General features: G+C 67.4%; 49 protein-coding genes and 1 tRNA gene (1 of these 50 only partly in view). 33 read left to right on the top strand and 17 right to left on the bottom strand.

Features of this window, described 5'->3' with window-relative positions:
* Positions 1-1,084 carry the 5' portion of a dicarboxylate/amino acid:cation symporter gene (locus tag DBV14_RS20245; RefSeq protein ID WP_124461402.1) on the bottom strand. It extends 224 nt beyond the left edge of the window, so the window shows 1,084 of its 1,308 coding nt (coding positions 1-1,084); the start codon lies at positions 1,082-1,084; its stop codon lies off the left edge, out of view.
* A 169-nt stretch (positions 1,085-1,253) separates the two neighbouring features.
* Between DBV14_RS20245 and DBV14_RS20240 the strand changes: the two genes are divergently transcribed.
* The 9 genes from DBV14_RS20240 to tatC all read left to right on the top strand — a co-directional run bounded on the left by DBV14_RS20240 (position 1,254) and on the right by tatC (position 6,127).
* Positions 1,254-2,087: a D-hexose-6-phosphate mutarotase gene (locus tag DBV14_RS20240; protein WP_124461400.1), complete on the top strand. Its 834-nt coding sequence runs from the start codon at positions 1,254-1,256 to the stop codon at positions 2,085-2,087.
* A gap of 26 nt (positions 2,088-2,113) precedes the next feature.
* Positions 2,114-2,893, top strand: a complete 780-nt coding sequence (hisF, locus tag DBV14_RS20235; protein ID WP_124461398.1) for an imidazole glycerol phosphate synthase subunit HisF — start codon at positions 2,114-2,116, stop codon at positions 2,891-2,893.
* Positions 2,894-2,930: 37 nt separating this feature from the next.
* A complete protein-coding gene (gene hisI, locus DBV14_RS20230; RefSeq protein ID WP_013539725.1) occupies positions 2,931-3,320 on the top strand; it encodes a phosphoribosyl-AMP cyclohydrolase in 390 nt (129 codons plus the stop codon).
* Positions 3,317-3,700 (top strand): phosphoribosyl-ATP diphosphatase, encoded by a 384-nt coding sequence (locus tag DBV14_RS20225; RefSeq protein WP_124461395.1) that lies wholly within the window; start codon positions 3,317-3,319, stop codon positions 3,698-3,700. The genes hisI and DBV14_RS20225 overlap by 4 nt, the downstream gene beginning before the upstream one ends.
* Before the next feature lie 14 nt (positions 3,701-3,714).
* Positions 3,715-4,104: a hypothetical protein gene (locus tag DBV14_RS20220; RefSeq protein WP_124461393.1), complete on the top strand. Its 390-nt coding sequence runs from the start codon at positions 3,715-3,717 to the stop codon at positions 4,102-4,104.
* A complete protein-coding gene (locus DBV14_RS20215; RefSeq protein WP_124461391.1) occupies positions 4,094-4,453 on the top strand; it encodes a histidine triad nucleotide-binding protein in 360 nt (119 codons plus the stop codon). Before DBV14_RS20220 ends, DBV14_RS20215 begins: the two co-directional genes overlap by 11 nt.
* Positions 4,454-4,518: 65 nt before the next feature.
* Positions 4,519-4,773 carry a Sec-independent protein translocase subunit TatA gene (tatA, locus tag DBV14_RS20210; RefSeq protein ID WP_124461389.1) on the top strand — a complete coding sequence of 85 codons (255 nt, stop codon included), beginning with the start codon at positions 4,519-4,521 and terminating at the stop codon, positions 4,771-4,773.
* A 13-nt stretch (positions 4,774-4,786) separates the two neighbouring features.
* Positions 4,787-5,245, top strand: coding sequence for a Sec-independent protein translocase protein TatB (gene tatB, locus DBV14_RS20205; protein ID WP_124461387.1), 459 nt, complete (start codon positions 4,787-4,789; stop codon positions 5,243-5,245).
* Positions 5,246-5,314: 69 nt separating this feature from the next.
* Entirely contained in the window at positions 5,315-6,127 is an 813-nt protein-coding gene (tatC, locus tag DBV14_RS20200; RefSeq protein ID WP_124461385.1) for a twin-arginine translocase subunit TatC, read from the top strand.
* Positions 6,128-6,146: 19 nt separating this feature from the next.
* Here tatC and DBV14_RS20195 read toward each other — a convergent pair whose 3' ends face one another.
* Positions 6,147-7,307, bottom strand: coding sequence for a trypsin-like peptidase domain-containing protein (locus tag DBV14_RS20195; RefSeq protein WP_124461383.1), 1,161 nt, complete (start codon positions 7,305-7,307; stop codon positions 6,147-6,149).
* A gap of 293 nt (positions 7,308-7,600) precedes the next feature.
* Here DBV14_RS20195 and DBV14_RS20190 point away from each other — a divergent pair, with 293 nt between their 5' ends.
* From DBV14_RS20190 to pdxA, 3 genes are read left to right on the top strand one after another with little or no spacing between them, the layout of a single operon-like run.
* Positions 7,601-8,953 (top strand): MFS transporter, encoded by a 1,353-nt coding sequence (locus DBV14_RS20190; protein ID WP_124461381.1) that lies wholly within the window; start codon positions 7,601-7,603, stop codon positions 8,951-8,953.
* The gene (locus DBV14_RS20185) at positions 8,950-9,723 is read left to right on the top strand and encodes a Nif3-like dinuclear metal center hexameric protein (RefSeq protein WP_124461379.1); all 774 of its coding nucleotides are present in this window, start codon (positions 8,950-8,952) and stop codon (positions 9,721-9,723) included. Before DBV14_RS20190 ends, DBV14_RS20185 begins: the two co-directional genes overlap by 4 nt.
* The gene (pdxA, locus tag DBV14_RS20180; protein ID WP_124461377.1) at positions 9,720-10,766 is read left to right on the top strand and encodes a 4-hydroxythreonine-4-phosphate dehydrogenase PdxA; all 1,047 of its coding nucleotides are present in this window, start codon (positions 9,720-9,722) and stop codon (positions 10,764-10,766) included. The genes DBV14_RS20185 and pdxA overlap by 4 nt, the downstream gene beginning before the upstream one ends.
* 18 nt (positions 10,767-10,784) lie before the next feature.
* Here pdxA and mscL read toward each other — a convergent pair whose 3' ends face one another.
* The 3 genes from mscL to DBV14_RS20165 form a co-directional block, all read right to left on the bottom strand.
* Positions 10,785-11,219, bottom strand: coding sequence for a large conductance mechanosensitive channel protein MscL (mscL, locus tag DBV14_RS20175; RefSeq protein WP_124461375.1), 435 nt, complete (start codon positions 11,217-11,219; stop codon positions 10,785-10,787).
* 59 nt (positions 11,220-11,278) lie between these two features.
* Positions 11,279-13,768, bottom strand: coding sequence for a tetratricopeptide repeat protein (locus DBV14_RS20170; protein WP_124461373.1), 2,490 nt, complete (start codon positions 13,766-13,768; stop codon positions 11,279-11,281).
* A 160-nt stretch (positions 13,769-13,928) separates the two neighbouring features.
* Entirely contained in the window at positions 13,929-15,272 is a 1,344-nt protein-coding gene (locus DBV14_RS20165; protein ID WP_260397144.1) for a YadA family autotransporter adhesin, read from the bottom strand.
* Positions 15,273-15,991: 719 nt separating this feature from the next.
* Between DBV14_RS20165 and DBV14_RS20160 the strand changes: the two genes are divergently transcribed.
* From DBV14_RS20160 to DBV14_RS20130, 7 genes are all read left to right on the top strand, one after another.
* Positions 15,992-16,798 carry a response regulator transcription factor gene (locus tag DBV14_RS20160; RefSeq protein WP_311732851.1) on the top strand — a complete coding sequence of 269 codons (807 nt, stop codon included), beginning with the start codon at positions 15,992-15,994 and terminating at the stop codon, positions 16,796-16,798.
* A gap of 190 nt (positions 16,799-16,988) precedes the next feature.
* On the top strand, positions 16,989-17,606 hold the full coding sequence (petA, locus tag DBV14_RS20155) for a ubiquinol-cytochrome c reductase iron-sulfur subunit (RefSeq protein WP_124461369.1): 618 nt from the start codon (positions 16,989-16,991) through the stop codon (positions 17,604-17,606).
* A gap of 14 nt (positions 17,607-17,620) precedes the next feature.
* Entirely contained in the window at positions 17,621-19,057 is a 1,437-nt protein-coding gene (locus DBV14_RS20150) for a cytochrome bc complex cytochrome b subunit (protein ID WP_124461366.1), read from the top strand.
* A gap of 35 nt (positions 19,058-19,092) precedes the next feature.
* Positions 19,093-19,866 carry a cytochrome c1 gene (locus DBV14_RS20145; RefSeq protein ID WP_124461364.1) on the top strand — a complete coding sequence of 258 codons (774 nt, stop codon included), beginning with the start codon at positions 19,093-19,095 and terminating at the stop codon, positions 19,864-19,866.
* A 95-nt stretch (positions 19,867-19,961) separates the two neighbouring features.
* Entirely contained in the window at positions 19,962-20,573 is a 612-nt protein-coding gene (locus tag DBV14_RS20140; RefSeq protein WP_081266420.1) for a glutathione S-transferase N-terminal domain-containing protein, read from the top strand.
* A 41-nt stretch (positions 20,574-20,614) separates the two neighbouring features.
* Positions 20,615-21,193 (top strand): ClpXP protease specificity-enhancing factor, encoded by a 579-nt coding sequence (locus DBV14_RS20135; RefSeq protein WP_124461362.1) that lies wholly within the window; start codon positions 20,615-20,617, stop codon positions 21,191-21,193.
* A gap of 84 nt (positions 21,194-21,277) precedes the next feature.
* Positions 21,278-21,353: transfer RNA gene (locus DBV14_RS20130), tRNA-Thr, on the top strand.
* A gap of 88 nt (positions 21,354-21,441) precedes the next feature.
* Here DBV14_RS20130 and DBV14_RS20125 read toward each other — a convergent pair.
* From DBV14_RS20125 to DBV14_RS20095, 7 genes are all read right to left on the bottom strand, one after another.
* Complete coding sequence (locus DBV14_RS20125; RefSeq protein WP_124461360.1) at positions 21,442-23,697, bottom strand: SWIM zinc finger family protein; 2,256 nt, start codon at positions 23,695-23,697, stop codon at positions 21,442-21,444.
* Entirely contained in the window at positions 23,694-24,818 is a 1,125-nt protein-coding gene (locus DBV14_RS20120; protein ID WP_124461358.1) for a VWA domain-containing protein, read from the bottom strand. Before DBV14_RS20120 ends, DBV14_RS20125 begins: the two co-directional genes overlap by 4 nt.
* Complete coding sequence (locus tag DBV14_RS20115; RefSeq protein ID WP_124461356.1) at positions 24,815-27,301, bottom strand: DUF5682 family protein; 2,487 nt, start codon at positions 27,299-27,301, stop codon at positions 24,815-24,817. Before DBV14_RS20115 ends, DBV14_RS20120 begins: the two co-directional genes overlap by 4 nt.
* A gap of 17 nt (positions 27,302-27,318) precedes the next feature.
* Positions 27,319-28,488 carry an AAA family ATPase gene (locus DBV14_RS20110; RefSeq protein WP_260397143.1) on the bottom strand — a complete coding sequence of 390 codons (1,170 nt, stop codon included), beginning with the start codon at positions 28,486-28,488 and terminating at the stop codon, positions 27,319-27,321.
* Between the two features lie 17 nt (positions 28,489-28,505).
* Positions 28,506-28,940, bottom strand: a complete 435-nt coding sequence (locus tag DBV14_RS20105; protein WP_124461354.1) for a hypothetical protein — start codon at positions 28,938-28,940, stop codon at positions 28,506-28,508.
* The gene (locus DBV14_RS20100; RefSeq protein ID WP_124461352.1) at positions 28,937-33,112 is read right to left on the bottom strand and encodes a DUF4132 domain-containing protein; all 4,176 of its coding nucleotides are present in this window, start codon (positions 33,110-33,112) and stop codon (positions 28,937-28,939) included. The genes DBV14_RS20105 and DBV14_RS20100 overlap by 4 nt, the downstream gene beginning before the upstream one ends.
* Positions 33,113-33,427: 315 nt before the next feature.
* A complete protein-coding gene (locus DBV14_RS20095) occupies positions 33,428-34,618 on the bottom strand; it encodes a diguanylate cyclase (protein ID WP_185546072.1) in 1,191 nt (396 codons plus the stop codon).
* A gap of 217 nt (positions 34,619-34,835) precedes the next feature.
* Between DBV14_RS20095 and DBV14_RS20090 the strand changes: the two genes are divergently transcribed.
* Positions 34,836-35,444: a DUF1003 domain-containing protein gene (locus DBV14_RS20090; protein WP_124461349.1), complete on the top strand. Its 609-nt coding sequence runs from the start codon at positions 34,836-34,838 to the stop codon at positions 35,442-35,444.
* Positions 35,445-35,491: 47 nt separating this feature from the next.
* On the opposite strand, the gene recJ is transcribed toward DBV14_RS20090, so the two are convergent.
* Together recJ and DBV14_RS20080 are read right to left on the bottom strand one after the other, a co-directional pair.
* On the bottom strand, positions 35,492-37,213 hold the full coding sequence (gene recJ / locus DBV14_RS20085; protein ID WP_124461347.1) for a single-stranded-DNA-specific exonuclease RecJ: 1,722 nt from the start codon (positions 37,211-37,213) through the stop codon (positions 35,492-35,494).
* Positions 37,210-38,148, bottom strand: coding sequence for a hypothetical protein (locus DBV14_RS20080; RefSeq protein ID WP_260397142.1), 939 nt, complete (start codon positions 38,146-38,148; stop codon positions 37,210-37,212). Before DBV14_RS20080 ends, recJ begins: the two co-directional genes overlap by 4 nt.
* Before the next feature lie 82 nt (positions 38,149-38,230).
* Between DBV14_RS20080 and DBV14_RS20075 the strand changes: the two genes are divergently transcribed.
* On the top strand, positions 38,231-39,487 hold the full coding sequence (locus DBV14_RS20075; RefSeq protein ID WP_124461343.1) for a lipoprotein-releasing ABC transporter permease subunit: 1,257 nt from the start codon (positions 38,231-38,233) through the stop codon (positions 39,485-39,487).
* Positions 39,480-40,157: a lipoprotein-releasing ABC transporter ATP-binding protein LolD gene (lolD, locus tag DBV14_RS20070; protein WP_124461341.1), complete on the top strand. Its 678-nt coding sequence runs from the start codon at positions 39,480-39,482 to the stop codon at positions 40,155-40,157. Before DBV14_RS20075 ends, lolD begins: the two co-directional genes overlap by 8 nt.
* 119 nt (positions 40,158-40,276) lie before the next feature.
* Here lolD and DBV14_RS20065 read toward each other — a convergent pair whose 3' ends face one another.
* Positions 40,277-41,098 carry an RNA polymerase sigma factor gene (locus DBV14_RS20065; protein ID WP_260397141.1) on the bottom strand — a complete coding sequence of 274 codons (822 nt, stop codon included), beginning with the start codon at positions 41,096-41,098 and terminating at the stop codon, positions 40,277-40,279.
* Positions 41,099-41,149: 51 nt separating this feature from the next.
* Between DBV14_RS20065 and DBV14_RS20060 the strand changes: the two genes are divergently transcribed.
* Positions 41,150-41,764, top strand: coding sequence for an ATP-dependent Clp protease proteolytic subunit (locus DBV14_RS20060; RefSeq protein ID WP_260397140.1), 615 nt, complete (start codon positions 41,150-41,152; stop codon positions 41,762-41,764).
* Here DBV14_RS20060 and DBV14_RS20055 read toward each other — a convergent pair whose 3' ends face one another.
* Positions 41,765-42,154: a RidA family protein gene (locus tag DBV14_RS20055; RefSeq protein ID WP_124461339.1), complete on the bottom strand. Its 390-nt coding sequence runs from the start codon at positions 42,152-42,154 to the stop codon at positions 41,765-41,767. It lies immediately after the preceding gene.
* A 193-nt stretch (positions 42,155-42,347) separates the two neighbouring features.
* Here DBV14_RS20055 and DBV14_RS20050 point away from each other — a divergent pair, with 193 nt between their 5' ends.
* The 10 genes from DBV14_RS20050 to DBV14_RS20005 all read left to right on the top strand — a co-directional run bounded on the left by DBV14_RS20050 (position 42,348) and on the right by DBV14_RS20005 (position 55,544).
* The gene (locus tag DBV14_RS20050; protein WP_124461337.1) at positions 42,348-43,934 is read left to right on the top strand and encodes an ABC transporter substrate-binding protein; all 1,587 of its coding nucleotides are present in this window, start codon (positions 42,348-42,350) and stop codon (positions 43,932-43,934) included.
* Positions 43,935-43,953: 19 nt separating this feature from the next.
* On the top strand, positions 43,954-45,210 hold the full coding sequence (locus tag DBV14_RS20045; RefSeq protein WP_124461335.1) for a lactonase family protein: 1,257 nt from the start codon (positions 43,954-43,956) through the stop codon (positions 45,208-45,210).
* The gene (locus DBV14_RS20040; protein WP_124461333.1) at positions 45,210-46,163 is read left to right on the top strand and encodes an ABC transporter permease; all 954 of its coding nucleotides are present in this window, start codon (positions 45,210-45,212) and stop codon (positions 46,161-46,163) included. The genes DBV14_RS20045 and DBV14_RS20040 overlap by 1 nt, the downstream gene beginning before the upstream one ends.
* A gap of 18 nt (positions 46,164-46,181) precedes the next feature.
* Entirely contained in the window at positions 46,182-47,021 is an 840-nt protein-coding gene (locus DBV14_RS20035) for an ABC transporter permease (RefSeq protein ID WP_124461331.1), read from the top strand.
* Complete coding sequence (locus DBV14_RS20030) at positions 47,021-48,067, top strand: ABC transporter ATP-binding protein (protein WP_124461329.1); 1,047 nt, start codon at positions 47,021-47,023, stop codon at positions 48,065-48,067. The genes DBV14_RS20035 and DBV14_RS20030 overlap by 1 nt, the downstream gene beginning before the upstream one ends.
* Positions 48,068-48,209: 142 nt before the next feature.
* On the top strand, positions 48,210-49,187 hold the full coding sequence (locus DBV14_RS20025) for an ABC transporter ATP-binding protein (RefSeq protein WP_124461327.1): 978 nt from the start codon (positions 48,210-48,212) through the stop codon (positions 49,185-49,187).
* Positions 49,188-49,189: 2 nt separating this feature from the next.
* A complete protein-coding gene (locus tag DBV14_RS20020) occupies positions 49,190-50,491 on the top strand; it encodes an amino acid deaminase (RefSeq protein WP_185546073.1) in 1,302 nt (433 codons plus the stop codon).
* Positions 50,492-50,501: 10 nt separating this feature from the next.
* On the top strand, positions 50,502-51,419 hold the full coding sequence (locus tag DBV14_RS20015; RefSeq protein ID WP_124461322.1) for a MurR/RpiR family transcriptional regulator: 918 nt from the start codon (positions 50,502-50,504) through the stop codon (positions 51,417-51,419).
* Positions 51,416-52,909 carry an amidohydrolase family protein gene (locus tag DBV14_RS20010; RefSeq protein WP_124461320.1) on the top strand — a complete coding sequence of 498 codons (1,494 nt, stop codon included), beginning with the start codon at positions 51,416-51,418 and terminating at the stop codon, positions 52,907-52,909. Before DBV14_RS20015 ends, DBV14_RS20010 begins: the two co-directional genes overlap by 4 nt.
* 244 nt (positions 52,910-53,153) lie before the next feature.
* Positions 53,154-55,544: a hypothetical protein gene (locus DBV14_RS20005; RefSeq protein ID WP_124461317.1), complete on the top strand. Its 2,391-nt coding sequence runs from the start codon at positions 53,154-53,156 to the stop codon at positions 55,542-55,544.
* 69 nt (positions 55,545-55,613) lie between these two features.
* Here the strand turns inward: DBV14_RS20005 and DBV14_RS20000 are convergent, their stop codons facing one another.
* Positions 55,614-56,903: a lactonase family protein gene (locus DBV14_RS20000; RefSeq protein WP_124461315.1), complete on the bottom strand. Its 1,290-nt coding sequence runs from the start codon at positions 56,901-56,903 to the stop codon at positions 55,614-55,616.
* Between the last annotated feature and the right edge of the window lie 82 nt (positions 56,904-56,985).

The following is a 56,985-nucleotide window of genomic DNA, read 5'->3' as shown; positions in this document are numbered from 1 at the left end:
GCGTGGCGGCAATCACCACCAGCGAGGCGCGCGGCACGCCGGCCATGCCCTTGGAGGTGAGCATGAGGATCAGCAGCATCGTGACCTGCGTGCTGATCGGCATGTGGATGTTGTAGGCCTGCGCGATGAACAGCACGGCGAAGGTGCAGTACATCATCGAGCCGTCGAGGTTGAACGAGTAGCCCATCGGCATCACGAAGCTGGAGATTTTTCGCTTCACGCCGAAACGGTCGAGCGCCTGCAGGATCTTCGGGTACGCGGCCTCCGAACTGGCCGTTGCAAAGGACAGCAGGAAGGCTTCCTTGATGAGCACCAGCAGCTTGAACACGCGCGGCCCGAGGAACAGGAAGCCCGCCAGCACCAGCACGCTCCACAGCACGAACAGGCCCAGGTAGAAGTCGCCCATGAACACCGCGAACTTCAGCAGGATGCCCAGGCCGTTCACCGCCACCGTGGCGGCCATGGCGGCCAGCACGGCCAGCGGCGCGAGCTTCATCACGTAGCCAGTGATCTTCAGCATGGCGTGCGACAGTTCCTCGATGGCGGCCACCAGCGTCTTGGCCTTGTCGCCGAGCGAGGCGAGCGCCACGCCGAAGAACATCGAGAACACCACGATCTGCAGGATTTCGTTGTTGGCCATGGCCTCGACGAACGACTTGGGCACCGTGTGGCTCACGAAGTCTTTCAGCGTGAACTTCGAGGTGGCCAGGTTGGCCGAGGCGCCGATGTCGGGCAGCGGCAGCCCGAGGTTCTCGCCGGGCTTGAGCAGGTTGGCCATGACGAGGCCGATGACCAGCGAGATCAGCGAGGCGGTAAGGAACCAGCCGATGGCCTTGCCGAACACGCGGCCCACCGACTTGGCGTCGCCCATGTGCGCGATGCCCACCACCAGCGTGGAAAACACCAGCGGACCGATCAGCATCTTGATCAGGCGCAGGAACACGTCGGAGACGATGGAAACGTAGTCCGCGATTTCCTTTGCGGCCTTCTTGTCGGGAAAGCTCGAGAAGATCATGTAGCCCACGATGATGCCGAGCACCATGGCGATCAGGATCCAGGCGGCCATCGGCAGCTTCTTCTTCATTGCGTATCCCCTTTGTCGTGTGTGAATGGTTTTTTTCGTGCACGGGACCGACTTGCACCTTTTGTCCCCTTGTGCAAGCAGCCACAGGGTATCCAAGAAGGCCCCGGGCACGCAATGGGCCTGTTGCCAAATCCGTGCCATGGCACCCGCGCTGCCTACAATTCCTCACATGGAAATCAGCTCGATCGAGTTTCGCGGCCAGCCCGCCCTGCGTGCCACCGGCGCTGACGGAAGCACGCTCACCGTGGCATTGCACGGCGCGCAAGTGCTCTCGTGGACCACCGCCGACGCAGTGGAAAGGCTCTATTTGAGCCCTCGCGCCGTGTTCGACGGTCAGGCCGCCATTCGCGGCGGCGTGCCCATCTGCTGCCCCCAATTCAACCAGCGGGGCATGTTGCCCAAGCATGGATTCATGCGCAATTTGCCTTGGGTGCAAGAGGCCGCGGGTACGCCGAACACACTGCGGCTGGTGCTTCGGGACGCCGAGGCCACCCGCAGGATCTGGCCGCACGCTTTTGAGGCGCGGCTCGACGTCACGCTGTCCGCCGGCCAACTGCGCACGGCGCTCACCCTGGCCAACATCGACCATGCGCCCTGGACCTTTGCCGCCGCGCTGCACACCTACCTGCGTGTCGACGACATCGCCAAGGTTCGCCTCGAGGGCCTGCAGGGCGCCAACCGCTGGGATTCGCTGCGCGACGACCGCCACGTCGAAATGGCCCCGGCGTTGCATTTCGATGCAGAGTTCGACAGCGTGTATGCCGCGCCTGCCAGGCCGCTGAAGCTGGTGCAGCCCGCCGGCACGCTCGAAATTGCGCAAAGTGCCAGCTGCAGCGAAACCGTGGTCTGGAACCCGGGTGCGCTGCTCGGTGCGAAACTCGCCGACATGCCCGAAGACGGCTACCGCCACATGCTGTGCGTCGAAGCCGCCCGCATCGACGAGCCGGTGCTGCTGGCGCCCGGCGCCCAATGGCAGGGCTGGCAACAGCTCCGCGTTCTCTGATTTCTCTTCGTCCGGTTCAAATTCCCATGCTTGCCAAACGCATCATTCCCTGCCTCGACGTCACCGGCGGCCGTGTCGTCAAGGGCGTCAACTTTCTCGAACTGCGCGACGCCGGCGACCCGGTGGAAATTGCCGCGCGCTACAACGCGCAGGGCGCCGACGAGCTCACTTTTCTGGACATCACCGCCACCAGCGATGGCCGCGACCTGATCCTGCCGATCATCGAGGCGGTGGCTTCGCAGGTCTTCATTCCGCTGACGGTGGGCGGCGGCGTGCGTACCGTGGCCGACGTGCGCCGGCTGCTCAATGCGGGCGCCGACAAGACCAGCTTCAACTCGGCCGCCATCGCCGATCCGAACGTGATCAACGACGCCTCGCAGAAGTACGGCGCGCAATGCATCGTGGTGGCCATCGATGCCAAGCGCCGCAGCCCCGAAGACGCAGCCACGCGCGGCGCGGGCTGGGACGTGTACAGCCACGGCGGGCGCAAGAACACCGGCCTGGACGCCGTCGAGTGGGCCACCGAGATGGTCCGCCGGGGCGCCGGCGAGATTTTGCTGACCAGCATGGACCGCGACGGCACCAAGAGCGGCTTCGACCTGGCGCTGACCCGCGCCGTGAGCGATGCCGTCAACGTGCCCGTCATCGCCTCGGGCGGCGTCGGCAACCTGGACGACCTGGCCGACGGCATCCAGACCGGCGGCGCCGACGCGGTGCTGGCCGCCAGCATCTTTCACTACGGCGAATACACGGTCGGGCAGGCCAAGGCCCGCATGGCCGAGCGCGGTATTCCCGTGCGCAGCTGAGCTTCAAGGGTCTTTTTCTATCCCTGACAATATGCCGATGAATTGGCTCGATGAAGTGAAATGGGACGCGAACGGCCTGGTGCCGGTCATCGCGCAGGAACAAGGCAGCAACGACGTGCTGATGTTCGCCTGGATGAACCGCGAGGCGCTCGAAAAGACCGCCGAGCTGGGCCGCGCGGTGTATTTCAGCCGCTCGCGCAACAAGCTGTGGTTCAAGGGCGAGGAATCGGGCCACGTGCAGACCGTGCACGAGATCCGGCTCGACTGCGACAACGACGTGGTGCTGCTCAAGGTCACCCAGCTTGGCCACGAGCCCGGCATTGCCTGCCACACCGGCCGCCACAGCTGCTTCTTCAGCAAATACGAAAAGGGCCAGTGGACCGTGGTCGAGCCGGTCTTGAAAGACCCGGAGTCGATCTACAAATGACGGCCACAGTGAACAACACCTCCGACGCCCTCGCTCGCCTGGCCGCGGTCATCGAGACCCGCCTGCCCGCGCAAGGCGGCGACCCCGACAAGAGCTACGTCGCGCGCCTGCTGCACAAGGGCCCCGATGCCTTCCTCAAGAAGATCGGCGAGGAAGCCACCGAAGTCGTGATGGCCGCCAAAGACGCCGACCATGGCGGCGACCGCTCAAAAATAGTGAACGAAGTGGCCGACCTGTGGTTCCACACCATGGTGGCACTGGCGCACTACGGTTTTTCGCCTGCCGATGTCGTCGCGGAGCTCGAGCGCCGCGAAGGCACCAGCGGCATCGAGGAAAAGGCCTTGCGCAAGGTGCACGCCCGCGAGGCTGGCAACGACTGAAAGGACGACATCCCATGGCCAACGACATCGTGAACGTGGAACCCGACAGCTCCCTGAAGACCTGGGGCTGGGTCAGCTACATCCTGCACCTGATCGTGGCCATCGGCGCCGTCCTGCCCGGGGCGCAAGCCTCGGTGCTGCTGCTCTTGCTGGCGCTGGTCATCGACTTCGTGAAGCGCGACGACGCGGCCGGCACCTGGCAGGCCTCGCATTTCAGCTGGCGCATCCGCTCGGTGCTGTGGGCCGGCCTGGCCTACGTGCTGACGGCCTGGCTCTGGCTGCTGTTCCTGGTGCCCGGCTGGATCGCCTGGAGCCTGATTTCGCTGTGGTTCCTCTACCGGATCGTGAAAGGCATGATCCGCATGAACGACAGCCGCCCCATGGAACCCAAAGATGTCATCTGATCCGAACTGCGTTTTCTGCAAAATCATCGAAGGCAAGATTCCTTCGCGCAAGGTCTACGAAGACGAAGACCTGTACGGCTTTCACGACATCGCGCCCTGGGCGCCGGTGCATTTCATGCTGGTGCCCAAGAAGCACATCGCCTCGATGGCGCAGCTGACGCCCGACGACGCGGCGCTGATGGGCAAGATCATGACGCTGGCCCCCAAGCTGGCCATAGAGCAGGGCTGCCGGCCCTACCCCGACGGCGGCTACCGCGTCGTTGTGAACACCGGCACCGAGGGCGGGCAAGAGGTTCACCATCTCCATGTCCATGTCATGGGCGGTCCCCGGCCATGGCTTCGCGGCTGAACCGCATTAAGCCAAACTGTCACATTTCGCCCGACTAAAATCGGACACATTCTTAGGAGTCTTCCATGGGTTCTTTTTCTATCTGGCACTGGCTGATCGTGCTGCTCGTCGTGGTCATGATCTTCGGCACCAAGAAGCTGCGGAACATGGGTTCGGACCTTGGTGGCGCCGTCAAAGGCTTCAAGGACGGCATGAAGGAAGGCGGTTCTTCGAACGACGCATCCGCCACCGCCTCGTCGGCTCCCGCCCAGCAAGTGACCGGCCAGCCGGCCAACGGCGACAAGCCGACCATCGACGTCGAAGCGCGTCAGAAGTCCTGAGCACAGGCACAACGTGTTCGACCTGGGCATTGAGAAGCTGGCGCTGATCGGCGTCGTGGCGCTGATCGTCATCGGGCCGGAAAAGCTGCCGCGCGTGGCCCGCACCGTTGGCACCTTGCTCGGCAAGGCGCAGCGCTATGTGAGCGACGTCAAGGCCGAGGTCAATCGCTCGATGGAGCTCGACGAACTGCGCAAGATGAAGACCACCGTCGAGGACGCGGCGCGCGATGTCGAGCACAGCATCCACACGGGGGCGAGCGACTTCGAAAAGCAGTTCTCCGAATCGGGTGAAACGCTTTCGGCGCTGGCCGAGCCCGAGGTTTCGGTGCCCGAGTACAGGCACCCCCGCAAGAATTGGCGCCTGAAGCAGGGCGCCACGCCGCAGTGGTACAAGGCGCGCAACGGCGTGCGCACCAAGGCGCTGTCGGGTGCGGCGCGGGTTGCCCGCTTCCGCCCCCACAAGATCAATTAGCGCACCCTAACCACCGCGTTGTTCGAGTGCCGCACGCCGGCCGACGACGCTACGCTTTCTTCTTTTCCAATGGCCGATTCCGACAACAAGAACAAAGACAAAGAAGACGAGCTGGCGGGCACCGAGCAGCCGTTCGTACAGCACCTGGTCGAGCTTCGCGACCGGCTGCTCTACTGCGTCTATGGCCTGGTGATCGCGGGCATCCTGCTGGCCATCTGGCCCGGCCCGGGCGGGCTGATCGACCTGATCGCCATGCCGATCCGTGCGCACATGCCGCCGGACGCCAAGCTCATCGCCATCGGCGTGTTCTCGCCGTTCTTCGTGCCGCTCAAGGTGCTCATGATGACGGCCGTGCTGCTGGCGCTGCCTTGGCTCATGTACCAGGCCTGGATGTTCGTGGCGCCGGGCCTCTACAGCCACGAGAAGCGCTTTGCCCTGCCGCTGATCTTCTTCGGCAGCCTGCTGGCCTATACCGGCATTGCGTTCGTGCAGTTCTTCGTGCTGGACAAGATGTTCAGCTTCATCCAGAAGTTCACGCCGGCCGCGGTGGCCGCCACGCCCGATATTTCTTCGTACGTCGAGGCCATCCTGTCGCTGTACATCGCGTTCGGCGTCGCCTTCCAGGTGCCGATCGTGGTGATGCTGCTGGTGCGCTTCGAGATGGTGACCATCGAAAAGCTCAAGTCTTTCCGCGGCTACTTCATCGTGGTGGCCTTCGTGGTGGCCGCGGTGCTCACGCCGCCCGATGTGGTGTCGCAGCTGGCGCTGGCGGTGCCGATGTGCCTGCTGTACGAAGTGGGCATCATCGGTGCCCGCTACTTCGCGAGCTCGGCCAAGAAGCCTGAAGAGGAAGAAAACGCCGATTCCTCGGCGTCTTCCTGATTCCAGCCGAGCCGGGGCTTTACTCCGGCTGGTTTGGCACTTGCCGCACCGGGCTCTTGGGCCGCAGGCCCGGCGTCACGTCCAGTTCCATCTTGTCGCTGCCGCGCTGCAGTGCAAAGCGCGAGGTGTTGCCCGGCTTCAGGCCGGCCACCGCGGTCAGCAGGGCCTGCACGTTGTCGGTCTTCTTCTCGCCCACCGAGGTGATCACGTCGCCGGGGCGAATGCCGGCCTTGGCGGCGGGGCCGTTCTGCAGCACGCCGGTGATGATCACGCCCGCGTCCGCCTTCACGCCGAAGGTCTCGGCCAGTTCGGGCGACAGGTCGCTCGGCTCGACGCCGATCCAGCCGCGGCGAACCTGGCCTTCCTTGACGATCCCTTCGAGCACGATCTTGGCCATCGACACCGGAATGGCGAAGCCGATGCCCATGCTGCCGCCCGAGCGCGAATAGATCGCGGTGTTGATGCCCTGCAGGTTGCCGTTGACGTCGATCAGCGCGCCGCCCGAGTTGCCCGGGTTGATGGCCGCGTCGGTCTGGATGAAGTTCTCGAAGTTGTTGATGCCCAGCTGGTTGCGGCCCAGCGCCGAGACGATGCCGCTGGTGACGGTCTGGCCCACGCCGAAGGGGTTGCCGATGGCCAGCACCTGGTCGCCCACCTGCAGTTCGTCGGAGTTGCCCAGAACGATCACGGGCAGCTTGTCGAGTTCGATCTTCAGCACGGCGAGGTCGGTGTCGGGGTCGGTGCCGATCACTTTGCCGCGCGCGTGGCGGCTGTCGTTCAGCGTGATCTCGATCTCGTCGGCGCCCTCGACCACGTGGTTGTTGGTGAGGATGTAGCCGTCGGGGCTGACGATCACGCCGCTGCCCAGGCCCACCTGGGGCTGGTCGTCCTGGTCGCCGAAGAAGAAGCGGAACCACGGGTCGTTGCTGCGCGGATGGCGCTGCGCGGCCTTGCTGGTGTTGATGCTCACCACCGCGGGCGACGCCTTCTTGGCCGGAATGCTCAGGCTGCCGGGCGTCGGTACGGCCGGGCTGCCGGCCGGTGCCTCGACGATCGACACCACGCCGCCCAGCGAGGTCGCGCGCTTGTTGAGCCATTCGGGCTTGAGCGTCGCAACGACGAAGTAGGCCGCCAGCAGGACGGTCACGGCTTGGGCAAAGAGCAGCCAGGTGCGTTTCATGAAGATTGAATGCAAGACAGGAAAGAGAGCGCCATCCGGGGCGCGGTATTGCCTGCAATTGTCCCTCAAGGGCGCAGCCAGAAACCTCGCGGGGCGGTCGAGTTTGGCGCGCCGCGCCTGCGTGAATCCGGGATAACCCCTAGCATCACGGGTCGGTCTACCCGGCCCGTGTTCCCCGGCCTCCCGCGTCGCCCACCCGGCGGAAGCGGCCAGGCGTTTCGTCGCTGCGCTCTTTTTTCCGCCCCCGCCCGCCGGGGAGCCTGGCGCACGCGCTCACGATTTCCCTGCCAGCCATGACCTCAGAAACAACTCACCCGGTCGGCGCGCAGCCGGTACCGGCGCGCACCCTCGATTCCAGCGACTACAAGACGCTCGCCCTGTCCGCCCTCGGCGGCACGCTGGAGTTCTACGATTTCGTCATCTACGTCTTCTTTGCCACGGTGCTGGGAGCGTTGTTCTTCCCGGCCGACATGCCCGACTGGCTGCGCCAGCTGCAGACCTTCGGCATCTTCGCGGCCGGCTATCTGGCCCGGCCGGTGGGCGGCATCGTCATTGCGCATTTCGGCGACATCTTTGGCCGCAAGCGCATGTTCACGCTGTCGATCTTCCTGATGGCCGCGCCCACGCTGGTCATCGGCCTGCTGCCGACCTACGCGAGCATCGGCATCGCGGCGCCCCTGTTGCTGTTGCTGATGCGCGTGCTGCAGGGCGCGGCCATCGGCGGTGAAATGCCCGGCGCCTGGGTGTTCGTGGGCGAGCACGTGCCCGGCAAGCACTACGGCTTCGGCATCGGCCTGCTGACATCGGGCATCACGGGCGGCATCTTGCTGGGCTCGCTGATCGCCGTGGCCATCAACCGCCACTATTCCCCGGAGCAGGTGAGCGACTTCGCCTGGCGCATTCCGTTCATCCTGGGCGGCGTGTTCGGCCTGGTGTCGGTGTACCTGCGCCGCTTCCTGCACGAGACGCCGGTGTTCAAGGAGCTGGCCGGCCGCAAGACGGTCGCGCGCGAGCTGCCGCTGCGTACCGTGCTGCGCGAGCATCGCCTGGCCAGCGTGTACGTCGCGCTGCTGACCTGGGTGCTGTCGGCCGCCATCGTCGTGGTGGTGCTGTACACGCCCACCTACCTGCAGAAGGTGCACCACATCCCGGCCGCGCTGGCGCTCGAAGCCAATGCGCTTGCCACGCTGACGCTGACGATCGGCTGCGTGCTGGTCGGCTGGGCCAGCGACCGCATCGGCACCCGCGCCGTGATGCTGATCGGCTGGGCCGGCCTGTTTGTCACGGCCTACATGTTCTACAGCGGGCTGCCCGGCACGCCGGCCACGATGTTCTGGCACTACGGCCTGGTGGGCCTGTTCGTGGGCACCATCGCCACGGTGCCGATCGCGGGCGTGCGCGCCTTCCCGGCGCCGGTGCGCTTTACCGGGCTCTCGTTCGCCTACAACATGTCGTACGCGGTCTTTGGCGGGCTGACGCCGGTGATCCTCACGCTTTGGCTGCAACACGACACGATGGCGCCGGCGCATTACGTCGCGGCGCTGGCGGGTGTGGGCTTCCTGCTGGCGCTCTGGCCACTGGCCGCGCGCGGCCATGCCATGCGGCACGGCGCCGCCCCCGTGGCGGGCGCGACAATGTCGCGATGAGCACCACCCGCCAAGAACTGCTTCACGCATTCGACCTGCTGCTGGCCCCCGGGCGCTTCAAGGACTACGGACCCAACGGCCTGCAGGTCGAGGGGCGCACCGTGGTCCGCAAGATCGTCTCGGGCGTGACCGCCAGCCGCGCGCTGATCGAAGCCGCCATCAGCGCCGAAGCCGATGCCATCTTCGTCCACCATGGCCTGTTCTGGCGCGGCCAGGACGGCTGCGTCACCGGCTGGATGAAGCAGCGCCTGGGCCTGCTGCTCGGCGACGACATCAACCTGTTCGCGTATCACCTGCCGCTCGACGCGCATCCCGAGCTGGGCAACAACGCGCAGCTTGGCCTGCAACTGGGGCTCGTGGCCCATGCGGGCTCGACCGGGCGCTTCGGCGAGCAGGAACTGGGTTTTCTGGGCGCGCGTGCAAATGGCGAGAGCTTTGCCAGCGCCAAGGTGCTCTCCGCGCATGTCGAAAAGGTACTGGGCCGCCCGGTAACGCTCGTCGATACGGCGCATCGCGCTATTAAAAATATAGCCTGGTGCACCGGCGGCGCCCAGGGCTACTTCGAGGCCGCCATTGCGGCCGGTGCCGACGCCTTCATTACTGGCGAGATTTCGGAGCCGCAGGCCCACTACGCGCGCGAAATGGGCGTGGCCTTTCTCGCCTGCGGGCACCACGCGACCGAGCGCTACGGCGCGCCGGCGGTGGCGGGGCATGTGGCGGCGCAGCTCGGGCTGGTGCACGAGTTCATCGACATCGACAACCCGGCATGAGCACCGCAGCCATTGCCATCACGCTGGGCGACCCCGCGGGCATCGGCCCCGAGATCATCGTCAAGGCGTTTCGCGACGCACCCGATGCGACGCGCGGCACCTTCGTCGCGGGCGACGTTGCCACCGTGCGCCGGGCATCGCAGGCCCTGGCGTCGCCGGGGCAGCCAGCCTGGCCCGTGCTGGAAATCGAATCCGTGGCCGAGGCTGCGACGGTGCCGCCCGGCTGCATCCCGGTGCTGCAGGTGATCGCCGCGCCGGCGACTCCCATCGAACTGGGCCGGATCAGCGCCGAGGCCGGCCGGGTGGCGGGCGAGTGCGTGGTCTGGGCCGCGCGGGCCGCGTTGCGCGGTGAAATTGCCGCCATCGTGACCGCGCCGCTGCACAAGGAGGCGCTGTCGGCCGCTGGCTTCCCGTACCCGGGCCACACCGAACTGCTGCAGGCCGAGGCCGCCGCGCACCTGGGCCGCGGCGTGGCCGACGTGCCGGTGCGCATGATGCTGGCCAACGACGAGCTGCGCACCGTGCTCGTCAGCATCCACATGTCGCTGCGCCATGCCATCGAGGCCGTGCGCTTCGACGGCGTGCTGGAAACGCTGCGCATCACCCACAGGGCACTGACGCACGCGCTGGGCCGCGTGCCGCGCATCGGCGTCGCGGGACTGAATCCGCACGCGGGGGAGGGCGGCCTGTTCGGTACGGAAGAGCGCGAGATCATTGCGCCGGCCGTCGAGGCCGCGCGCGCCGAGGGCATCGACGCCAGCGGGCCGTTTGCGCCCGACACGGTGTTCATGCGCGCGCGTGCCAAGGCCGGCGTGCCGTCCAGCGGCGAGTTCGACGTGGTGATCGCGATGTACCACGACCAGGGCCTGATCCCGGTCAAGTACCTTGGCGTGGAGAAGGGCGTGAACGTGACGCTGGGGCTGCCGCTGGTGCGGACCAGCCCCGATCACGGCACCGCGTTCGACATTGCCGGCGCGGGCCTTGCCGATGCGTCGAGCCTCATCGAGGCGCTGCGCATGGCCAGGACCCTGGCCGGCGCCTGATGAGGCCGGGCCGCTCGCTCAGGAGGGGCGCTTCAGGCTGTCGCGGATTTCGCGCAGGAGCGTGATGTCTTCCGGCGTGGCGGCCGGAGCGGCGGGCGCGTCGGCTTCCGTTTTCCGCAGCCTGTTGATCTGCTTGACCATCATGAAGATGATGAAGGCAAGGATCACGAAGTTGACCGCGATGGTGATGAAGTTGCCATAGGCCAGCACCGGAACGCCGGCCTTCTTGAGGTCTGCCAGCGTGTTGGCCACGCCGGCCGGTGCGGTGCCCAGCACCACGTAGAGGTTCGAGAAGTCGAGCCTGCCGAACACCACGCCCACCAGCGGCATGATGATGTCGGCCACGAGCGAGTCGACGATCTTGCCGAACGCGGCACCGATGATCACGCCGACCGCAAGGTCGATCACGTTGCCCTTGACGGCAAATTCCTTGAATTCACTGAGGATGCTCATGATTCAAAAGGCTGCTGGAGCTCTGCTGTTGAAGGAGGCCTGAGTATGCCCGCGATTGCTCACTTCTCCAGTGGGCGCGGTGCCACGCTCACGTGCTCGGGCGGCAACCCTTCACGGCTGCGCGCGGCGATTTGCCTGAAGCCGTCTTCCAGGTGCCGCACGAGGCGCGGCGTGTCGAAGTAGCCGCGGCGCGCTTCCTTGGCGGCAGCGAGCCGTGCGCGCAGCGCGGCCAGTTCGTCGGGATGCGTGGCGTAGTGAATGGCCTTCTGCACGTATTGCGCATGGTTCGTGGCCACCAGTTCGGGCAGGCCGATGGCACCCAGCAGGCTGCCGGCCATGCGCGACACCATCGTCGAGCCCGAGAGCGCGAGCAGCGGCACGCCGGACCACAGCACGTCGTTCGCGGTGGCGCCGCTGCTGTAGGGGAAGGTGTCGATGAACAGGTCGGCCAGGCCGATGCGTGCCAGGTGCTGGTCGACCGGCATGCGCGGCGAAACGATCAGCCGTTCGGCTGGCAGGCCCGCCTTTTCCCAATGCGCGCGCAGGTTCTTTTCGAAGCCGTTCGGCCCTTGTGCCAGCCACAGCACCGAGCTCGGAATGCCCTGCACGATGCGCACCCAGGCATCGAAGGTTTCCGGCTGGATCTTGAAAGACTGCGAGAAGTTGCACAGCACGAACGCGTCTTCCGGCAAACCGTGCCCGGCGCGCGTGGCCTTGTGCGGATTGACGGGCCGCTTCGTGTCGATCACCTGGAAGGTCTCGGGCAGGCGCAGCAGCTTCTCGGTGTAGCAGTCTTCCGTGCCCGGTGGCGAGAGGAAGTTGTCGGACACCAGGTAGTCGTAGCTCGGCGTACCGCTGGTGCCCATGTAGCCCAGCCACATCAGTTGCGCGGGGGCCGCGTGGTAGGCCATGACCTGCGGCTTGGCGCCGCGCGTGTCGCCCGAGAGGTCGATCAGGATGTCGATGTCGTCCTCGCGGATGCGCTCGGCCATCTGCCGGATCGACTGGCCGTGCATGTCGATGAAATGCTCGACCGACGCGGCGATGCGCGCGCGCGCCGGGTGGCCGTCGTCGGGACCGTACGAATAGGCGAAGACTTCGAAGTCCTTCCGGTCGTGCTGGGCGAACAGTTCGGCCGTCAGATGGGCGACCGGGTGGTTGCGGAAGTCGAACGAGTAGTAGCCGACACGGATGCGCGGCGAGGTGCGGCGCGCGCCGGCATCGGCGAAGGGCTTGATGTTCAGCGTCTTGTCGGCCAGCGTGGCCGAGCGCTCTGTCCAGGTCCTCAGCCGCCGTGGGTCGTCGTAGTTCGACATCAGGATGAACGACGACACCCCCTGCGCGTTGTGCGGGTTGTCCAGGTTCGCCGCGATTCTTGCGCGCAATTCAGGCACGCCGTTCCAGTTGGCGATGTGCGTCTTTTCGCCCAGCAGCCACACCATGGCCGACATGAAATCCGGATCGTCGCGCAGGCATTGCTCGAACTGTGCAATGGCCGCTTCCGACTGGCCGGCCATGATGTAGGTCACGCCCAGGTTGCAGCGCGCGAGCACCTGGTGCGGATGCAGCACCAGGGTCTTCTTGAGGATTTCGATGGCCGAGTCGTACTGTCCCAGCCGGAAATTCGTCGTGCCGAGATTGTTCAGCAGCGCCTCGTGCTCCGGAAGGGATTCCAGGGCCAGCCTGTACAGCTCGCCCGCCTCGGCGAAGCGCATCAGAACGCCTTCGAGGGCGCTGCAAACGCCATAGAGCGCGGCCATGCCTTCCGGGTCGGACAGTGCCTTGCCGCGCACTTCCGCGGACGCGTTGCGCATGGCCCGCTGCATCGGCGCGATGGCGTCTTCATTGCGGCCACAGCCGAGCAGGGCGCGGGCCAGCAGGTAGGCGGCCTCGAAGTCGGGCGGCTCCGTCTGGGCCTGCTCGAGCGATGTCAGGGCTTGTGCCCAGTCTTTCTGGTGTGCGCGGATCTTGCCGATGTTCTTGTGCGCGACCACATAGGTCGGGTCGAGCTTCAGCGCCTGCTGGAACTGCCCGATGGCTTCATCGAAACGGTCCTGCTCCATATCGATGGCTCCAGCGTTGTTCCATGCCGCGGGCGCTTGTGGCGCGAGCCGCGTGGCCTCGCCGGCGGCCTCGCGCGCATGCCGGAATTTCTTTTGCTGCCGGTAGACCGCGGACAGGTTGATGTAGGCCTCGGGGTAGTTCGGCAATGCCTTGAGCGCGCGCCGCAGGTCTTGATGTGCTTCGGCCAGCAAACCCATGTGCATGAAGATCGTCGCGCGGGTATTGAAATAGAAGTGATGCGGCGATTGCGCAATGGCCCGGTTCACGTAGTTCAGCCCAAGCTTCGGCCGGCCTTGCCGATACAGGGCTTCGCCGGTCAGGTGAAGCGCATCGGCATGCTCGGGAAAGTGGGAGAGCAAGGCCTCGTAGACCCGCAGGGCTTCCGCGAACCGGCCCACGCGGTGCAGCGACAGCCCCTGTTCCAGAAGGTGGGCGGCATCGCTGGTGGAGGCAGCAGCAGCGGGCGCGCGTGAAGGTGAGTTCATGAATCCGTGCAGTGAACGGGTCAGGAGGTCGGCCGCGGGAACGCCGGCCTTGACACAGGTGACAAAGGCCGGTCACCCAGTATAGGGGCTGGCCTTTCGTGCTTGCTTCATCCGAAGGCCTGCCCGCGGCGCCTCGACGCCACGGGCAGGCCCGGCTGGCTTACCAGGACCAGGAGGCGCCCACGCCGCCGCCGACCTTGCCGCTCTGGCCCGTGCCGACGTTCAGCTTGATCTGCGCCGATTCGCTCAGGCGGAAGCTGATGGCGGCTGCGATGGCCGAGCGGCCATCGTAGGAGCCCACGCCCACGCCCACGCCGAACTGCTTGCCGGCTTCGAGCGCTGGCACGGAGGCGGCCGCCAATGCGATGGATGCGCCTGTGCTGCCTGTCTTGCGCGCGTCCTGTGCTTCGGCGCGCACCTGGTTCAACTGCTGCATGTTGGCGGCGTCCGTCGGCAGAATGCCGGCCGACACGTTCTGCACGCGTCCGTTCGCCACCATGCCGTTGCCTGCCGTGATCGTGCCGCCCGCCGTCACGTTGCCGGTGACGTTGACCGTGCCCGCGTTCAACGTCGTGACATTGCCCGTCACCGCGTTGATCGTCGTGATGTTGCCGGTCTGCGTGTTGAGCACCGTGATGTTGCCGTTGGCCGCGGTGATCGTCTGGAAGTTGCCGGTAGTGGCGTTGACCGTGTTCGCGTTCACCGTGCCGGCGTTCACCGTCGTGGCGCTGACTGTGTTGGCGGTCAGTGCGTTGATGGTGGCGCTGGCTGCCGACAGGTTGGTCGTCGTGATGTTGGTCGCGCTGAGGTTGTTGATGGTGCCGTTGGCCGCAGTGAGACTGGTGGTCGCGAGATTGGTGATCGTGCCGTTGGCAGCGGTCAGGCTGGTCGTTGCAAGGTTGGTGATCGTTCCACTGGCCGCAGTGAGACTGGTGGTCGCGAGATTGGTGATCGTGCCGCTGGCAGCGGTCAGGCTGGTCGTTGCAAGGTTGGTGATCGTTCCACTGGCTGCAGTGAGGCTGGTGGTCGCGAGGTTGGTGATCGTGCCGTTGGCAGCAGTCAGGCTGGTCGTTGCGAGATCGGTGATCGTGCCGTTGGCAGCGGTGATGGTGTTGGCGTTGACGGTGCCGATGTTGCCGACGGTCGCATTGACCGTGGACGCATCCACCGTGGTGGCGCTCAGCGTCTGGATGGTGCCGTTGGCAGCAGTCAGGCTGGTCGTCGCGAGATCGGTGATCGTGCCGTTGGCAGCGGTGATGGTGTTGGCGTTGACAGTGCCGATGTTGCCGACGGTCGCGTTGACCGTGGACGCATCCACCGTGGTGGCGCTCAGCGTCTGGATGGTGCCACCAGCGGCGGTCAGGGTCGTGGTGGTGATGCCGGCTCCGGCGTTCAACACACCACTGTTGCTGCTTGTGATGTTCAGGATGCCAAGGCCCGGCGGATCGACAACCACGGAAACACCGCCGATGGAGACCTGTGCATGCACCACAGGCAATGTCATCACATACCCCGCACCCACAAGGACCGATGCAAGCAGTCGGCTGATGCCTGCGTGACGCGTGTTGATTGAAGAGCGTGTGGAAGCGCGCTTGGCAGTAGTCATTTGGACTTTTTTCCTTGATGAATCGGTTGCAACTTCTGGGCTTCCATGCGCCCTCGTCGCGTGAAAGCAGGGTTGGGTTTCATTGCGTTACCCAATGCAACCGATGCTAGGAATGGGGTGTCTTGCTGAACATCACCGGTATCCGTAGTTCTTGAACTGAATGCGGTGTTCGATGCGTCATCGAAAAAATGAAGAGACCTTCGCGAAGCCAATGCCCATGCGGCTTCGCGGGCATCGCGCAAAACATCGGGCGAGGTCCCGGCACGCAAATTCGAGCGTGTGTCGTGTGGCGCGGTGCTACGTAACGCGCGTGCCGATTCGCACGTAACAACGACGCAAAAACAGCCCTCCGAAGGGCCGTTCAGGGCTGTGTTTTGCAGCCCGTTTTTGGCAATTTCTTCAACGAAATCAAAGTACTACACGCATTGGCGCGCGGGTGCCGCCCGGCGCTTCTTCGCGCGGGCATCGTTCCTGCGGTATCTGAAACGAAAGTCAACATTTCGAAGCTACCCATGGGTAGCAACAGAGCCAGAGGGGCGTCGCGTGGTCAATTCGTTTTTGAGCATTGCCAATGCATACATGGACACGGTCCGCCGTGCCATTGCGGGAGAGCTGTCATGGACATGAGCATCCCTTGCGCCGTTGCGCAGCCGATCAGTTCAGCTGCGCAGTTGTATGGCGGTGTGTTCCACGCCGCGCTGATCGTTGCCGAGGACATTGCGGTGGCCGAACGCATGCGGCACATCCTTGCCGAGCTCGCGCCGCGCCGACGCATCGTGGTGGCATCCAGCCGCGCCGAAGCCTGCAACCTGCTGGCCTCGCTGCCTTACGACCTTGTGCTGGTCGACATGCGCCTGCCGCGCGGCGACGGCGTGTCGCTGCTCGTGCATGTGCGCCAGGCTTATCCGCGCATCGAAAGCATCGGCATGTCTGCCGCGGACGATCCCGAGATGGTGAGTGCCGCGATTGCCGCCGGCGCCATCGGCTACCTGCTGACCGAAGCCGACGAGATCGAGCTGACCTATCTCTTGCGTTCGATCGAGCGCGGCGGTGCGCCGATGGATTCGCGCATTGCGCGGCGCATCCTCTCGTCGATTGCCGCATCGGCGAAGACCCGGACCATCGAGCCGATTCGCGTCCAGGCGCCGGCAGTGAATGCCGCGCATGCCGTGAACGCGGTGAACGCGGTGAACGCGATGGGTACGGACACCGGCGAGAAGATTCCGCGCGGCCTGCTGTCGCCGCGCGAACTCAAGGTGCTGCGCCTGATTGCCCAGGGCTGGAGCAACCGGCAGATCGCCGAGGCGGTCTACCTGTCGGTCAACACCATCGAGTTTCACGCCAAGAGCATCTACCGCAAGCTGTCCGTGAAGTCGCGCACCCAGGCAGTTCACGAGGCGATGCAGCACGGTCTTCTGAACTGAAGACCGGACGGCGACGGCCACCGTCGCCAGCCGGGCGCGGTCCGTGGGCGCACCTTGCCGCCCACCCGGACGCGGGCCGGACACGCGGCCACCGTTGAATTCTCCCCCAGCGCCCCGCTACAATCGCGGGTTGACCCTGCTCAAGCCAAGGGTTGACCCTGCTCCAGCGAAGAAGACAAAGAGGATCCCCATGAGTGACATGACCTCCGGCTCGCCCCGGATCGACACAGGCAAACGGACGTGGTTGATCGCATCCAGCTGTGCCGGCGTAGTGGGCGGCGTGGCCACCGCCATCCCTTTCGTGAGCACATTCCAGCCGTCGGAGAAGGCCAAAGCCGCCGGCGCCGCGGTTGAAGTCGACATCTCGGCCCTGAAGGTCGGCGAGAAAATGACCGTCGAATGGCGCGGCAAGCCGGTCTGGATCCTCAAGCGCACCCCCGAGCAGGTCGCTGAACTCCCCAAGCTCGACGGCCAGCTGGCCGATCCGCTGTCCAAGCGTCACCCGGACGAATTCACCCCCAAGTACGCGCAGAACGAGCACCGCTCGATCAAGCCCGAAGTGCTGGTCGTGGTCGGCATCTGCACCCACCTGGGCTGCTCGCCGGTCGACCGCCTGCAGTCCGGCCCGCAGCCTTCGCTGCCCGCCGACTGGGAAGGCGGTTTCCTCTGCCCCTGCCATGGTTCCACGTTCGACCTGGCTGGCCGTGTCTTCAAGAACAAGCCCGCGCCCGACAACCTGCCTGTGCCCCCGCACATGTACCTGTCGGAGACCAAGCTCCTGATCGGTGAAGACTCCAAGAAGGCCTGAGGCAGAAGAACGACATGGCTGAATTCCACGAAATTTCCCCGAACGCGCCAGCCGGCGCAAAGCTGCTCAACTGGGTCGACAACCGCTTCCCGCTGACCAAGCTCTGGAACGACCAGTGGGGCAAGTACTACGCGCCGAAGAACTTCAACTTCTGGTACATCTTCGGCTCGCTGGCGATGCTGGTCCTGGTGATCCAGATCGTCACCGGCATCTTCCTAGTGATGCACTACAAGCCCGATGCGGCCCAGGCGTTCGCCTCGGTCGAGTACATCATGCGCGACGTGCCATGGGGCTGGCTGATCCGCTACATCCACTCGACGGGCGCCTCGGCGTTCTTCATCGTGGTGTACCTGCACATGTTCCGCGGCCTCATGTACGGCAGCTACCGAAAGCCGCGCGAGCTGATCTGGGTGTTCGGCTGCGCGATCTTCCTGTGCCTGATGGCCGAAGCCTTCATGGGCTACCTGCTGCCCTGGGGCCAGATGTCGTATTGGGGCGCCCAGGTCATCGTGAACCTGTTCGCGGCCATTCCGTTCATCGGTCCTGACCTGGCCCTGCTGATCCGCGGCGACTACGTGGTGAGCGACGCCACGCTGAACCGCTTCTTCAGCTTCCACGTGATCGCCGTGCCGCTGGTGCTGCTCGGCCTGGTGGTGGCCCACCTGATCGCGCTGCACGAAGTGGGTTCCAACAACCCCGACGGCATCGAGATCAAGGCCAACCGCGGCCCCGACGGCCACCCGGTCGATGGCATTCCGTCGCATCCGTACTACACGGTGCACGACATCTTTGGCGTGGTGGTGTTCCTCACGATCTTCTCGGCCGTGATCTTCTTCGCGCCCGAAGCCGGTGGGTACTTCCTCGAGTACAACAACTTCATTCCGGCCGACTCGCTGAAGACGCCGAACCACATTGCGCCGGTCTGGTACTTCACACCGTTCTATTCGATGCTGCGCGCGACCACCGACGACATGGTCAACGTGTTCGCGCTCATCATCGGCGCGGCTGCCATCCTGAACTTCGTCAAGGGCAAGTCGGGCACCGCGCTGAAGATCGCCATCATCGTCGTGGCGGCCGTGGCCATCTTCCTGCTCAAGGCCTTCGACGCCAAGTTCTGGGGCGTGGTCGTGATGGGCGGCTCGGTCATCATCCTGTTCTTCCTGCCGTGGCTCGACCACAGCGAAGTCAAGTCGATCCGCTACCGTCCGGGCTGGCACAAGTATGTGTACGGCGTGTTCGTCTTCTTCTTCCTGATCCTGGGCTACCTGGGCATCCAGCCGCCTGGCGTCTGGGGCAACCTGGTCATCGGCTCCTTCGCCCTCGACATCGCCCAGACCATCTCGCAGATCGGCACGCTCTTCTACTTCGGCTTCTTCCTGCTGATGCCCTGGTGGAGCCGCAAGGGCGAATTCAAGACCGTGCCCGAGCGCGTGGTCTTCGCCGCCCACTGAAGCGCCGAGAAGTGCAAGAGCTTGAGAGAAACACGATGAAGAAAAGAATTTCCGGCTGGCTCGCGGTCCTCGGTCTGGCGCTGGGCCTGACCTTCTCGGCCACGGCCTCCGCCGAGTCCGAGGGCATTGCCTGGGACAAGGCGAACCCCAAGACCAACGACGTGGCGGCGCTGCAGAACGGCGCCAAGCTGTTCGTCAACTACTGCCTGAACTGCCACTCGGCGGCCTTCATGCGCTACAACCGCCTGCAGGACATCGGCATCACCGAGCAGCAGATCAAGGACAACCTTCTGTTCACGACCGACAAGGTCGGCGAAACCATGAAGGCCAACATCGACGCCCGCCAGGCCAAGGAATGGTTCGGCACCACGCCGCCCGACCTGACGCTGGTCGCGCGTTCGCGCGCCGGCCATGGCGGCACCGGCGCCGACTATCTCTACACGTACCTTCGCACCTATTACCGCGACGACACCAAGGCCACCGGCTGGAACAACCTCGCGTTCCCGAGCGTCGCCATGCCGAACCCCCTGTGGGAACTGCAGGGCGAGCGCCGGCCCGTCTACACCAAGATCAGCCAGCACGGTCACGAAACCGAAGTGTTCAAGGGCTGGGAGCAAGTCACTCCCGGCACCCTGACATCCGTGCAGTACGACAATGCGGTGGGCGACCTGGTGAGCTACCTCCAATGGATGGCCGAGCCTGCGCAGAACACGCGCATTCGCATCGGCGTCTGGGTGTTGCTGTTCCTTGGTTTGTCGGTGGTTTTCGTGTGGCGACTGAACGCCTCGTACTGGAAAGACGTCAAGTAGTTCCGTCCACGCCGACCGGGCGCCTTGTGCATCCGGTCCCACAGAGTGGGTTGCCAACGCGACCCACTCTTTTTGATTTTTAGGAGTCTCTCGCCATGATGGTCTTGTATTCAGGAACGACCTGCCCCTTTTCCCACCGCTGCCGCTTCGTGTTGTTCGAAAAGGGCATGGACTTCGAGATCCGCGACGTCGATCTCTACAACAAGCCCGAAGACATCAGCGTGATGAACCCGTACGGCCAGGTGCCCATCCTGGTCGAGCGCGACCTGATTTTGTACGAGTCGAACATCATCAACGAGTACATCGACGAGCGCTTCCCGCATCCGCAGCTGATGCCCGGCGACCCGGTCGACCGCGCCCGCGTGCGCCTGTTCCTGCTCAACTTCGAGAAGGAACTGTTCGTGCACGTCTCGACGCTCGAGAACCGCACCGCCAAGGGCAACGACAAGGCGCTCGAAAAGGCCCGCTCGCACATTCGCGACCGCCTCACGCAGCTGGCACCGGTGTTCCTCAAGAACAAGTACATGCTGGGCGACAACTTCTCGATGCTCGACGTGGCCATTGCGCCGCTGCTCTGGCGCCTCGACTACTACGGCATCGACCTCAGCAAGAATGCGGCGCCGCTGCTGAAGTACGCCGAGCGCATCTTCTCGCGTCCGGCCTACATCGAGGCACTGACCCCGTCTGAAAAGGTCATGCGAAAGTAAGTAAGCTTCGTGCTTGCTTTCATCGTTTTTCGCCGTCTTTCATGATCAACGCGCTCGAGTCGTCCTCCACCCGCCCGTACCTCATCCGGGCGCTGTACGAATGGTGCACCGACAACGGGTTCACGCCTTATGTCGCGGTGCAGGTCGACGACACCGTCCAGGTGCCGCGCGAATACGTGAAGAACGGCGAGATCGTGCTCAACATCAGCTTCGACGCGACCAGCTCGCTCAAGCTCGGCAACGATTTCATCGAGTTCAAGGCCCGTTTTGCGGGCAGTGCCCGTGAAATCAGCGTGCCGGTGGGCCGCGTGATCGCGATCTACGCGCGTGAGAACGGGCAGGGCATGGCGTTTCCGGCACCGGCGCCCGCCGTGGCGGACAGCAACGGCGGCAATGGCGATGCGCCACCCGCCGTGCCAGCGCACACGGGCCCGGCGCGCATGCCCCTGCGCGATGCCTCGCGCGGCACCGAAGGCGATGCAGGCAAGATCGTTCACCTGGTGACGGGCGAGGACGCCGACGAGACGGTCGAGGCAAGCCACCAGACCGACCCCGTCGACGAGCCGCCGCGCCCGCCGGCAGGCGGCGGTTCGCGGCCTTCGCTCAAGCGCGTCAAGTAACACGGCAGCGCGGCAGCAAGCTGGCAACCGCGGTGCCCCGGGTGGGCCCGCGCCGCGCGGCTAGAATCCCGCAGAGAAAATTCCGCCGCTTTAGCTCAATTGGTAGAGCACCCGCCTTGTAAGCGGAAGGTCGTCAGTTCGATTCCGACAAGCGGCACCATCACACAGTCCAAGGTCACCGCGGACGCCAAAAATCCCCGGAATTCTTCAGGAATCCGGGGATTTTTTATTGAGCGGCGCTCACGGATTCACGGATGCTGCGGCGCCGATTGCGCGACGCCTTGCATCAGCAGCCCCAGCATCGCCAGTTGCGCCACCAGCGCCGGGCGCCGCGCGGAGCGCATGTTTTCAAGCACCGCGCCCAGCAGCTTCGCGCCCTGGCCCAGGCCGGCCTGTTGCAGGCGCAGCGCTTGTGCTTCGGCCCGCGACAACGCACCGCCGCCCTGATGGCGCAGCCCCTGGCGCAGCCACAGCGCCAGCAGCTCGAGGGTGTCGCCGGCCAGCGCATTCAGTGCCGGCACTTCTTCGACATCGCTCCGCAGGCCCAGCGGTTGCGGCGCCACCGCTTCGGCCTGCAGCACCACGGCACGCTGTGCCGTGAGCAAGCTCAGCGGCTGCATGACCGCGCGCCCGCCTTGCAGATGCACGGTGCCCGCCACGGCGCGCAGGGCGCCCCATTCGCCGGAGAGCGCGCGCGCCAGCGCATCGACGGCGCCCGCCGATGCCGAGCGGTGCGGCAGCGCGAGGTGCAGCAATGCATCGCCGCTGTCGCCATCGCCATCGCCATCGCCATCGCCATCGCCATCGCCATCGCCATCGCTTTCGCTTTCGCTTTCGCTTTCGTCGATTGCTTCCCGTGCTTCATCAAGCTCGGCCAGCGCAGCCTGCCCCAGCCGCGCATGCAGCACCTGCGCCGCCGCATCCCAGTGGCAAGACGCCACTTCCATGCGATCGAAGGCCACCACATGCAGCTGTCCCGCCGCACCGGCCGATGCACCGCTCGCGGCCTGCCGCGGCCGTACGAAGTCCGGCGGCGCCTCGCGCAGATGCGCGACCAGCGCGGCCACGCTGTCTTGCCGCAGCGGCGCGACGAGGTCGTCCCACGACTTGGGCGACAGCGGCAGCACGCCGGTCTGGCGCGCGCCGGCCGTGATGTCGACCAACCCGTTGGCACGCCGCGTCGCGGTCTTGGTGATGACCTGCCCGCTCGCCAGCTGCCGCAGCGGAAAGCCCGCGACGCGCCGGCCCAGCAGGTTCGGCGCGGCGCCACCGGCGGCGGCATCCGCCGCGCGCGACCACTGGCGTTCCAGCACCGTCACGTTCTGCGTGTCGGGGTCGGCAAAGAGAATGCTCGCGCCTTCGCCTGTTTCATCGGACCACAACTCGGCACCGAGCGACACCAGCCGCAGGTGATCGAGCGCGACCTCGCCCTTCACGCCGATGCCCAGGATCTGGCTGGCCAGCAGCACGGGCCGCGCCTGCGGGCGCTCGGCATGCGCAGCCGCCTGCAGCCGCGCCCACAACTCGGCCAGCACGCGCACCAGCCGCAAGGGCTCGAAGCGGCTGCTGCGTGCCTGTTGTGCCTGCAGCAGCTGCCAGAGCTCGTCGAGCGCATCGTCGACCCAGTTCCAGGCCAGCGCGCGTGCCTGGTCGCGCACCGCCTCGAAGCGTGCCGCGAGCGCCATCAGCGGCTGGCTCGATCCGTCGAGCCAGAGCGAGAGCAGCAGGGCGTCGATCTGCGCACGCAATGCGCGGGCAGCCTCGCCCTGCATGAGCTGCGGCGATGGGTTGCCCCCGCCCGCGCTGGCAGCGGCCGAGTCCGGCGATTGGACTTCGACCATGACCTCGCCCGAGCCCGGCAGCAGCGCACCCGCCTGCCGGAACGCCCAGAGCGCGATCACCACGTGCGCGCAGCCGCTGCCCTGCTTGCAGTCGCAGCGCGCGTGCACCAGCGAACTGCGCGAGAAGAAACGCACGCTGCACATCGGCAAGCGCGCCACCGGCGGCGCACTGGCACTGCGCCAGGCCTGCACGCCCACCACGGGCCGCGCCGCGGCGAGCTTGTGCGCCTGCTCGAGCACCGAAGGCGCAAGGCTGGCCGCCAGCGCGGCATCGTCGAATTCGGCGGGGCTCCATGCGCCACCCGATGGCTCCACGGGTGCTTCGGCCTCGGCACCGGCCGATGCGTCTTGCCGGGGCGCCGCGGAAGCCGCCTGCGCCTGGTAAGCCAGCACCAGCATCACCCGATGCCGGCACATGCCGCTGGCGGGGCAACTGCATTGCGCGTCGCGCAGCGTGCGCCCCGGCGGCAGGCTGGTGCGCACGCCGTCGTCGAAGTGAGCCTGCACCACGCCATCGGCGCCCGTTTCCAGGCGCGGCAGCAGGCCGGCCGCCACGTCTTTCTGCGCGCGCTTGACGAAGCCCGCGTTGGCCAGCGCGGTCAGTGCCTCGGGCGTCAGCTCGAGCAGGTCGGCGCGCAGGCCGGAGGAAGCCGGTGCGCTCATGCCTGCACCTTCTCGGCCAGCCAGCCCGCGAGCTGGCCCGGCGTCATGGCGCCGACCTGCGCGCCTTCGCGCACCAGCCGCGCGGCCATCGCGCGGTCGAAGGCCGGCACGGCCTGCGCGTCGAGCGCAGCCAGCCCGAGCACCTTGGTGCCCGACTCGACCAGCGCCTTCACGCGGCGCACCAGCTCGTGCTCGCTGCCGCCTTCGTAGAAGTCGCTCACCAGCACCACGATGCTCTTGCGCGGATTGGCGATCAGCGACTGCGCATAGGCCACGGCCTTCGCGATGTCGGTGCCGCCACCCAGCTGCACCTTCATGAGCAGCTCGACCGGATCCGACACGTCGGACGTCAGGTCGACCACCGCCGTGTCGAAGGCCACCAGCCGCGTGCGCATGCCGGGCAGCTGCCACAGGCAGGCGGCCATCACGGCGCTGTGGATCACCGAGTCGACCATCGAGCCGCTCTGGTCGATCAGCAAGATGATGTCCCACGGTTCCGCATGCCGCCGGGTGCGGCTGATGAACACCGGCCGCTCCACATAGAGCTTTCGGCGCTCCGGGTCGTAGCGGTGCAGGTTGGCGGCCAGCGTCTGCTTGAAGTCGAAGTTGCGCGCGATCTTCATCTGCGAGCGGCGGCGCCGGTCGCGGCTGCCGCTGAAGGCCTGCCGCACTTCGGTGGAGAGCTTCTCCATGATGCGGCGCACCACCTCGGCCACCAGCTTGCGCGCGGCGGCCAGCACCTGCGGATTCATCAGGTGCTTGGTGTGCAGCACCGCGCGCAGCAGCGACTCGGAAGGCTCGATGCGCTCCAGCACTTCGAGATTCGTCACCACCTCGTCGATGCCGTAGCGCTCGACCGCGTCCTGCTCCAGCCGCTCGATCACTTCTTTCGGAAACAGCGTGTGGATGGTGTTGATCCAGTCGGGCGTGCTCAGCGCCGAGGGGCCGAGGCCCGCGCTGCGTTCGCCACGGCTGGCACGGTCGCCGTCGCGGCCGTAGAGCCAGTCGAGCGCGGCGTCGGCGGCCTGTGCTTCGGCGCTCAGGCTGCCGCACGACGCTTCGGCCGGATCGCCCAGAAGCAGGCGCCAACGTTGCAACGGATCGGGAATGTCCAGGCTCATGGGCGGGCGCTCCCGTCGGAATCTTCGGTGTCGGTGTCGTGGTTGTCGAGCGTGACGCCCCAGGCCGCGAGGCGCGCGAGCACGGCGTCTTCGACCATGCGTGCCTGGGCCAGCGCTTGCGGCGCGGCCTCGCCGGCATGCGGCGCGGTGAGCGCGCGGCGCGACAGGTGCGCGGCGTCGTGCAGCGTCAGCACCTGTTCGGCCAGCAGCCCGCGTTCCTGCGGCGGCAGCCAGGCGAAGGCGGCGCGCAGGCTGGGCATGGCGCGCACGAAGTCGGCGTTGTCCAGCGCCCGCACGGTGCGGTCCATGCCGCTCACGAAGGCCGGCTCGCACGCCAGCGCTTCGCGGGCCAGCGCGAGAAGGCCGGTGAGCGCATCGCCCAGCACGGGCGCGGGCAGCGAATGCAGCAGTTGCATCGCCGCGTTCACGCCCGCATCGTGATCGTGCGGATGGTCGTGGGCGTTCGCCGTGCGGCCCGCAAGGCTCAGCGTGGCGCCCAGTGCCGCGCCGCGGCTCACGGGCGCGGCGCTGGCATCGGCCGCCTTGCGCTGCCACACGGCGAGCGCACGCGCGGGCTCCACGTCGAGCAGGCCCGGCACGTGTGCGTTGTGCGCGCCATGCATGTCGTGCGACGTGTCCGCTGCATGGGCCAGCACGTCGGCCACGATCTGCCGCAACGCCAGGTGCCCCTGCAAGTGCGCCTGCATGTCGGCAGGCGTGACGGTAGCGGGCGGCTCCAGCAGCCACAGCGCGCGGTCGAAGCCCGCTTCGATCACCACCCGCAGCACGGGTGCATCGGCCATGCCCAGCATCTGGCCGTGGCGCAGCAGCGTGTGCAGCACCGACAGGGCAGGGCCCAGTGCCTCGAAGCGCGGTTCGTTGGCGATGGCGCCCTGCAGCTCGCGCAGCAGCGAATCGCTGAGTGCCGAGAGACCGGCCCATGCGGCCTGGTTGAGCCCGTCGGCCAGCGGGCCGATGCGGCCCTGCGCCTGCCGCAGGTCGTCTTCGAGCCGGGCGCGCGCCGCGTCGTGCAGGCTCGCGCCCCAGGCACCGGCCTCGATCAGCGCGGCCTGCTGTTCCAGCGGCTCGGCCAGCGACCAGAGTTCGGTGCGTTCGCCCGACATCGCCAGCTTCGGCCCCTGCGTGCGGCGCACGCCGGGCAACCGCAACACCGACAGCCTGTGCAGCAGCTGGCTCTTCGCGCGGTCGGCCGGGGCCAGCAGGTCCAGCTTGAGCTGGCCGCGCAGCACGATGCCGTGCGCCGCAAGCTCGGCCGCCACCGCGGCCACCAGCGGTGGTTGCGGCGTGCCGGGCGCGAGGCGGCCGACGGTGTCGCCGGCCAGCACGTCCATGGCTTGTACCAGCACGGGGTCGGTGCCGGGGCGGATCGCGCCGCGGTAGGTCCAGGGCAGCGGCGCATCGAGCGCGTCTTTCACCAGCGCGCCGGCCAGCGCGTCGAGCCAGTCGGAGCGCAGCGGCTTCTCGTGCCCGCGCAACCGCGCAAGGCCCTGCGCGCGCAGGTGCACGGCCATCAGGTCGGCGGTGGAGGCGGGCAGCTTCTTGTCGCGCAGCCGCTGCATCACATGCTGCAGCGCGCGGTGCGCGGCGCCCTCGGGTCCGTGCTCCCAGACCCACTGGTAGTAGGCCGGCGAAGGCATGCCGGAGGCATAGCCTGCGAAGGCATCGAGGCGCTTGAAGGTGTAGGGCACCAGGTACGAGCCGAAGCGCAACGGGGCAGCGGCCTGGCCGTTCGGGCCCTCTTCATCGGAAGGCTCGTGCGAAGGCTCAGGCGTTGCCGGCAACCCGGTCGGCAATCCCCGCCAGAGCCGCGCCAGCGCGGGTGCGTGGTAGCCGCCGCACACCACCAGCGCCTGCGCGCGGCCGGCTTCGGGCGGCTGCGCCATGGCCCACGCGATCCACCGCGCCATCATCTGTTCGCGCGCCTGGTTGCCCAGCGAGCCGGGGTCTTCGCCGCGCAGGTGATCGAAGTAGGTGGCCAGGCGCTGTGCCAGTTCGGCCGCATCGCAACCGTCTTCGAACAGGTGGTCCCACAGCGCATCGCGGCCCTGCACCGAGAGCTTCTCGGTCAGCGCGCGTTCGTAGGCTTCGGCGCGTTCTTCATGCTGCGCATCGGCCACGTCGGCATAGCGGTTCTCCATGCGCGAGAAGGCGTCGTGCCACGCGGGCAGGTCGATGAAGCGCACCTGCGCGCCCACCTCGCGCGCCACCTGCAACGCCTGCCACTCGGGCGAATGCTCTGCAAAGGGCGACCACGAGCCGCGGTGCGTCTGGTCGCCAGAGAGGTAGCTGTAGATGGCCACCGGCAACTGGTGCGGCAGGTACAGCTCGGCCAGCCGCGCGTTGAAGTCGGCCGGCCCTTCGATGAGCACGTGCGCCGGGCGCAGCGTGCGGATGCGTTCGGCCACCAGCCGCGCGCAGGCCGGGCTGTGGTGGCGCACACCGACGATGTGAGGTTCCTGCATTGCCGCGTGCCCGGCGCTCAGGGCAGCCGGTGCCGTGCTTCGTAGTACGCGCGCCAGTGCGGGCCGTTGCGCTTGGCCGCCTTCTGCTCGAAGTAGCGGCGCAGCTTGGCGCGGTCGTCGGCGTTGTCCTTCACCACCGTGCCGGCGATGCAATCGACCAGGTCGGCCGGCGAGCCTTCGCGCTGTTCGAGGAACCACGCGCGCACGCCGACCGCATGCGCCACGTTCACCGCTTCGGCGGTGGACATCACGGCCGTGAGCCGGTCCATCGCGGCATCGCCGCCATTGCCTCCGCCGTTGTTGCCTTCCTTGGCCGGTGCGCCGCGCAGGTCGCGGAAGGTCGACACCAGCAGCTCCAGCACCGGCGCGGGAATGGTCTTCGGAATGCCGCTCTGCGCCAGCAGCCGCGTCGACGACTCCTGCACCAGCGCCAGCTCACGGTCGAAATCGAGAATGGGAAACACCGTCTCGAAGTCGAAGCGGCGCTTCAGTGCCGCGCTCATCTCGTTCACGCCGCGGTCGCGCGTGTTGGCGGTGGCGATGATGTTGAAGCCCTCGCGTGCGTAGAGCATGCCGTGCTCGCCCGACAGCTCGGGCACCGCCATCACGCGGTCCGACAGCATGCCCAGCAGGCAGTCCTGCACCTCGAGCGGCGCCCGCGTGATTTCTTCGAAGCGCACCACCTGGCCCTTCTGCATGCCGAGGTACAGCGGCGCCGGCACCATGGCGCGCGGGCTCGGTCCTTCGTTGATGAGCAGCGCGTAGTTCCAGCCGTACTTGATCTGGTCTTCGGTGATCGAGGCACCGCCCTGGATGGTGAGTGTCGAAATGCCCGAGATGGCCGTGGCCAGCAGCTCCGACAGCATCGACTTGGCCGTGCCCGGCTCGCCCACCAGCATCAGCCCGCGGCCGGTGGCCAGCGTGACCAGCATGCGCTCGATGCTGGCCACGGGCGCGACGATCTTGGGCGCGATGTCGAGCGACGCGTCGCCCAGGATGAAGGCGCGCGCGGCCTTCAGGCCCAGCAGCCAGCCGGGCGGGCGCGGGTCCTTGTCCTGCGCCTGCAAGCGCGCCAGCTGGGCGGCGTACTGGATCTCGGCCGGCGGGCGCTGCAGCTGTGTCTGCGCTTGCGTCTGCGGCTGCGAAGGCGCACCGGTGTCTTTGGAGCTTTTGCTGGATGTGGCCATGATGGGTGCTGGTGAAACTAGGGGAGCTTGTACTGGCCGGGCTTTCCGGTCTCGATGGTGATGTCCGAGCGCTCGTGCGAATAGGTGTGGGTGGCGCGCAGCCGGATGCGCCCGTCCTGGAAGGTCTCGCCCCGGCCGCCGGTGTCGATCACGTTCATGCCGTTCGAGAGTTCCTTCACGAGCACGCGCGCCACCCGCCGCGGCGCGCCGCGTTCGCCGACCGCGAGCCACTCGATCCACAGCCGTGAGTGCACGTGTTCGAAGCCCTGGTGGACGATCACGATGCGCAGCACGCCGCTGTCGCGGGCCGAGCGCCATTCGCCGCCGGTGGCCACGGTGTCGACCTGCGGCGGTACCTCGGGCGCCGCGGTGCGGGCGGTTGCGAGCGCCATGGCCGCGAGCAGCCCCGCGGCCAGCAGCCAGGGGCGCAGCCGCGCGACGGCGGCATTCATGCCCGCAGGCCTTCCATGTCGCGGATCAGTTCGCTTGCGGAGATCGGGTCGAGCAGGTGCAGCGCCTCGGCATCGCGCATGTCGCCCCAGCCCGAAGGCTTGCCGACCTGCACCTGGCCCAGCGTCTGCTCGGGGTATTCGTCCACCATGCCGACGATGATGCCGGGGTCCAGGCTCAGCTCGATCACGCGGTTCGTGCCCAGCGGCTTGCTGAAGTACCAGATGCAGCCGGCATCCTGTGCCTGGCCGCGGCGCCAGCCCTTGTTGGCCAGGCCCAGCACGCGGCCCGTGGGCACCTTGACGTCTTTCCAGCGCTCGAGCTTCAGGCTCTTCTTTTCTTCGTCGGTGAGCGTGTAGATGTCGCGGCCGATCTGCGCAAAGGGCTGCAGCAGTTCGTAGTCGGCGAACACCTGGCCGAAGGCCGCGGCATCGGCGGCCGACAGGTCGAGCGCATGCGGCACGCCGATGCGGATGTTCTCTCCCTCGGGCAGCTCGAAGGCGTCGTCCTCGGCCGTGGTGTAGCTGCCGTCTTCCGCCACGCGGAAACACGCCTGCAGCGTGCCGCCGTAGCTGCCGCCGCCTTCCACCGCATACACGCCCCAGATCAGCCGCTGCACGATGTGGCGCACCAGCGGATGCTCGACCAGGAACAGGCGGAACACCTCGGGCGTCCAGCGCCGGCGCGCGCACATGGCCACCTCCAGGCGCAGCAGTTGCTGGCTGGCGATGGTGCGCACGTCTTTCTTGAGCAGCTTGAAGCGCTCGACCGCTTCCTTGCCCAGTTCGGCGTCGTCGGTCTTCTTGGGCTTGGGCAGGTCGGGCAGGCGCGCGCCATCGACGCCGCCGGTGCTTTCGCGCACATAGGGCTTGAGCGCCTCGTCGAAGCCGACCTTGAAGGCGCGCGGGCCGAAGTCCAGCAGCATCGTGCCGTGTTCGTCCAGGCCCAGGTCGGGCGCGAGCCGGTCTTCGAGCTCCTCGGTGCTGAGGCCGCGCGCTTCGGCGATGGCGTCGATCTTCTCGCGGGCCTTGTCCTGCAGGCCCTTGAACTTGACCTTCTGCGCAATGCCGTTGAGCAGCATCAGCGCCACATCGCTGCCGATGGTGGCCAGCACGTCGAGCCCCGTCACGGCGCGCGCATGCGCGGCCTCGCCGGGCCAGGCGCGAATGAAGGGCGTGAGCTTGCGCGCGGTGTCGTCGTTGCCGAACAGGCCGAGCGAGGTGAGTGCCCAACCTTCCTTGCTCGGGCCGCTGGCTTCGAGCCAGGCGCTGAACGCGTCCCACGCGAACTCGGCCAGCGAGTCGGCGTCGCAGGCTTCCTTGACCAGCGCAAGGCCGCCATAGATGCCTTCGTTGGTCGGGAAAGTCAGCATCTGGCCGAGATGGTCGAGCGCTGCGTCGGGCAGCGCCTTGCCGTTGGCCAGCGTCGGGCGGCGCCAGCCGCGCGGCTGCCAGAACTCGGGCAGCTTGGGGAGCTTGGTGGGAAAGCGGTCGAGCGGGCTTTCGTCGAGCACCGCGCGCAGCGCCTGCACCACCTCGGGCCGGTCGTAGCGGGCCGCCACTTCGAGCAGCAGCGCCTCGTGGCCGTTGGCCTGCAGCAGGCGCAGCGCGGAGCCCGCGCTGTCGCGCGCTTCGCCGGCCTTGCCGAGCGCCGGCGCAATCAGCCCGCAGGCGCTGTGCTCGGGGTACTTCAGCAGCCATTCGCGGCCGATGGCGCGCAAGGTCTTGAGCTTGGTGAAGGCGCGCGCCGCCGGCATGGCCAGCTCGGACGCGCCGTAGTTCAGCGCGTAGGGCAGGTTCTCCGAGGGCTTGAAACGCACCATCGCGCTCAGGCCCGGCATCACGGCCAGGCCGTGCGTGGCGAGCACCATGCCGATGTCGTCGCTCTCGGATTCGCCGGCAATCGCGTTCCAGAACGGCACGCCGATGGCGGCCGGCAGCAGCGTCACGAAGCTCGAAGTGAAGCTGAACCAGTTGTAGCGCTCCTTCTTGCGCTCGGCCACCATGGCCCGCCAGGCGGCGATCAGCGCCTCGGCGTCGCCGTCGCGAATGGCGGCTTCGGCGGCCTTGCCGGGCACGCCGTGTTCTTTCTGCTTTTTCTTGTCGAATCCCAGTTCCTGGAGCAGCACCGACACGCTCTGGCGCGCCGCGGCATGGCGGCTCACTTCCCACGAGTTCAGGCGCAGTTCGTTCTCGCGCTCGCCTTCGTTCCACCGCTCCACGGGGGGCAGCGCGAGCGGCTCCAGCACCAGCGCGGCAGCGGTTTTTTTCTGCACCTTCGCAAGCCACGGCGGCGCAGCCAGCACGGACGGCAGTTCGCCGATGTCGGCCACTTCGGCGGGGCCCGACAGCAGCGCGAGCTGCCGGTCGATGGCGGCCTGTGCGCCGGCGTCGAGCCAGGGGCGCAGCGCGGGCAGCAGGGCCGCGTGCGCGCGCAGCAGGCGCGTGAGGCTGGGCGTGACCAGGTTGGCGTCCTTGCCGCCAGCCGCCACCAGCCGCGACAGTGCCGCGATGGCCGCCGCCGGCCAGCGGTCGACCGAAAGCGCAAGGCGCGCCAGCGCGGCCTTCGAGTTGCTCGCCACGCGGGCCAGCGCCTGCACCGCCTCGGGCGTGCCGATGCAGGCCAGGGCGTCGCCCGCGTCGTCGGTGGCGGCGCCGCGTTCCAGCACGGGCACGGCCTCGGTGCCGCGCTCCTGCACCAGCGTGCTGGTCATGTGGCTGTCGCCCCAGAAGCCGCTGGAATAGCTGAGCTTGACCTTGGCGGCCAGCGCGATGGCGGCCGGGTCGGTGGCCGTCAGCAGCAGCCAGTGCATGGTTTCGGGTGTGTCCTTTTCGGCGGCGAGCGCATGCACCAGCGCATTCGAGATTTCGGGCGCGTCGGGCAACAGCATGGCCAGCGTGGGCCTGCGGCTGGGGTGCACGCCGGGCAACGCGGCTTCGATGGTGTCGCGGCAGGCCTGCCAGGCCTCGGGTCCGGCGGCGGCCAGGTGCGCACGCAGCGCCTGGTCGCCCTGTCCCAGCGGGCCGTAGTAGCTGTTGCCGCCCAGGGCACGGCTCACCGCGCGGCCGAAGCTGCTGCGGCGCACCTGCGCCTGCCGGTCGTAGTCGGTCTGGACCTGGATCTGCTGCGCCGACAGCAGGATGTCGATGGCGCCCGCCAGCCCGTATTGCGCCACCAGGTAGTTCGCCACGGCCTCGCCGGGTTCGTTCTCGCCGTAGTGGCCGCCGGTACTCAGCGCCAGCGCAAGCAGCACGGTGTCCGACTCGGCATCGGCGGCGGGCTCGGGCAGTGCCACGCGGTCGAGCATGCGTTGCACGGCGGGCTGCATTGCCGCGTCGCTGTTGCCGATGTCGACCTTGGGTTCGAGCTGGCGGCGCACCAGCGACCAGGTGGCGGCCACGCTCGTGTGAGCAAACGGCTTGGGCGGAAAGCGGCGCGAAGAGAAGGCCTGCCGCACCATCTCGGGCGAGAGCCGTACGGGCGTGCCGGCGGCCAGCCAGGGCGGCGTGTCGGCGCTCACGGGTGCGGCGGCGCCGGACGAGGCGGGTGCTTCCGCTGAAGCAGCGGGTGCGGCCGCACCGAGTTCCCTTGCAATCGCCTGCGCGTCCTTGGCGGGTGTGCAACTGGTGCCCCAGCCGTCCAGCAGGCCTTGCGCCTTGAGCCGCTTGAATGCCAGCGCCGCGCCTTGCTCGCCCACGCCATGCTGGCGCTTGAGCGTGCCGGGCGACACCGTGTCCTTGCTCGTCAGCTGGCCTGCTTCCATTTGCGCGCGCACCGCTTCGAACACGCGGTCGGCCTGGCTGTCGATGCTTTCGGTGGTGGTGGTCGCGGCCGTTTCGGCTTCTTGCGCGGAGGCACCAGCCTCGGCCGTGGGCTTGGATTTCGCAGCTGCCGGCGCGGTCGTTTTTTCAGCGGCGGCTTCGGCCTTCGGTTTGGCTTCGGTCTTGCCGATGGCGGCCGTGGCGGCCACGCCGACTTCGGCATATCCCTTGCCGGTTTTTTCGGCGACAAGCTTGGTCAGTTGCGCCGCGGCCTTGGTGGCGTCGGCGAAAGACTTGGTCTGGCTCTGGCCCGCGGTGCCGATGCGGCCCCAGCGGATGTTGAGCTCGGCCTCTGCCTGTTCCACTTCCCAGAATTTGCTGGCGGTTCCTTCGATCAGTTCAAAACGGCGCATGGAAAAAACGTCCTCCTGTGAAATCGACGACGCGCCCGTGGGCGCTGCATGTGGCGAATGTGGCGAGCGGATCAAGGGGCCGCGGTACGCGCGGCGCGCCTCGTCCGCGCAGGTCCGAACGCCATGTTCGCTTGCGAGAATAAATGCCGGATGTGAAAGCCCGACCCGTCAGAAACTCGACGGCCGGGCGCTGGCGGATGAGGCGAAAAACGAGGCCGGAAACGAGGCGGAATAGAGCGGCATGAAAGAGTGAAATCTCATGCCTGAATGATGCACTGCGCACCGGGTGGCGGCAGGTACGAAAAATTCATTCACTCACTCGTGCAACTCGCCGGCGAACGCATAGGCCGGGCCCATGCGCTGCTGCTCGCAATGTCGCAGCGCGCGCTCGGCCGCCTGCATGATGTTCTCGAGCGTCTCGCCGTCTACCGGGTGGCTGGCAATGCCGAAGTTCAACTCGCCTCCCGCGAGCAGCCGGCCATCGTGCTCGACCGGCCGGGCTGCGGCGGTCAGCATGCGTATGGCCATCTCCGCGAGCTTCTGCCGCGCCGGCGTGCCGACCAGCAGGATCGCGAACTCGTCGCCGCCGAGCCGCGCCACCATGTCGTCCGCGCGCACCTGCTGTCGCAGGCGCCGGGCCATGGCGGCCAGCACCGCGTCGCCGCCCGCGCGTCCGTGCCGTTCGTTCACGCGCCGGAAGCCGTTCAGGTCCGCCAGCATCAGCGAGAACGGCCGGCCTTCGCGCAGCCAGTCGCGGCCACGGCTCTCGAAGCCGGCGCGGCTGGTGGCGCCGGTGAGCGCGTCGGTGCCCAGGTCTTCGACCTTCTGCTGCGTGCGAACTTCGAGGGCTCTTTCGGTCCGCAGCCGCACGCCGATGGCGGCGATGAACACCACCAGTTCAGCGACCACCGCGGCCTGCGCGAAGTTGATCCGGCGCGGCACCCAGGCCGCATCGAGCCAGATCGACATCGGCGTGGCCGAGATGCCGGCGAGCAGCAGCGCCGCGCCGGCCAGCAACAACGTCGCCGGCCAAGGAAGGCGGCGCAGCACCGTCACCGCGCCCGCCGCAAGGACCACCGTGGACGCCACCACCAGCGCCTGCACCACGCGCAGCGTCCACAGGCGCTCCGTTTCGATGGCGGCGTAGAGCGTGGCAATCGCAAACACGACCAGCGTGGCCTGCGCGATGCGGTCGAGCCGGGGCGCGAAATCTTTCAGCCGCAGCAACTGCCGGCCGAACTGCAGCCGGCAGGCCGTCCACAGGACCAGCGCCACCGCCGGCCAATGGGCTGCGAGCGCGGTGAGTGCGGAGGACGCGCCGGGCACGGCGGGGGAGGACGAGGGCAGCGCGTTCTGCGCGAAGCCGTTCAGCCCGGCGAAGGCCGCCAGTGCGCAGGCACAGGCCAGCGCGTACCAGCCGTGGACCGCCGTGCCGAACACGAGCAGCAGCACGAGGCCGCACACCATCAGGCCTGCCAGCAGGCCATAGCTCGCGCCGTCGATCATCGGCGGGCGCGGCCCGTGGAAAGGGAGCGATGGGAAGAGGAAGAAGGCATGCGGGGGTCTCGGCGTTGTTCTTGTGGCAGGCTGGTAACGGATCGTATCTCCGAAGCTTGGCGCGCGCTCGATTCCGGGTTTGCTTGCAAGGAGCGGCGACGCGCGCCTACGCGTTGCCCGTTGCGCGCCGTGCATCGTGGCCGCCATCCCGCACTGGAGCCGAGCGATGAAAGACACGCGAGAACCGAACCCGACAGGCAACGGTGCCGCCGCCGCCGCGCCCCTTCGGCAAGACGGGCAGCACAAGCACAACGGGCACCACCGGCACCCCTCGATCGAAGCCCTGACGCATCGCAACATCGAGGCGATCCTGAAGCTGGAAGAAGACAACCGCCGCTCCAAGCCGACGCTCTACAAGGTGGTGGCCCGCATGTCGCGCTTCTGCGGCACCGTGGCGTTCCTGTGGTGGAACCTGGGTTTGTTCGCGCTGTGGATCGTGCTCAACCAGTGGGTGTGGAAGATCGACCCGTACCCCTTCACCTTCCTGCTGTTCCTGGTGTCCATCGAGGCCATCGTGCTGGCGATCATGATCCTCATCAGCCAGAACATGTCCGACGAAGAGAACGAGCGCCGGCATCACCTGGACCTGCAGATCAACCTTCTGAACGAGCGCGAGATGACGGCCATGCTGCGCCTGGTGATGCGCATGGCGCAGAAGATGGAGCTGCCGCCACAATCGGACGAAGAGGTGCGGGCGCTGGCCGAGCGCACCGACCCCGGCAAGGTGCTGCACCAGATCGTCGACGCCGAAGCGGCGCACGGGCAGGGCCGCTGAGCAACAGGCCCCGCGCGGGCCGGCTGCCAGAACCTAGAACCTAGAACCTAGAACTCCGCGCCTTCGACCAGGAAGCGCAGGCGGCGCACGCCCTGCCACTCGTCGGCGTCGAGCCGGAACGCCAGCTTCACCTTGGGCGGCAACGGCTCGGTGTGGCTGAACCAGATCGCATCGATGGGCTGCCCCTGGTGCTTCAGCTTGAGCGCCAGGTGCTTTTCGCCGACCAGCCGCTGCGACACCACTTCGACTTCTTCGCTGAAGGTCGGCGGCGCAAAGCCCTGGCCCCACACCTCCTTGTGCAGCGTGTCGACCAGGTCGATGCGCATGTATTCGCGTGCGATGGGCCCGTCGGTTTCGATCTGGCGCGTGAGCGCGGCGGCGGCCAGCCATTCGCCAGCGACTTGTGCCAGCCCCTGCTCGAAGGTTTTGAAGTGCTCGCGTGCCACGGTGCAGCCGGCCGCCATGGCATGGCCGCCGAAGCGCAGCAGCACGCCCGGGTGGCGCTTGGCCACGAGGTCGAGCGCATCGCGCAGGTGAAAGCCCGGGATCGAGCGGCCCGAGCCCTTCAGCTCCTGCTCCTTGCCCGGTGCACCGCTCGCCGCGAAGACGAAGGTCGGCCGGTGAAAGCGGTCCTTGATGCGCGAGGCCACGATGCCGACCACGCCTTCATGGAAGTTTGCGTCGAACACGCTGATGGCCGGCGGCGGGGCTTCGATGCCTTCACCGTCGGTGGCGAACAGCGACTCGGCCAGCAGCAGCGCCTGGTCGCGCATGCCGCCCTCGATGTCGCGCCGCTCGCGGTTGATGCCGTCGAGCATGCGCGCCAGTTCGTCGGCGCGGCCGGCGTCGTCGGTCAGCAGGCATTCGATGCCCAGCGTCATGTCGGCCAGCCGGCCGGCCGCGTTGATGCGCGGGCCCAGTGCAAAGCCGAAGTCGAAGGTGGTGGCCACCGCCGCGGTGCGGCCCGCGGCCTTGAACAGCGCGGCCACGCCCGCGGGCATGGCGCCGGCGCGGATGCGGCGCAGGCCCTGCGCCACCAGCCGGCGGTTGTTGGCATCGAGCTTCACCACGTCGGCCACGGTGCCGAGTGCAACGAGCGGCAGCAGCGCGTCGAGCTTGGGCTGCGTCGCCACGTCGAACACGCCGCGCTTGCGCAGCTCGGAGCGCAGCGCCAGCAGCACGTAGAACATCACGCCGACACCGGCAATGCTCTTGCTCTCGAATTCGCAGCCCGGCTGGTTCGGGTTCACCAGCACGTCGGCCACCGGCAGTTCGGGGCCGGGCAGGTGGTGGTCGGTCACCAGCACCTGCAGGCCGCGCGCCTTGGCGGCCGAGACGCCCTCGACGCTGGCGATGCCGTTGTCGACGGTGATGAGCATGTCGGCGCCGCTGTCTGCCACGCGCTCGGCAATCGGCGGCGTCAGGCCGTAGCCATCGACCACGCGATCGGGCACCAGGTAGCTCACGTTCTTCGCGCCCAGCAGCCGCAGGCCGCGCACACCGACCGCGCAGGCGGTGGCGCCGTCGCAGTCGTAGTCGGCCACGATGCACAGGCGCTTGTCGAGCGCCATGGCGTCGGCCAGGAGCACGGCGGCTTCGTGCGTGCCGCGCAATGTGTCGGGCGGCAGCAGGCGGGCCAGGCCGTCGTCGAGTTCTTCCTTGGCGCGCACGCCGCGCGCGGCAAAAAGGCGCGCCAGCAGCGGATGCACGCCGGCCTGTTCCAGCGCCCAGACGGTGCGCGGCGGGATGTCGCGGGCGACGATTTTCACAGGGCCTCCAGCACGCTGGATGCGCGTGTGCGGTCGAACAGGCTCCGGGCCCAGCGGGCCAGGCCGCGCTGCTGCACGGTGTAGCGCTGCGCGGCGCGGTCGCCGCACAGCGTGAGCGTCACGTCGGCGCCGCGCGTGTAGTCGCTCAGCAGGTCGGCGATGGCGCCGGCGTCCAGTGCCTGCCAGGCGACGGCCCAGGCAGCGCCATCGTCGCGCAGGGCGGCGATGCGCAGGGCATCGCTGACCTCGGGCGTTGCGGCGGTGGGGGCTGCATCGTTCTTCAGCACGCCGGTGCCGCTGAGCCAGAACGAGTTGATGGGCGGCACGCCGCGCGCGGCGCGGTCGTCGTTCACGCGCTGCGTGTAGAGCAGCATCTGCATTTCGTTTTGCAGGCGGCGCAGCGGCCGCGCCGCGTCGCCCAGCGGCGACCACTGCGAAATGGGGTAGCCCACCGCGCGGTCGATGGAGGCGGTGGCCAGCCCGTCGAAGATGGGCGCGCATGCGAGCCAGCGGCCCGGCGTGTCGGAGGGGTACAGCTTGATGCCGTCTTCCTCGAAGAAGGGCTGCGCCACGGCCAGCAGGGCCATCGACTCGGTGGCGTCGATCTCGATGGCGGACGGGTCGCCCAGCGCCACGTCGTCGATGCCCACCTGCCAGTTGCACAGCGTCACGAGGCCCCAGCCTTCGCGGTCGCCGTGCGCGGCCAGGTTGGCTTTTCGGGCTTCGAGCGCGGCCCAGGGAATGCAGCCATCGGCGGCGGAAATACCCAGCGCCTGCGCGAGCGCGCGTTCGTGCGGAGGCGAGCGCGTGCTTTCGTCCTGCGTGTCGGTGTCCGCCAGGGTCAATCGGAGCAGCAGGGTTTCGAGGTTGGGCAGCCGCAGGGTGGGCAGCGCCGCGCGGCAAGCAGGGGAACCGCGGCCGGCAAAAGGGATCAACAGGTGACGTGGGGGGTGTTCGGCCATCCCGCTATTGTCCCGGAAGCCCCCGGGTTATCCGTGATGCCACAATTCCGCCCCTATGCGACTTCCTTATGAACTGCAGCTCGGCTGGCGCTACACGCGCGCAGGCCGGGCGACGCGGCGCAACGGCTTCATCTCCTTCATCTCCGGTGTCTCGATGCTCGGCATCGCCCTGGGCGTGGCGGCGCTGATCATTGTGCTCAGTGTGATGAACGGCTTCCAGAAAGAGGTGCGCGACCGCATGCTCGGCGTGGTGTCGCACATCGAGATCTTCTCGCGCGACGGCCAGGCGCTGCAGGACCTCGGCCCGATCATGGCCGCGGCGCGCAAGAACCCCGAGGTGATCGGCGCGGCACCCTTCATCAACACGCAGGCGCTGATTGCCCGCGGCGAAGACATGAAGGGCGCGATCGTTCGCGGCATCGACCCCAAGCTCGAACCCGAAGTCACCGACACCAACGGCATTGCCTCCAAGGGCACCTTCGACAAGCTGGTGCCGGGCGAATTCGGCATCGTGCTGGGCATCGAGCTGGCGCGCTCGATGTTCGTGCAGCCCGGCGACCAGGTCACGCTGGTGGCGCCGGGCGGGCAGGTCACGCCGGCCGGCGTGGTGCCCAGGCTCAAGCAGTTCACCGTGGTCGGCACCTTCGATTCGGGCCACTACGAGTACGACTCGGCGCTGGCCATGGTGCACGAGCAGGATGCGGCCAAGGTGTTCCGTCTCGAAGGCCCGACCGGCATCCGCCTGAAGCTGAAGGACCTGAACGAAGCCCGCGACATTGCCGACCAACTGGCCGTGAGCCTGCCGGGCGAATTTTTGATCCGCGACTGGACACGCCAGAACAAGACCTGGTTCGCGGCCGTGCAGGTCGAGAAACGCATGATGTTCATCATCCTCACGCTGATTGTGGCCGTGGCCGCCTTCAACCTGGTGTCGACGCTGGTGATGACGGTGACCGACAAGCGCGCCGACATCGCCATCCTGCGCACGCTCGGCAGTTCGCCGCGCAGCATCATGGCCATCTTCGTGGTGCAAGGCGCCATGGTGGGCGTGATCGGCACCGTGGCCGGCCTGCTGCTGGGGCTGGGCATTGCCTACAACATCGACGTGATCGTGCCCTTCCTCGAACAGCTCTTCCACGCCAGCTTTTTGCCCAAGGACATCTACCTGATCAGCAAGATGCCGAGCGATCCGCAGCGCAGCGACATCATGCCCATTGCCGTCATTTCCCTCGTCCTGGCCTTCCTGGCCACGCTGTACCCGAGCTGGCGCGCCAGCCGCGTCAACCCCGCCGAGGCACTGCGCTATGAGTGAAGTCGTTCTGAAAGCACGTGGACTGACGAAGCGCTTCCACGAAGGCCGGCTCGACCTCACGGTGCTGCATGGCGTCGACCTCGACGTGCACGCCGGCGAAACGCTGGCCATCGTCGGTGCCTCGGGCTCCGGTAAGAGCACGCTGCTGCACCTGATGGGCGGGCTCGACGCGCCCACCTCCGGCAAGGTCGAACTGCTCGGCAAGGACATCGCGCATGCCGACGCCGCCGAGCAGGGGCGCCTGCGCAACCAGCACCTGGGTTTCGTCTACCAGTTCCACCACCTGCTGCCCGAGTTCAGCGCGCTCGACAACGTGGCGATGCCGCTGAAGATCCGGCGCGTGGAGCCCGCGCAGGCAGCGCAGGCGGCCAGCAAGATTCTCTCGAGCGTGGGCCTGGCCGAGCGCCTGCATCACCGGCCGGCCGAGCTGTCGGGCGGCGAGCGCCAGCGCGTGGCGATCGCGCGTGCGCTGGTCACGCAGCCGGCCTGCGTGCTGGCCGACGAGCCCACCGGCAACCTCGACCGCAGCACCGCCGACACCGTGTTCGAACTGATGCTCGACCTGGCGCACCGGCATGGCACCGCCTTCGTGATGGTCACGCACGACCAGGACCTGGCGAAGCGCTGCGACCGGGTGCTGCAACTCGTCGCCGGCCGGCTCGCCGGCTGATCCCGTTTCTCCCTCCCCTCCCGGGGGAGGGCCGGGGTGGGGGCTCGCGGCATTGAACGCAGCGCAGCCTCGATTGCCGCGCCGCCCCCATCCCAACCTTCCCCCAGCGGGCGAAGGGGCTAACGCGAAGGCAAGGCCTCTTCCGCCTGCCGCGCCTCCAGCGGCAGCACGCACAACACCTTCCCGCCCAGCGTCAGCACGAGGCCGATCCGGCCGCCGATCTGCATGACCTGGCAAACCGCGCGCGGCGCACCGGCATTGGCTGTGTCCACCGGGGCCGACATGGCGAAGGCCCGCGTCGGCGGCTGCCGCAGCATGGCGAACAACTGCGTCGGATCGCAGTCGTGCAGCGCCTGCCGGTACACATGAAAGCTGGCTTCCGATTCGCCATCGTTCCGGCCGTCGTCCGGGCTTTTGTCCTGGCGCAGCCGCAGCAGGGCGCGATGCAATTGCTGCCGGCAGGTCGATTCGGTCTTGCCACTGGCCGAGGCAATCTCCTTGAAGCTGGCTTCGAAGACTTCGCGCAGCAGCACGACCGCGGCGTCGGGCGGCGACAGCCTGGCGGCCAGCAGGCGCAGCGCCTGTGCGGTCGATTCGGCCACCGCCGCGTCGTCTTCCGCCGAAGGCGCTTCGCGCGAAGTGGCATCCCGGGTTTCAGCGTCCTGCAGCCATGCCTGCATCCAGTTGCGCCGCCGGAGCCGGTCGATGGCCAGGTGCTGCATCACCGTGGTCAGCCAGGCCTGGGCCGCATCGAGTTCATGCGCATCACGTCCGGATTCGAGCGCGCGCAGGTAGGTGTCCTGCACCGCGTCTTCGGCTTCCGCCCGGCCGCCGAGCAGGCGCATGGCCGCGCGCACCAGCCGGCCGCGATGTGCCGGAAATTGCGACAGATAGCGTTCATCGAGCATCGGCGCAGCTTGCCACAGCGCAGGCAATGTCACGAAACTGTGGGCTTGTTCGTCAAGACAGTTCAACCCACAGGAGCTTTCTTCATGCAGCCCATGTTCTCGATGGAAAACGACGACGACACCAAGCCCGCGGCCACCGCCGAGCCGCGCAACTCCTACCTGGAAGAGAAAGCCTTCAAATCGCGCACGCTGCTGATCTTCGGCAGCATCACCGACAGCGTGGCCGCCGACGTGACGCGCCGGCTCATCGCACTCGACGCCGACAGCCAGGCGCCCATCGACATCCTCGTGAGCTCGCCGGGCGGCCACCTGGAGTCGGGCGATGCCATTCACGACATCGTGCGTTTCATCGGTGCGCCGGTGAACATGATCGGCACCGGCTGGGTCGGCAGCGCCGCCACGCACCTGTTTCTTGCCGCGCCGCGCGAGCGCCGCGTGTGCCTGCCCAACACGCGCTTTTTGATTCACCAGCCCAGCGGCGGCGCGGGCGGCCAGGCGACCGACATCGCCATCCAGGCGCAGGAAATCATCAAGGCCCGCCTGCGCATCGCGCACGAGATCGCGCGCGAAACCGGCAAGGCGCTGGAAGTGGTGCTGGCCGACATCGAGCGCGACCGCTGGCTGTCGGCCCAGGAGGCGGTGGCGTACGGGCTGGTCTCGCGCATCATCCAGCGCAAGACTGAACTGCAGCAGGCCTGATCAGGCCTTGGGCTTGTACGCCACCACGTCGATCTCGACCTTCGCATCGACCATCAGCCGTGCCTCGGTGGTCGAGCGTGCCGGCTTGTTCTCGCCGAAGTAGCTCATGTAGATGCGGTTGAAGGCACCAAAGTCGCGCGCGTCCTGCAGCCACACGGTGCTCTTGCACACGTCGTCGAGCGTGGCGCCGGCCAGTGCCAGCACCTTCTTCAGGTTTTCCATCACCTGGCGCGTCTGCGCCTCGATGCCGCCCACCACGATCTCGCCCTCCGCATTCACGGGCACCTGTCCCGACACATAGACGAAGTCGCCGGCGCGCACGGCCGGGGAGAAGGGGCGGACCTGGCGGTCGGAAGCAAGGGGCGGGGCGCCGAGGTATTCGAGCGGCATGGAAGATCTCCTGTGTTGGAAGAAAAATAGGGAAGGCGGGAGCGCCGAGTATCGATCCAATCTGAAAATTAGTTTCAGATTAACCCTTCAACAAGGGTTAACACGGATGATTTGGCATGAATACTGCTTCAAAGTCCGGGTCGAAAAGAAAATTTCTTTCACAAACCCAGCCCGCCCCATGAAGGAGTTCCCCATGCCCAATGCCGCCCACGCCGGTCTTGTCGTCCAGCGCCTGCCGAAGCTGTCCAAGCGCAGCCTGCTGGGTGCGTCCTTGCTCGCGATGCTGTGCGCCGCGCTGCCCCACCAGCAAGCGCATGCACAGGGCCCGCGCAACTTCGCCACGCTGGCGATGGTGGCCGAGCCGCAGACGCTCGACCCGATGGCCTCCACGGCCGACCTGGTCGGAACCATCATGCAGCACGTGTACGAAACGCTCTACACCTTCGACGGCAAGTGGAACGTGGTGCCGATGCTGGCCGAAGGCATGCCGAAGATCTCGGCCGACGGCAAGACCTACGCCATCACCCTGCGCAAGGGCGTGATGCTGCACAACGGCCGCGAGCTCACGGCCGACGACGTGGTGGCCAGCCTGCAGCGCTGGATGGACCAGTCGCCGCGCGGCAAGGCCGTGGGCAAGGAAATCGAGAGCCTCAAGGCCAAGGGCCCGCTGGGCATCGACATCGTGCTGAAGGAGCCCTATGCGCCGCTGCTGTCGCAGCTCGCACTGCCCAGCGGCATGGCCGCCATCATGGCCAAGGACTCGATCGCTTCGCCGCTGAAAGACTTCGTCGGCACCGGCCCCTACAAGTTCAAGGAACGCCGCCCCGACCAGTTCGTGCTGCTCACGCGCTTCGACAAGTACAGCGCGCGCAAGGAGCCGGCCAGCGGCTACGGCGGCAAGCGCGAAGCGGCCATCGAAGAGCTGCGCTTCGTGCCCGTGCCCAACGCCAGCACGCGCGTCGAAGGCGCGCTGGCCGGCCAGTACGACTTTGCCGACCTGCTGCCGGTCGAGGCCCTGCCGCGCCTGGAAAAGTCGGGCGGCAAGACCGCGCCGATCATGACGCCGTCGTTCGGCTTCCCCTACCTGGTGCTCAACACCAAGGAAGGCGTGGCCGCCAACCAGGCCGTGCGCCAGGCCATCCAGTCGGCGCTGGGCGAAGGCGAAATGCTCGCGGCCGGCTTCGGCGACACGCGCTTCTTCGTGGCCGAAGGCAACCACTTCCCCAAGGGCTCGCCGTTCTATTCGACGGCCGGCGCCACGCTCTACAACGAGCGCAACGCACCCAAGGCCAAGGAAGCCGCGGCCAAGGCCGGCTACAAGGGCGAGCCCATCCGCGTGCTCACCAGCCGCCAGTACGACTTTCACTACAACATGGCGCTGCTGATGGCCGAGCAGCTCAAGCGCGCCGGCTTCAAGGTCGACCTGAACGTGGTCGACTGGGCCACGCTGGTGCAGCGCCGCAACGACTCCAAGCTGTGGGACATCTACGTCACGCATTCGGGCCAGTTCCCCGAGCCGATGCTCTCGCCGCCGCAACTGGGCGATGGCGCGCCCGGCTGGTGGGATTCGCCGGCCAAGAAGTCGGCGCTGAACGCCTTCAACACCGAGAGCGACCCGGCCAAGCGCGGCGCGCTGTGGGGCAAGGTGCAGCAGGTCGTGTATGACGAAGTGCCGTACATCAACGTCGGCAAGTTCAACGGCCTGTCGGCCAAGAGCCCGGCGCTGGACAACTACACGCCCGCCACCTGGCCGTTCTTCTGGAACGCGAAGATCAAGTAAGCGCGCAAGGACCACCGCCATGCCATCGCGTCGCCAACTCCTGCAAGCCAGCGCACTGGCCTCCGGCCTCGGAGCCCTGGGTCTCACGACCTCTACCGTTCACGCCGCCACGTCGGGGCCTGTGTACGCCTACGTCGGCACCTACACCGATGGCGGCAAGCCCTGGCGCGGCGGGCGCGGCCTGGGCGTGCACCAGTTCGTGGTCGACAGCGCCACCGGTGCGCTCAAGCCCATTCCCGGTGCGCCGCCTGCCGTGGCGAGCACGGGCAGCGATGCCAAGCTGCGCAACCCCGCATCGCTCGCGCGGCATCCGAAGCTGCCGATGCTGTACGCGGCCAACGAGTTCGAGGCCGGTTCGGTCTCCGCCTTCCGCATCGGCACGAACGGCGCGCTGTCGTTCGTGGCCGAGATGCCCTGCGGCGGCAAGGACCCGGCCCACATCAGCGTGCACCCCGATGGCCGCTTTCTCTTCACCGCCAACTACGCCAGCGGCGACGTCAGCGTGATCGCGTTGCGCGCCGACGGCACGCCGGACGCCGACCGCGCGGCCGTCGTCTACAAGGACGTGGCCGCCTGTGGTGCCACGCCGTGCAAGCCCGGCGCCGACGTGGTGCCGGCCGCGGCCCGCTCGCACGAAGGCTTTGCCACCAGCGACCACGACGGCCCGCACGCGCACATGGTGCATGCCGACCCCACCGGCAACTTCGTGCTGGTGGCCGACCTGGGGCTCGACCGCGTGATCTCGTACCGCTTCGACCGCGCCACCGGCGTGCTGAGCCAGCCGAGCACGGTCGCCGTTTCTGAAAGCTCGGGCGCGCGCCATTTCGTCTTTCATCCGAACGGCAAGTGGCTCTACCTGGTGAACGAAGAGGCGTCGACCATTGCCTTCATGCGCTACGACGGCGCCACCGGCGTGCTGACGCTGGTGAGTGAAACCTCGGCGCTGCCGGCGGGCTTCAAGGGCACCAGCTATGCCTCGGGCATTCGCATGCTGCCCGACGGCCGGCACTTCGTGTCGCTGAACCGCCTGCACGATTCGATCTCGATCTTCAAGGTCGATGCACGCACCGGCGCGCCCACGCTGGTGCGCGAAGAGTGGACGCGCGGCAACTACCCGCGCAGCTGCACGCTCGACCCCAGCGGCAAGTTTCTCTATGTGTGCCACAACAAGCAGGGCGACAACGTGACGGTGTTCCGCGTGCAGGGCGGCGACGTCAGGTTCACCGGCCAGTACGTGGCGGTGGGCAGCGCCGCGGCCATTGAATTCTCCGTGTGATGAAAAGTTCTTCGCTTCGCTATATCGCCTCGCGCGCGGGCGGCATGCTCGTGGTGCTCGCCATCGTGGCGGTGCTCGTCTTCGTGCTCACGCGCGCGGCCTCGGGCGACCCGGTTTCGGTGCTGCTGGGCGACCAGGCCACCGCAGCCGACATCGCCCGCGTTCAGAAAGAGTACGGGCTCGACAAACCGTTGCCCGTGCAGTTCGGCTACTGGCTGCGCGAAGTGCTGCAGGGCAACCTCGGCACCTCGATCTTCCTGCAGCGCCCGGTGACGCAGGCGCTGTGGGAGCGCGCCGAGCCCACCACGCTGCTCGCGCTGATGGCCGTGGCCATCGCCGCGCTGATCGGCGTGCCGTGCGGCATCGTCTCGGCCGTGTTCCGCGGGCGCGTGGTCGACCAGCTGTTCACCGGCATCGCGATGCTGGGCGCCAGCGTTCCGAGCTTCTGGCTCGGCATCGTGCTGATCCAGATATTCGCCGTGTCCTTCGGCTGGTTCCCGGTGTCGGGCTATGGCGCGCCCGATGCGGCGCTGGCCGAGCGGCTGCACTCGCTGGTGCTGCCCGCTGCCGTGCTGGGCCTGTTGAACTCGGCGCTCATCATCCGCTTCACGCGGGCCTCGATGCTCGACGTGCTGGGCGAAGACTACGTGCGCACCGCGCGCTCCAAGGGCCTGAGCGAAAGCAAGGTCGTGCTCAAGCATGCGCTGCGCAATGCGCTGGTGCCCATCGTCACGGTGATCGGCCTCACGGTCGCGCTGATGATCGGCGGCGCCGTCATCACCGAGACCGTGTTCGGCCTGCCGGGCGTGGGCAACCTCGTGGTGAGCGCCGTGCTGCGCCGCGACTACCCGGTGATCCAGGGCGCGCTGCTGGTCATTGCGGCGATCTACGTGCTGATCAATTTCTCCATCGACCTGCTCTACGCCGTCGTCGATCCGCGCGTGAAGGTCTGAGGGAAGAAGAGAACAAAAATGCAAATGCCACGAATGCTCCGCCAGCTGATGCACCGCCGCATCGTGATGGTCTCCGCCCTGGTGCTGCTGGTGATCGCCATCATGGCCATCGGCGCGCCGCTGGTCGCTTCCGCCGACCCCAACGACACCGCAGTGCTGCAACGCCTGAAGGCCCCCAGCGCCGAACACCTGCTGGGCACCGACGAGCTCGGGCGCGACATGTACTCGCGCATCGTGCACGGCGCGCGCTACTCGCTGGCCATTGCCGCGCTCACCGCGCTGGGCTCGGTCATTGCCGGCACCGTGCTGGGCCTGATGGCCGGCTTCTTCCGCCGTCTCGACACGCCGCTGATGCGCGTGGTCGACGCGATGATGTCCTTCCCGGACATCTTGCTGGCCATCGCGCTGGTGGCCATTCTTGGGCCCTCGCTCATCAACACCGTGCTGGCGCTGGTGCTGGTCTACACGCCGCGCGTGGCGCGGGTGGTGCGGGCGTCGACGCTGGTGGTGCGCGAACTGCTGTTCGTCGAGGCCGTGCGCGCGCTGGGCGTGCGCACCTCGCGCATCTTGTGGCGGCACATATTGCCGAACCTGATGTCGCCGATCCTGGTGCAGGTGTCGTTCATCTTCGCCTACGCCATCCTGGCCGAAGCCGGCCTGTCGTTCCTTGGTGTCGGCGTGCCGCCCGAGATCCCGACCTGGGGCACCATGGTCGCGGGCAGCCAGCAGTACGCGCACCAGGCCTTCTGGGTGGTGCTGTTCCCGGGGCTCGCCATCATCTTCACGGCACTGTCGCTGCAACTGCTGGGCGACGGCGTGCGCGACCTGCTCGACCCCAAGCTGAAAAAGACCTCGTGATGACGAACGCCCATCAAACACGGCGTCTCGTGGTCAGCAACCTGAGCACGAGTTTCCCCACCGAAGACGGCCTCGTGCGTTCGGTGGCCGACGTGAGCTTCTCCATTCAACCGGGCAAGACCACCGCGCTGGTGGGCGAGTCGGGCTCGGGCAAGTCGGTCACCAGCCTCACGCTGATGCGCCTGCTGCCCAAGACCGCCAATGCACAGGTCAGCGGCACCGCATCGTTCGTGACCCGCGAAGGCAAGACGCTCGACCTGCTTCAGATCGGCGAACGCGAGATGCGCTCGCTGCGCGGCAACCAGCTGTCGATGATCTTCCAGGAGCCGATGACCAGCCTGAACCCCGTGTTCACCATCGGCGAGCAGATTGCCGAAAGCGTGCGGCTGCACAAGGGGCTCGACCGCAAGTCGGCGCTGGCCCATGCGTTGCGCATGCTGGAGCTGGTCGAGATTCCGGCCGCCGCGCAGCGCATTCACGAGTACCCGCACCAGCTGTCGGGCGGCATGCGCCAGCGCGTGATGATCGCGCTGGCCATGGCCTGCGACCCGACGCTGCTGATTGCCGACGAGCCGACCACCGCGCTCGACGTGACCATTCAGGCGCAGATTCTCGAGCTGATGCGCCGGCTGCAGGCCGAGACGGGCATGAGCATTCTCTTCATCACGCACAACCTCGGCGTGGTCGCGCACCATGCCGACGACGTGGTGGTGCTGTATGCCGGCCGCGTGGTCGAGAGCGCGCCGGTGCGGCCGCTGTTCGCGCAGCCCGAGCATCCGTACACGCAGGGCCTGCTGGCCTGCCTGCCCGGCAAGGCGCGGCTGCCAGGGCAGCCGAAGCCCAAGCGGCTGTTCGCGATTCGCGGACAGGTGTCGAGCCCGCTTGCACCGCCGCCCGGCTGCGCATTCGAGCCGCGCTGCGACCAGGCGCTGCCCGGATGCAGCGCCGCGATGCCGCCGCTGATCGAGACGCACCATGGCCGCCAGGCGCGCTGCATTCGCGTGCAGCCGGCGCAAGCTGCTTCCGCTTTCGCGAGGGCGGCATGACCCGCACGCCTCCCACGTCTTGCCCCCTCTCCCGCTTGCGGGAGAGGGCTGGGGTGAGGGCGACCCCCGCTGCCTTCGCGAGCACCCTCATCCCCCGCCTTCTCCCGCAAGCGGGAGAAGGGGCCAATACACAACACCCACGATGACCACCGCCGTTCCCCTCATCGAAGTCCGCGGACTCAAGAAATACTTCGGCAGCAGCGACCGTCCGGTGCGCGCGGTCGACGACGTGTCGTTCGCCATCCAGCCCGGCGAAACGCTGGGCCTGGTCGGCGAATCGGGCTCGGGCAAGAGCACCATCGGCCGCACCGTGCTGCGGCTGGTCGAGCGCACCGAAGGGCAGGTGCTCTACCGCGGCGAAGACATCGGCGCGCTCTCGGGCGAGCGCATGCGCAAGCTGCGCAGCAAGCTGCAGATCATTTTTCAAGACCCGTACGCCAGCCTGAACCCCAAGATGCGCATCAGCGCCATCCTGGGCGAAGCGCTGGCCACGCACGGGCTGCACAAGGGCGCGGCGGCGCGCGACAAGCGCATTGCCGAGCTGCTCGAAACCGTGGGCCTGCGCGCCGAGCATGCGAGCCGCTTTCCGCACGAGTTCTCGGGCGGGCAGCGCCAGCGCATCGGTGTGGCGCGCGCGCTGGCGGTCGAGCCCGAGTTCATCGTGGCCGACGAGCCGCTGTCGGCGCTCGACGTGTCCATTCAATCGCAGGTCATCAACCTGCTGGCCGACCTGCGCGAGCGCCTGGGCCTGACCATGCTCTTCATCTCGCACGACCTCGACGTGGTCGAGTACCTGTGCGACCGCGTGGTGGTGCTCTACCTGGGCAAGGTGATGGAAGTCGCCACCACCGACGAGCTGTTCGCGCGCCCGCTGCACCCCTACACCCAGGCGCTGCTGGCCGCCAGCCCCAAGCCCGACCCCGAAATGGCGACCGAGCGCATTGCGCTCAAGGGCGACATTCCCAGCCCCATTTCCCCGCCTTCGGGCTGCGTGTTCCGCACCCGCTGCCCGCATGCCATCGACGTGTGCGCGCAGACTGTGCCGCCGCTCGAAGAAATTTCAGCAGGACACTACAGCGCCTGCATCCGCAAAGAACTGCTCTCCAACATTGCCGCATGACCATGACCGACACCGCCACCAAGGACTTCCAGGACCCGTTGCTGGGCAGCAATTTCAAGGGCTACCCGCGCACCCAGCCGCCGCGCCGCCGCAGCGAGATCGGCGCGGCCGGATGGAACGTGCTGGCCGGTGACTTGCCGCTGCCGCTGGCCATCCTCAAGCGCGAGGCGCTCGAGCACAACCTGGCATGGATGCAGGCGCGCGTGCGCGAATGGGGCATCGACCTGGCGCCGCACGGCAAGACGACGATGTCGCCGCAGCTCTTCAGGCGCCAGCTCGACGCCGGCGCATGGGGCCTGACCTTTGCCACCGTCACGCAGCTGGCCGTGGGCGTGGCTGCCGGTGCGCGCCGCGCGCTCATCGCCAACCAGGTGGTGAGCGACGAAGACCTGGCCGGCATCCAGATGCTGTTGCGCGCGCATGCCGACCTGCGCATCGTGTTCCTGGTCGATTCGCTGGCGCAGCTGGCGCTCATAGAAGACTGGTCGGCGCGCCACCCCGCCAGCGTGCCCTTCGACGTGATGATCGAGATCGGCGTCGAGGGCGCGCGCACCGGCTGCCGCACGCACGACGAAGCCATCGCGCTGGCCACCCGGCTGCGCGCCAGCAAGGCCGTCAAGCTGGTGGGCATCGAGACCTACGAAGGGCAGGGCGCCACCGGTGCCAGCGAGCCCGACACCGCCTACGCCAACACGCTGATGGACCGCGTGGAAGCCGTGGCGCGCCACTGCGACACGAACAAGCTGTTCGAGACCGACGAAGTGCTGGTCTCGGCCGGTGGCTCGGCCATCTTCGACCTCGTGGCCGGGCGCTTGAAGCCTGCATTGGGTGCGCCGGTGCGCGGCCTGCTGCGTTCGGGCTGCTACGTCACGCACGACCACGGCTTCTACAAGCGCATGGTGAATGCAGTCGACCAGCGCCTGGGCTGCGACTGCGGCGAAGGCCTGACGCCGGCCATGGAAGTCTGGGCCACCGTGCAATCGCGCCCCGAGCCCGGCCTGGCGATTCTTGCGGTGGGCAAGCGCGACATTTCCTTCGACCTGTCGATGCCCATGCCGATCGCCCGCGCGGCACGCGGCGCGTTGCAGCCGCAGGCCGTGCCCGCCGGCTGGAAGATCACCGCGCTGAACGACCAGCACGCCTACCTGCGCTGGGACGCGAGCGAGGAAGCACAGGCCCCGGTGGTCGGCGAGCGCGTCGGCCTGGGCATTTCGCACCCCTGCACCACCTTCGATAAGTGGCACTGGATGCCCGTGGTCGAACAGGACTACCGCGTGAGCGACGCCGTCGCCATGCATTTCTGAACCCGCACCGATGACCCCCTCACTGCTTCAGAAAATCGCGGAGATCCGCAGCAGCGCCCCGGCGACGCGGCGCGCGATTCTCGACCTGATCCTGGAAGACCCCGACCGCGTGCTCGAAGAAAGCTTCGAGCAGCTGGCCGAGCGTTCGCGCAGCTCGGTGCCGACCATCATGCGCACCTGCCGCGACCTCGGCTTTGCCGGGCTGCGCGAGTTCAAGCTCGCGCTGGCGCAGGAGCTGGCGCTCGGCGGCTCGCCGCTGCACCGCCGCGTCAACATCGAGGACGCGGCCGACGAAGTGGTCGGCAAGATCGCGCGCAGCGCCGCCGCCTCGGTCTCGGGCGTGCGCGGCCAGCTCGACATGCAGGTGCTCGACGGTGCCGTGGCCGCCATCGCGGCCGCGCCGCACGTCGACCTGTACGGCGCGGGTGCCACCTCGTGGTTCATGGCCAACGACCTGCAGGCGCGGCTGTTCCGGCTCGGGCTGTCGGCCAACGCCTGGGCCGACTACCACCTGCAGCAGGTGGCCGGCGCGGCGCAGCGGCCCGGCGGCGTGGTCATTGCCATCTCGCACGTCGGCGGCATGCCCTCGTTGCTCGATGCGGTGGACATCGCGCGCGGGCAGGGCGCCAAGGTGGTCGCGCTCACGCGGCCCGGCACGGCGCTGGCTGCCAAGGCCGACTTCCTGCTCGGCCTGTCGGTGCCCGACGACGCGGTGATGCACGTGGGCATCGACGCCTACCTCACGCACCTCACCGCCATCGAAATTCTCACCGTGCTCGTGGCCCAGCGCCGCGGCGAGCCTGCGGTGCAGCGCCTGCAGCGCGCCCGCGAAGCCTTCCAGCGCCACGGCATCGATGCCACCACGCACCCGCTGCAAAGCTGGGACGGCGGCGGCATCAACGACGAAAAAGGAGGGCGCGCATCGTGAGCGAGCAGAAAGCTGCTGCGCAGGCCGTATTGCTCGAAGTCGGCCTCGTGGTCGATGGCTCGGGCGGCCCCTCGTGGCCCGGCGACGTGTTGCTGCGGGGCGACCGCATCCTCGCGCTCGGCGCGGGCCTGCGCGAGCGCCTGCCCGAAGGCCTGGCGCTGGCCGATGTCGAGGTGGTCGATTGCCGGGGCAAGGTCATTGCGCCCGGCTTCATCGACGCCCACACGCACGACGACGCCATCGTGCTGCGCGACCCGTGGTGCCTGCCCAAGGTGTCGCAGGGCATCACCACCGTGGTGACGGGCAACTGCGGCATTTCGCTCGCGCCATACCGCACGCCGCAGTCGAAGCCGCCGCTCACGCTGCTCGGTGCCGAGTCGTTCAGGCACGCGACCATGGCCGAGTACCGCGCCGCCGTCGATGCGACCCAACCCGCGCTGAACGTGGCCGCGCTGGTCGGCCACACCACGCTGCGCTTCGCCGCCATGGACGCGCTCGACCGGCCCGCGAGCGGCGACGAACTCGCGCGCATGGAAGCGCTGCTCGACAGCTGCATGGCCGATGGCGCGCACGGCATGTCGTCGGGCCTGTTCTATGAAGAAGCCTTTGCCGCGCCGGCCGAGGAAGTGACCGCGCTGGCTCGCGTGGTGGCGCGCCACGGCGGCGTGTATGCCACGCATTTGCGCAGCGAGATGCAGCAGATCATCGAGGCGCTGCACGAGGCCGGCGACTCGGCCTTCAACGCCGGCGTGCCGCTCGTCATTTCGCACCACAAATGCGCAGGCCCCGCCAACTGGGGCCGCACGAAAGAGACGCTGCCGCTGATCGAGGCCCTGGCCAAGCGCCAGGAAATCGCGATGGACGTGTACCCCTACGTCGCCGGCTCCACCGTGCTGCGCGAAGACCTCGTCGATGGTGTCATCGACGTGCTGCTGACCTGGTCCGACCCGCACCCCGAGATGACCGGCCGCCTGGTCTCCGACATCGCGCGCGAGTGGGGCACCACCGAGCAGGAGGCCTGCCTGCGCCTGAAGCCCGGCGGCGCCTGCTATTTCCAGATGCAGGAAGAAGACGTGGAGCGCGTCATTGCGCACCCGCTCACCATGATCGGCAGCGACGGCCTGCCGCACGACCGCCATCCGCATCCGCGCCTGTGGGGTGCGTTCCCCCGCGTGTTCGCGCGCTACTGGCGCCAGCGCAAGCTGTTCACGCTGGAGCAGGCTGTGCACAAGATGACCGGCATGACCGCCCGCAACCTGCGCATTGCCGACCGCGGCCTGCTGCGCGCCGGCACCATGGCCGACGTGGTGGTGTTCGACCCCGAGACCATCGCCGACACAGCCACGTACGACAAGCCGCACGGCGTGAGCCTGGGCGTGGAGCATGTGTTCGTGAACGGCGTGCGGGCCTACCGGGGCGGCGGCAGCACCGATGCGGCCGAGGCGAAGGTGCTGGCGCGCGCGGGCCGGATGCTCACGCGCGGGCGCTGAACGGGGTCGACCTCTCCGGGCACAAATACTGCAAGGCCGCTCCCGTCTCTTGTGAGGGAGGGGCACATGAACCGACGACCGGGGGCAACACCCGGCGCGGTCCTTCGCGCACGCACTCCCGAGCATGTGGACATCCGGCAGGGCCCGCCTTTCGCTGCGCGATCGGCAAGCTCTGGTTCATGTCTGAGTCAGGGAGAGAAAAATGAAGTTTCAGGGTGCGAAGCGCGCACGGCAGTCGTGCGCGTTGTTCTTTGTTTCCGTCTTGTTAACCGGGTGTGGAGGTGGCGGCGGCGGTGGCGGTGGCGGCGCACTGCCCCTTGTTCCGACAACGCCCATGGCAGTGGCGCCCCCGGACGGCCCCACCGATTCCGCAGGTCCGGCCGAGCCTGTCCCGGTGATGCCGGTGCCCGAAGATCCCTCGGTGCTCACGCGTTTTTCGCGCACCGTGCCCTTCGGCGAGAAAGGCAGCTTCGTGGCGTCGGACCAGATCGTCTACAACCTCGGAACGACCGTCGTTGCCGACGCGCAGTACAAGGACGTGATCTACACCGTGCCGTTGCGTGGCACCGTGCGCTATCCCAACGGGCCGGTCGAGTCGGGCGGCGCATCGAAGGTACAGCTGTCGCCATCCGGTGGTTTTCCGGTGGTGGTGTTCCTGCATGGCATGCATGACGCGAGCGACCTCAACAATGCCAAGGGCTACGACTACCTGCAACGCGACCTGGCGGAAAACGGCTATGTCGCGGTGTCCATCGATGCGGGAAAAATCAATGGCCTGAACAACAGCAATGCCTCCGATGGCGGCGCGCTGGCCCGTGGCCAGTTGCTCATGACGACACTCGACATCCTGCGTGCGGGCAATGCCACCGGGATCTTCAATGGTGTCGAGCGCACTGAACTGAAGGGCAAGCTGGACCTCGATCGCGTGGGCATCGTGGGGCACTCGCGCGGCGCCGAAGCAGTGGCCTATGCGGTGGAGTTGAACAGGCAGCGCATCGGCATCAGCTTTCAGGATGTGCAAGCGACACGTGCACTTCGCCTGGGGGTTTCGCTGGCGAAGGCCGACCAGGCGAAAGCCAAGGCAGCGGTAGACGCTGCCAGAGTCCCCGCCACTGCCGCGGCCGCAAGGCTCAAGGCCGCGAAGGACGCCCTGAAGAATGCGAAAGCGCAGGTGCCGACGGCATCGGAGTCCGTCATTGCCACTCTCACGCAGGCCGTGCAGGACCTGCAAGGCCCGGCCAGCGACGCCCAGGCCGTGCTCGATGCCCAGACAGCGGCGTTGGATGCGGTCGAGGTCCGTTTGCGGGCTGCGCAGGCGACGGCCGTTCCACTCAAGCCCATCAACAGCGCAAGCACGCAATGGCTCACAACGGTGGATTCGCCGGATGCCCTGTTGCAGTCGGGCATCGTGCTGCCTTCCAGCACCGAGGCGCCGCACAAGATACGCGGCGTGTTTTCGCTGGCACCAATCGACGTGAAGCGCCTGTCGGGCGCGACCCAGGTGCCATTCGCGACCTTGCTGCCCATGTGCGATGGCGACGTCTACAACTTGCCGGGTGCCCAGATCTTCGACGACAGCCGCTACACCGCGCCGGATGACGTCGCACCCAAGTTCCAGCTTGCCGTCCGGGGCGCCAATCACAACTTCTACAACAGCTATTGGGCGGAGACCGACGACGCCGCGTCCAAGAATGCTTCGCTCTACTGCAACAAGCCCGGACTGATCGAAACGCTGCGCATGTCCGCGCCGGATCAGCGACGCAACGGCGCTTTCCTGATCGAGTCATTCATGCGCTACTTCGTGGGCGATGAAGTCCAGTACGCACCTTACTGGAAGGGACAGGCGCCCATTCCCACAGCGGGTTGCCTTGCGGGTGAAAGCAGTTGCGACGAGCGCGTGGTCATGACCATCCATCAGCCCGCGGCCAATCGCAAGCTGCTGCAGGATTTCCGCAATGCGGACAGCGCCGCGAACAACCCGCTCGGTCTTTCTTCCACGTTCGACGGGTTTCAGCAGGCGATCCAATGCCGGTTTCTGGCGCTTGGCCTTGATTTGCCCGCGTACGGCGTCCCCAGCAGCAGACCTGCTTCGTGCACGAATACGGCCACGGGCCTGTCTGCGCAATCCTTGTACGCGCCTGGCGACAACTATGCCTATCTGAGCTACCTCCCGGCGGGTCAGCAGTTGATCTGGTCCATCACCGACCAGGCTCAACTGCAATGGAGCAACGCGGGTGCCACCATGCAGGTCAACACGGGCGATCTGTCGGCAAGCGGTTTCGACACCTTGAGTTTCCGTATTGCCGTGGTGGCGTCGATCGGCCAAGAGGTGGAGGTATCGATGACCGACACGCAAGGCCGCTCGGCCACGGTGACGGGCAGCGATTTCACCGATGCGCTCTACGGCATCGCGCGCAAACGGAACGGAACCATCCCGCTGGTCGATGCACCGGAAGACGCCATCTATGCCGGCACCGGCGTCACGAGGCCGCTGCTGAACATGGTGGCGATACCGCTCAAGGCGTTCACGCTGCGCAACGTCGACACCGGGCACATCCGGCAGGTGACGCTCCGTTTCCCGAAGGCCTCGGGCAGCGTGGCCGTCAACGACGTGCAGTTGCAGCGAATGAACTGACGCGGCGGCAAAGCCGGGGCCGGGGCGTTGAGTGTCCCCGGCCGGTCGCGGCCGAGCGATGCAGCTTGCTCAGGCGAACACCAGGCACACCGGTGTCGGTACCTGCGCCACCTGCACCGGCTGGTCCAGCTTGCCGGTGGTGGCGTCGATGCGCAGGCGCAGGATGCTGTCGCCCTTCTGGCTGAGCGCGTAGAGGTGGCCGCCGTTGGGCGCCACGGCCAACGCGCGCGGGAAGCGCAAGCCTTCGCTCCAGTGCTGCAGCGGTGTCAGCGCACCGTTGCCGGCATCGATGCGGAAAGCGGCAATGCTGTCGGCCAGCGGATGCTCCGACTGCAACCGCCGATTGCTCGCATAGAGAAATTGCCCTGACGGATGCATCACCAGCGCCGCCGCGTTCTTCTGCCCGCTGAAGCCTTCCGGCACGGTCGAGATGCGCTGGCGTTGTTCCCCGAGCTTGCCGCTCGCCGCGTCGTAGCCGAAGCAGGCCACGGTGGCATCGAGTTCGTTCACCAGGTACACGAAGCGTTGCGACGGATGCAACGCCAGGTGCCGCGGTCCGCTGCCGGGCGACACCGCCGTGCGCCCGTGCAATGCCAGCTTGCCATCGGCGAGCGTGAAGACGTTGATGCGGTCGGTGCCAAGGTCGGTGGCCAGCAGGTGCTGGCCCGAAGCATCGAACAGCACCATGTGCGGATGCGGCGATTCCTGCCGCTGTGCATCGGGCCCGGAGCCGGTTTCCTTTTCGATGCCCGAGACTTTCCCGAGCTTGCCGTCGGCCTCGATGGGCAGCACGTTGTACGCCCCGCCGCCATACAGCGCGACGGCGAGCGCGCGCCCATCGGGCGACACGGCCAGGTGCGCCGGCGTGACGCCCGACAGCGACAGCGGTTGCCGATTCAACAGCGTCAGCCGGCCATCGCGCGCATCGATGGCATACGCCTCGGCGGTGCCGGTGGGCAGCCCCTGGTAGCTGTCGATCTCGTTGATGGCGTACAAAAATCGTTGGCTGGGATGCACCGCGAGAAACGAGGGATTGGCACTCGTGACCGTTTGCACGGGTGCCCACGCACCCTCACCAATGGCCAGCACATGGATGCCCTTCGACGCAGGCCCGCCCGCAGTGCCGCCCGGTGCGCCACTGGTGTAGGTGCCGACGTAGGCGAACCGTGGCGCCGGTGCGTTGCCGACGACTGCTGTGTTCGCCGCAGCCGTGGCCGTGGTCGCATTGGGGCTCGCGGCATTGGTGGTCTGTGCGCCGGCGGGCAGCAACGGAGTCAGCGCTCCGAGGGCGGAAGCACCGCCGATCCACTGCATGACGGCGCGGCGTTGCTGGCCCGGCTTGTGAGTTCGGTGTGTCATGGCATTCCTCTCGTTGTTGGCGTTGACGGTACGTTGCGTTGCGTGGTGCTGCTGTTCGGGCGCGGGGTCATTCAGGGCGCGT

Origin of the sequence: Variovorax sp. KBW07 (genome assembly GCF_003852515.1) — a bacterium.
Classification (GTDB): Bacteria; Pseudomonadota; Gammaproteobacteria; order Burkholderiales; family Burkholderiaceae_C; genus Variovorax.
Note: the sequence above shows the minus strand (reverse complement) of the source record. Positions and strands in the feature narration are given on the sequence as shown.

Bases quoted from the DNA above. Each gene is read 5' to 3' on its own strand.
- DBV14_RS20135 (WP_124461362.1), top strand. From the start codon at position 20,615: ATGATCAACGCGCTCGAGTCGTCCTCCACCCGCCCGTACCTCATCCGG.
- DBV14_RS20020 (WP_185546073.1), top strand. From the start codon at position 49,190: ATGACCGACACCGCCACCAAGGACTTCCAGGACCCGTTGCTGGGCAGC.
- DBV14_RS20110 (WP_260397143.1), bottom strand. From the start codon at position 28,488: ATGGCCACATCCAGCAAAAGCTCCAAAGACACCGGTGCGCCTTCGCAG.
- DBV14_RS20055 (WP_124461339.1), bottom strand. From the start codon at position 42,154: ATGCCGCTCGAATACCTCGGCGCCCCGCCCCTTGCTTCCGACCGCCAG.
- DBV14_RS20190 (WP_124461381.1), top strand. From the start codon at position 7,601: ATGACCTCAGAAACAACTCACCCGGTCGGCGCGCAGCCGGTACCGGCG.
- DBV14_RS20095 (WP_185546072.1), bottom strand. From the start codon at position 34,618: ATGATCGACGGCGCGAGCTATGGCCTGCTGGCAGGCCTGATGGTGTGC.
- DBV14_RS20025 (WP_124461327.1), top strand. From the start codon at position 48,210: ATGACCACCGCCGTTCCCCTCATCGAAGTCCGCGGACTCAAGAAATAC.
- DBV14_RS20035 (WP_124461331.1), top strand. From the start codon at position 46,182: ATGCAAATGCCACGAATGCTCCGCCAGCTGATGCACCGCCGCATCGTG.
- DBV14_RS20120 (WP_124461358.1), bottom strand. From the start codon at position 24,818: ATGAGCCTGGACATTCCCGATCCGTTGCAACGTTGGCGCCTGCTTCTG.
- DBV14_RS20015 (WP_124461322.1), top strand. From the start codon at position 50,502: ATGACCCCCTCACTGCTTCAGAAAATCGCGGAGATCCGCAGCAGCGCC.
- DBV14_RS20195 (WP_124461383.1), bottom strand. From the start codon at position 7,307: ATGAAACGCACCTGGCTGCTCTTTGCCCAAGCCGTGACCGTCCTGCTG.
- DBV14_RS20000 (WP_124461315.1), bottom strand. From the start codon at position 56,903: ATGACACACCGAACTCACAAGCCGGGCCAGCAACGCCGCGCCGTCATG.
- DBV14_RS20220 (WP_124461393.1), top strand. From the start codon at position 3,715: ATGGCCAACGACATCGTGAACGTGGAACCCGACAGCTCCCTGAAGACC.
- petA (WP_124461369.1), top strand. From the start codon at position 16,989: ATGAGTGACATGACCTCCGGCTCGCCCCGGATCGACACAGGCAAACGG.
- DBV14_RS20090 (WP_124461349.1), top strand. From the start codon at position 34,836: ATGAAAGACACGCGAGAACCGAACCCGACAGGCAACGGTGCCGCCGCC.
- hisI (WP_013539725.1), top strand. From the start codon at position 2,931: ATGAATTGGCTCGATGAAGTGAAATGGGACGCGAACGGCCTGGTGCCG.
- DBV14_RS20040 (WP_124461333.1), top strand. From the start codon at position 45,210: ATGAAAAGTTCTTCGCTTCGCTATATCGCCTCGCGCGCGGGCGGCATG.
- DBV14_RS20115 (WP_124461356.1), bottom strand. From the start codon at position 27,301: ATGCAGGAACCTCACATCGTCGGTGTGCGCCACCACAGCCCGGCCTGC.
- DBV14_RS20160 (WP_311732851.1), top strand. From the start codon at position 15,992: ATGGACATGAGCATCCCTTGCGCCGTTGCGCAGCCGATCAGTTCAGCT.
- mscL (WP_124461375.1), bottom strand. From the start codon at position 11,219: ATGAGCATCCTCAGTGAATTCAAGGAATTTGCCGTCAAGGGCAACGTG.
- DBV14_RS20030 (WP_124461329.1), top strand. From the start codon at position 47,021: ATGACGAACGCCCATCAAACACGGCGTCTCGTGGTCAGCAACCTGAGC.
- pdxA (WP_124461377.1), top strand. From the start codon at position 9,720: ATGAGCACCGCAGCCATTGCCATCACGCTGGGCGACCCCGCGGGCATC.
- DBV14_RS20240 (WP_124461400.1), top strand. From the start codon at position 1,254: ATGGAAATCAGCTCGATCGAGTTTCGCGGCCAGCCCGCCCTGCGTGCC.
- hisF (WP_124461398.1), top strand. From the start codon at position 2,114: ATGCTTGCCAAACGCATCATTCCCTGCCTCGACGTCACCGGCGGCCGT.
- DBV14_RS20075 (WP_124461343.1), top strand. From the start codon at position 38,231: ATGCGACTTCCTTATGAACTGCAGCTCGGCTGGCGCTACACGCGCGCA.
- DBV14_RS20125 (WP_124461360.1), bottom strand. From the start codon at position 23,697: ATGAGCGCACCGGCTTCCTCCGGCCTGCGCGCCGACCTGCTCGAGCTG.
- DBV14_RS20215 (WP_124461391.1), top strand. From the start codon at position 4,094: ATGTCATCTGATCCGAACTGCGTTTTCTGCAAAATCATCGAAGGCAAG.
- DBV14_RS20050 (WP_124461337.1), top strand. From the start codon at position 42,348: ATGCCCAATGCCGCCCACGCCGGTCTTGTCGTCCAGCGCCTGCCGAAG.
- DBV14_RS20060 (WP_260397140.1), top strand. From the start codon at position 41,150: ATGCAGCCCATGTTCTCGATGGAAAACGACGACGACACCAAGCCCGCG.
- tatC (WP_124461385.1), top strand. From the start codon at position 5,315: ATGGCCGATTCCGACAACAAGAACAAAGACAAAGAAGACGAGCTGGCG.
- DBV14_RS20105 (WP_124461354.1), bottom strand. From the start codon at position 28,940: ATGAATGCCGCCGTCGCGCGGCTGCGCCCCTGGCTGCTGGCCGCGGGG.
- DBV14_RS20140 (WP_081266420.1), top strand. From the start codon at position 19,962: ATGATGGTCTTGTATTCAGGAACGACCTGCCCCTTTTCCCACCGCTGC.
- DBV14_RS20145 (WP_124461364.1), top strand. From the start codon at position 19,093: ATGAAGAAAAGAATTTCCGGCTGGCTCGCGGTCCTCGGTCTGGCGCTG.
- DBV14_RS20150 (WP_124461366.1), top strand. From the start codon at position 17,621: ATGGCTGAATTCCACGAAATTTCCCCGAACGCGCCAGCCGGCGCAAAG.
- DBV14_RS20100 (WP_124461352.1), bottom strand. From the start codon at position 33,112: ATGCGCCGTTTTGAACTGATCGAAGGAACCGCCAGCAAATTCTGGGAA.
- DBV14_RS20045 (WP_124461335.1), top strand. From the start codon at position 43,954: ATGCCATCGCGTCGCCAACTCCTGCAAGCCAGCGCACTGGCCTCCGGC.
- lolD (WP_124461341.1), top strand. From the start codon at position 39,480: ATGAGTGAAGTCGTTCTGAAAGCACGTGGACTGACGAAGCGCTTCCAC.
- DBV14_RS20185 (WP_124461379.1), top strand. From the start codon at position 8,950: ATGAGCACCACCCGCCAAGAACTGCTTCACGCATTCGACCTGCTGCTG.
- DBV14_RS20225 (WP_124461395.1), top strand. From the start codon at position 3,317: ATGACGGCCACAGTGAACAACACCTCCGACGCCCTCGCTCGCCTGGCC.
- DBV14_RS20170 (WP_124461373.1), bottom strand. From the start codon at position 13,768: ATGAACTCACCTTCACGCGCGCCCGCTGCTGCTGCCTCCACCAGCGAT.
- DBV14_RS20165 (WP_260397144.1), bottom strand. From the start codon at position 15,272: ATGACATTGCCTGTGGTGCATGCACAGGTCTCCATCGGCGGTGTTTCC.
- tatA (WP_124461389.1), top strand. From the start codon at position 4,519: ATGGGTTCTTTTTCTATCTGGCACTGGCTGATCGTGCTGCTCGTCGTG.